The following is a 45,074-nucleotide window of genomic DNA, read 5'->3' as shown; positions in this document are numbered from 1 at the left end:
AAACCAGTGGTAGCGAGTGGATCTTCTGTAAGGTTGCGGACAACAAGTTCAGTGCGGCCGGCGGCCCTCAGAAGCTCGAGGAGATCATCAATGAGTTCCTCAAGTGGGCAGCGGCCTAACAATTCATTCAAGCCGACACCGCTCCGCGGTGCGGCTTAACTCAGGCGTTAGGCGGCATGGAAACAGTTCGGGTCGTTATGGTGGACGCCTTGCCAGAGCCGGGTACGCAGGCTTTCGCCGGGTACGGCGGGGCAACGATTAACGTCTATACAACTGAATTGTCGGAGCAAGCTGCGGTGGCCATCGCCGCCCGCAAGGTCGCTGAGGCAGGCTGGCAACTTCAGGCTGTAGATGAGACGTTCTTGCTGACCCGACCTGATCTCGTGAATGCAACGCCGGAAGGAGTCGACTACTTTGAGCAAGCACTCTTGGACGGCGTTGTGATGGTCATACATACCTACCCAGCTACTCCGGAGGAGGGAGACCTTGTCCATTAGTTGGCTGCGACCTAACAATTCATTCAAGGGGAAGCCGCTTCGCGGCTCCCCTTAACTCAGGCGTTAGGGCCCGCGCATGAGTTTCTCGTTTGTTTGTCCAACTTGCGGTGATACACACGAGGGCATGCCCACCGACCATGGCTGGAAGCTTCCCGATGTGGTCTGGGACATCCCCGAGGGTGAGCGATCCTGCCGGGGAAAGTTCAATAGCGATCTATGCCAACTTGGCGACCGGTTCTTCATTCGTTGCGTACTCAAGCTTCCCTTCACCGAGCAGTCCGGCTACTACGGCTGGGGCGCGTGGGTAGAGCTGTCGGAGACGGACTTTTATCGCTACGTCGCGATCTATGACAAGGATGGGAGCGAGGAGCCAACAGTCCCAGGAGCCATTGCCAATGCAATGCCGGGCTACTCGCAAACCCTAGGCATGCCTGTCATGGTCCAGTTCCAAGGCAGTACCAGCCGCCCAACAGTCCACGTCCCTTCTGCCAGTGGCCATCCACTAGCTCTTGAGCAGACCTCCGGCATAGACAACCGGCGCTATCACGCAATACTTGTCTCTACCGGGGCAGTGGGCGGGCCCTAACAATTCATTCAAGCCGACTCCGCTCCGCGGTGCGGCTTAACTCAGGCGTTAGGCCATCGGGGAGGGGTATGCGCCATCGGAAGCGAATGTCAGTCGCGGGAGTTTTGGCCGGTAGGCTTGTGCCCCTATGGTTGACCGCATGGCTGTTGATGGCGCCCTTAGCTGGCGCCTTCGCTACCGGCCTCGATCCTGTTATCTCGCGTGCGGAGCAAGGTGACGCGAGTGTGCAGCATGAACTGTGCTACCAGTTTCTCTACGGAGAAGGCGGGCGACAGAAGAATTTTGAACTCGCCTTCCGATGGTGCAGCGCGGCCGCCGCCGCAGGCCAGTCTAGTTCGCAGACTTTGCTAGCTGAGATGTACTACCTTGGCCTACATGTCGAGAAGAATGAAGGAATGGCGAAGGAGTATTACCTTGTGGCGGCAGAGCAAGGCCATCCACATGCGCAGCTCATGCTTGGCCGGCTAGCGCTTCACAATTCAGACGTCGTTGATCCATACCAGTTCTGCTATTGGACCCGTGCTGCGGCCGCGAGGAACTACGGCAAAGCTATTGAACAGCTCCAATCAGTGGAAGACCAGTGGCGCAAGCAGCAAAAGCCTGGTGCCGCCGGCTACTGCGATTCGGTAATGGCTAAGCAATCACACACTCAGGCGTCGCAACCAGCGCCGACAGATGCGGGAGAGGTCAGTCGGACCTCTTGTCCGCTGGAAGTAGACCGAAATGGCTGCGGCCGCAGACCTAACAATTCATTCAAGCCGAAGCCGCTTCGTGGCTCGGCTTAACTCTGGCGTCAGGCCGCTCTGCATGACTCTTCGAAACCCAGGCCCCTTCTCACTCGTGCTGACGATGCCTGCTGTGGGTCTTCTGTGCTGCTTTGCATACTTCGCATATGAGACTGGTTGCACTGCGGACCTTAAGACGGGCTCAGTAGGAGACGCACAGGAGGCCATTCGCCTGGGCGGCATTTCCTTCATCAGCCTCTTACTTGGTCTGGTTTTCGGATCACTGGCTGTCGTCGCAGCCCGCGGAGTGGATGCGGCCGTACGGGGTGGCTGTGCTGTGGCATTCTTTGTTCTAGGGGGCGTAGCGCTTTGGTTTGTCGGGGCCTCCCTAGAGGCTGCGGGCCTGCAAGCGTGTTTTGCGGCCTAATAGTTCATTCAAGCCGATACTGCTCCGTGGCTCGGCTTAACTCAGGCGTTAGGCCACATGAGAACGATCGCGGCAGTCATGGCACTTTGGCTCCTATCAGGCACGGTCTTTGCCCATGAGGATCGCATTCTGCCAATTGGTGCAGGTGGCACGCTTACCGGAATTCCTGACACCTACGGACCCGTCAAAGTGCGTATCTCGCGCGCGACGGATAACCCAAAGGTGCTTACGGGGGTTGCGCTGACATCGCCACACTTCAACATCAACCTTAACCAATGCATTGTCAGCAGGCTAAAGGACGTCACTCGTGTCCAGGCAAGCGGCTCTTGGTATCACGCTCCTGGCAGCCTCCCTCCGTACGTTTCGTTGACGTTGCCGCTTCGTGGCTCGGCTTAAAGACAGGCCGGGCGAGCGGTGACCCGATGTTCGTAGTGTCCGGAGATCTCGCATTTTCCCGCGCCGGAAATTCACTGATGTCCCGCTATTGCCCGGGTGGCTGCGGCGAGAAGCTGCAGGTTCCGCCGAGGGGGCGGCTGGAGGCCGTCGTGCCCTATCAGGATTTCGGCGAGCCCCTACAGATCGCCTCCCTACCTGATCGCCAACTACAGTTCAGTGTTTACGTCAGCGCTGGCCGTGACTAGGTCGGCGCCTGACAATTCATTCAAGCCGAAGCCGCTTCGCGGATCGGCCTAGGCCGCTCGGAGAGTTCATGCCAACGCTGTATTACTTGATGGTTGCTCTGTTCGCTGCTGGCATAGCGAACGATTGGTTCCTGGCCAGGAAGATCCGCAATGCTGTAGAGGCGGGGCGGCTTAAGGGCCAGGATTTCGAGGGTTTTCGCTTCGGTGGCTCTCCTCTTGGAATCGTCATTAACCTCTTTCGCTTGCGGAAGATGCCCGTAGCTAATGATCTATCGGACCCAGACCACATCGCGATCCGACGGCACTGCCGTACTCAGGAAGTTCTCGTCGCGTCGTTGGCCGCTTGCATCGCAGCGGGGTTCTTCCGCAATATCGCGGCCTAACAATTCATTCAAGCCGACACCGCTCCGCGGTGCGGCTAAGTTCAGGCGCTAGGCATAAGGGGAAGCTTCGTGACGCCGGAAATGCTCATTGCCGTGGTGGTTGCTGCCGTTGCGGCCTTGGGTCTTGTTACCAAGTTTCTGCCAAAGCGCAAACCACCATCCCCGGTATTCCAATGCGGCCGTTGCGGCACGGCCTCACGACACAACGACCGTACGACAGATGCCTGGCGGGGCGGTAAGACAAAGTTCTTCTGTCAGACGTGTCATGCCAAATGGCTTCAGTCGCGTTCACCGCTGGAGCGGGAGACGTACGTCAAGGCGGCTGGTAGCGCAAGCTCTGGTTGTCTTGGTGCAGTTGCACTTTTCGCATTGCTACCGCTGGGCGGCCTAGTGGCGTGGGCTTATGCCTGACAGTTCATTCAAGCCGAAGCCAATTCGCGACGCGGCTCAACTCAGGCGTTAGGCCGCATGCTCGAACCTCGCGGAATCTTGATTCAAGGAAACGTGCATGAAAGGAGTATTTCGACTCGCGGCAGTTGTTGTTGGGTTCGCGTTCTCTACAACAATTGCCACCGCACAGGAAGCAATGATTCCTGCGTCGACAAACGTGCTAGCGCAGATCGACTCGATGGCAGCGGCCGAGTTCGCAAAGGACAAGGCAGGCAGTCTGACGGTGGGCGTCATCATGGCCACCGACCGGTTCTGGACCAAAAGCTACGGTGTCACTGGCATTGGGCCGGCATCCGCACCTGCGGACCGCAAAACGGTCTACAGAATAGGATCCATCACCAAACAGTTCACCGCATTGATGCTGCTTCAACTGGTGCAGCAAGGAAAGGTTCGACTCTCCGATCCTGTCGAAAAGTACTTGCCCGAGATCGACCGGATCCAGGGCCAGATTCCGTTCGCAGCCCCTATTACTTTGGTGCAACTCGCAACGCATACGGCAGGGTTGTCCCGCGAGCCTGACGACGCGAAACAATTCACGTCCGGCCCCGTCGCGTACTGGCGCGACGACCTGCTGCGGGCTCTGGGAAAGACCAGATATATCCATAGTCCTGGCTCGCAGTATTCGTACTCGAATATCGGCTACGCGATTCTTGGGGCCGCTCTTGCGCGCGCGGCGGGCCAGGACTATATCGGCTACGTCGAGGAGCACATTTTCCAGCCCCTTGGCATGAAGGACACCGCCTTCGAACTCAATGAAGAGATGCGGAGCCGTCTTGCCACTGGCTTCGATATTGAAGAGGGCCAGTTGGATTCAACGACCTCGCAACGGGAGCTCCGCGGCCGTGGCTACAAAGTGCCCAATGGCGGCATCTATTCCACGATGGACGATCTCGCCGCATTCGTGTCGTTCGAACTCGGCAATGGGCCCGAGGCCGTTCTGCAGAAGGAGGCGTTGGACGAGAATTTCAACCGCCTCATTGCTTCCAACCCAAATCTGACCGGCGGCTATGGCATTGGGTTCGAGACCTTCCGCCGTGGCGATTTGCAAGGGTTCGGCCATAGTGGCCAAGTGGCCGGTTACGAATCCGCGGCCTATTTCAATCGCAAGTCGCAGACAGCCGTCATCATGTTGCGCAGTGCATCGGGCGGCTCGTATCGCGGCACGAGCTTGTGCATCAGCATTCTCCAGGCGCTTGACGAGGATCGACCACCGCAGGTCGGATCAGTTTCAGCGCCGTCACAGCAGGTGGCGCAGCGTCGGCAAGTACTTCTCGCTGGAGCCGGTGTTGACCGCTACCACACGCTCATCGCGCCGGATGAGGCCGCGGTCGAGTAGCTGCGGTAGGGCTGCGAGGCAGGCTGCGCCCTCGGGCGAGATCCAGTCGTGCGTGCGGCGCCACTCCGCTGCGAGTTCGGTTTCGATCTCGGCTTCATCGACCGCGACGGCCGCGCCACCGCTCGTCCGGATGATGTCCAGCACGCGGAAATGACCGACGCCGCCGGGCACGTTGAGACCCACGGCGAGGGTCTGCCCCGCCGCGGCGACTGTCGTGTCCGCCGCGCCGTCGTCGAACGCACGCACGAGCGGGGCAGTTCGTGCGCTCTGCACGCACAGCATGCGCGGGCGTCGCCCACCGATCATCCCGAGTGCCTCGAGCTCGTCCCACGCCTTCCACATGCCCAGCACGCCGGTGCCGCCGCCGGTGGGATAGATCACCGCGTCGGGCAACGACCAGCGTGTTTCGCCCGGCACCGGCTCAGCGAGTTCCAGGCCGAGCGACTTCTTCCCCTCGATCCGCCACCCCGGTTCCTGAAACGTTGCGACGGAAAACCAGCCATCTGGGATGTAGCGCTCCTTGAGGAACGCGCCGGCCTCGCGGATGGTCGGGCCGACCAGCTCGAGCATCACCCGATCGGGATAGCGCTTGGCGGCCGCGGCGACGCCGCCGAGAATTGGCATCGGCGTGTCATCCGGCATTGCGACTACGACGCTCAGTCCGCCTTCGAGCGCGTAACGTACTAGCGAATCGCCGGCGTTGCCCTGCGTCGGCACCGCGAGCCTGGTCAGACCCAGGCGTCGCGCCTGCGCGGCGACCATCGCCATGCCGCGATCCTTGAAGCTCTGCGTCGGGTTCGCGCCGTGTCCGGGATGTGCCTTGCCTTCGTCCTTGAGCTGGAGCGCAAGGCCTGCCTTTGCCGCGACCGGATGCGTCGAGTAATCGAGCAGCGGCGTCGCGCCTTCGCCGAGCGGGACGAGATGCGCGGCGTCGACCGGATCGTCGGCATCGAGCGCCATCAACGCGCCAAAGCGCCACAGGTCGCGACGCTGCGGGCGATACCACGCCGCATCCGGTTTCTCGCGCGCCAGACGCTCGAGGTCGAGCACCATCTCGACTGGCCGGCCGTCGACCGGATCGAGGTTCATCGGAACGTCGGCGGAGTACTCGACGCCGGAGGCGATACCGCGAACGCAGCGCACGTAGGACATGGGCGGACCCGATCGGAGGTCCGTCGTTGTCGCAGCCCCGCGCCCGGATTGCAACCACGCGCGGCTCTCCCTGTTCGTTAACGGCGGGTGGGCGGTGGAAGCTGCGCCGCCGTAGCCCCGCATTGGCCGTGGATGCGCCGCACTTCTCGGCCCGCCTGAGCTAGTCCTGGGACACAGGGTTTTAAGGCCTGAAGGGTTGGTCCACTGGCCGCCGCAAGCTGCTACATTTCGGGCCGGGGAGGGCCCCGTGCACGGACGGCAGCAGTTCTCGGCTCCGGTCACGGCGTTGGGCCTAACAGTTCATTCAAGCCGAACATCATCGCTACGCGCTTGGTGTCGGCTCAACTCCGGCGTTAGGCTCGTTTGGGAGATCTCTATGGGCTGGCTGATCACCAAGTACCTGCTCACTGCTGCCGTCGTGGTCATCGTGTCTGAGGCTGCAAAGCGCAGTGACAAGCTGGGCGGATTCATCGCTGCCCTTCCCTTGGTCACATTCTTGGCACTCATCTGGCTGTACGTCGAGAAGCAGCCTGAAGCAAAAATCGCCAACCATGCCTGGTACACGTTCTGGTACGTGCTGCCTACGTTGCCGATGTTCCTGGCATTCCCGCTGCTACTGCCCCGCCTCGGCTTCTGGCTGACCATGCTGGCAAGCATCGGCATTACAGTGCTGTGCTTTGGCTTGTTTGCTGGGGCGGTCCGTCACTTTGGCATCCAACTGCTGCCGTGACCGGGCCAATGCAGATCTCTGATGACCAGGTCAATGAAGCCGCACTGGCTGGCTTTGGCACCGATGCGATCCGGCTGCTCTGTGCCGGAGATGTGTCGACCTTGGTGGATCGCTATGGGTACGCGCTTGCCCTCGGCCGCGAGCCAGTGGCGGCCATCCGGGACGACTTGGCTAACTGCCTTGCAGGGCTTCGCGCTACGCACCTTATGCGCATACCTGATGCTGCCTCAGTCACGGCCGAGTACTTCCAACCGAACGACATTGGCTTGTTCGCACTCGTTGCTTTGGGAAATGCATTGATTCTTGTTGCATGCGCAGATGAGCTCAGCAGAGCGGCTTGCCCTTGGCGTCAGGTGCAGAAATGGTCCTGCTAGTTCTCCTGCTGCCGTTCCTAGCGTTCGCTTTAGTGCGGCTGGCCGGCCGTCTCCTTCCCACAGTCAGGAGTCGTCGCGTCTGGCGCGGTGCGGTCGCCGCCTGGGTCGTTCTATCCACTGCCGCCTTCTGCTCCATCGCAGATCACTATCTGAAGCAAGACCCGGGCGAAGCGCTGAGCGCTTGGCATAAAGATGGCGGATTCATGGCTCTCGCTTTCGTGTTCTACAACTCTGTCCTGGTCGCCCTCGTGGCCTCGCTGGTTGCAGTTGTCGCGCTAGTACGCCGTCGCCTGCGCAGCTAGTCTGCCTGGAACAGATCAGTGCCGCGACGGGTTTTCCCCGCTCACGATAGGAGTAGGACATGCTGCAGATGCGTCCAGGCTGCGAATGCTGCAATGTTGATCTGGCGCCAGATTCGGAGGACGCCTGGATCTGTTCGTTCGAGTGCACGTTCTGCACGACCTGCGTCGAGTCCAGGCTTGGCGGCCGCTGCCCCAACTGTGGCGGGTCGTTCTCCCTGCGGCCCACTCGCGTCGGTGGCGCCCTGGAAAGGAACCCGGCATCGACGGAGCGGGTTTTCAAGCCAGGCGGCTGCGCACCGGCAGCCTGACAGTCAATTCAAGACCAAGCCGGTCAAGACCAGGCCAGCCCGGCTCGAGTCTGGCGGTGGGCCTCCAGGTGGTCTTCGTCGCCGTATTCGCGGCTTCATCAGGGGGGCGGCCGGTTCGTCGCACGCCGGTTGCCAATGGCCCCGCCGGATCGCAGTGTTGGCCGTGCCGTAACGGACCCGTGTCGCGAGGAGACTGGAAATGAAGGCGCTGATTGCCGTTGTTGCCTGGTGCATCCTGTTCGTTCTCTGCTGGCCGCTGGCCCTGCTGGCGCTGGTCCTGTGGCCGATCGCCTGGCTGATCGCCCTGCCGTTCCGCCTGGTGGGCATCACGTTCTCCGCCTTGTTCGCGCTGTTGCAGGCAATTCTCCTGCTGCCTGCGCGCCTCCTTGGCTGGCGTTCCGGGCCCGCTGAAGTGGCGGCACGCGGTTGACCGGCCGCCGCATTTTGTAGACAGTCGGCAAGGGGAAGTTTCAACCATCCGGCGTCAGCCTTCCTGGGGAGGAAGAATGCGCAACCTGCTGCTGTCTGTCGTGGCCCTTGCCTTGCTGCTCACGGCCTGTGCCAAACCCGTGCCGCCCGCGAAAGCCGACTACGTCGGCGAGTGGCGTTCGCAGACCATGGCGCTGCTGATCACGCAGGACGGAAGCGTCGTCTACAAGCGCCTGGAAGCGGGCGTGAGCAAGTCCGTCGAGGGCCCCCTGCAAGGGTTCGATGGCGATGACTTCAGCGTCGGCCTCGGCCCGATCAAGACCACCTTCGTCGTTTCCCGGCCGCCCTATCAGGCGCAGGGGGAGTGGAAGATGGTCGTGGACGATGTGGAGCTCACCCGGGTCAAGGAAGGCTGAGCATGTCCACCGACAATCCGTGCATCGCACCCGCCGCGGCCATCGCCAATCCGCGCGCTGAAGCAGACGTGAGGCGTGAGCGGCATTCCGATGGCGGTCCTGAAGGATTCGCGTTGAACGCGCCGGGGGGTTCCTGTCTCGCGGCGCCAGCGCAATGAGCGACCGGGTCGCGCGTTACCCCGCCTCGACCTTTGCCTCCAGCGCGCTGCTGTTCTTCGGCAGCGGCCTGGCGACGACGCTGCTGCTGTCTGCCAAACCGCTCGAATCGCTGGTCGGCGTCACGGTGGCCTGCATCGGCCTGTCGATCATGCTGGGCAGGCTGAGGCGGCGAAATCTGGCGATGCAACTGATGCGTCATGGGCGAGCGGTCGAGGCCAGGGTCACCGATGTCCAGGACGACGGCCTCTTCCAGGTCAGCGGCCACGCGCCCTACCGGATCGTCGCGCAATGGGTGGATCCTGCCACCGGCGAGGTCCACATATTCCGCAGCTGGAAAGTGCTGAACGACCCCCGGGTGTTCCTCAGGCACGACCATGTCGTGGTCTATATCGATCCGCAGCGTAGCGAGCGGTATTTCCTGGATATCTCGTTCCTGCCGGAGTTCGACGGCGCCGGGCCGGCGTGATTCGGAGGAAGCAACGGCCGTCGCTGCCCGGTGGCGGCCGTCACGCCGCGCGACTATCCTGCGGCGGTGCCCTGGGGAGGGCATCGCACGACCAGACGCAAACCAGTCAACCAAGGGGAAATCGAAATGCAGAATCCGTATCAGGCGCCGGCCGCGACGCTGGCCGAGCTGTCGATGGGCGACAACACGTCGGGCATGGGCAAGGACGCGACGATTCCGCCGGGCGTATCCGGCTGGAGCTGGGGTGCGTTCCTGTTGAACTGGATCTGGGCGGTGAGCAACCGCACCTGGATCGGCCTGCTCTGCTTCATCCCGTATGTCGGCTTCGTGATGTCGATCATCCTGGGCATCAAGGGCCGCGAGTGGGCCTGGCGCAACAAGCGCTGGGACAGCGTCGAGCACTTCCAGCGCGTGCAGCGCAAGTGGTCGATCTGGTCGCTGGTGATCATCGTCGGCGTGACGGGTCTGGCCATCCTCGCGGCAATCGCCATTCCGGCGTACCAGGATTACGTGGTGCGGGCACAGGCCGCGGGCTGAGGCCGCCCTCACACCAGCCCTCTCCCGCTAGCGGGAGAGGGGCTTCATGCGGTCAGCAGCAGCGCGAGCGGCCCTTGCCGTAGCGCGCCAGCATCCGTTCGTGGAAGAACGCGTCACGGCTCATCGCGGGTAGTTCCGGATGGTTGCGCCGCATGTGCTCGACGTAGGTGTCGTAGTCGGGAATGCCGATCGCCAGGCGCGCGGTCCGGGCGCCCGCACGCCACCAGCGTGCGAGCAGGTCCAGGGCCATGGCGCCGGTATCAGCGAGCGAGGCCATCGAACGCAACATACTCACTCTCCTTGGCCGTCGGGGCATTGTTGCGGCGTGCCGCAAACGCAGCCTTCAGGCCGAAGAACACCGTGGCCAGCACCACCAGCACGAACAGTGCGCACAGGCCGGCATCGAGGTAGTTGTTGAAGATCACCCGCGTCATGTCGTCCATCGACTTGGCCGGGGCCAGCACCTCGCCGCGCGCGGCGGCATCGGCGAACTTGCGGGCGTTGGCGATGAAGCCGATCTTCGGATCCGGGTGGAACAGCTTCTGCCAGCCGGCGGTCAGCGTGCAGATCAGCAGCCACGCGGTCGGGATCAGCGGGATCCACAGGAACTTCTCGCGCTTCATCTTCACCATCACCACGCTGCAGAACACCAGCGCCAGGCCGGCGAGCATCTGGTTGGCGATGCCGAACAGCGGCCACAGGGTGTTGATGCCGCCCAGCGGATCGACCACGCCCTGGTAGAGGAAGTAGCCCCACAGGGCCACCGCCAATGCCGTGCAGGCCACGTTGGCCGCCCAGCTTTCGGTCTGCTTGAACGGTGCGTAGGCCAGGCCCATCAGTTCCTGGATCATGAAGCGGGCGACGCGCGTGCCGGCATCGACCGTGGTCAGGATGAAGAGCGCTTCGAACAGGATCGCGTAGTGGTACCAGAACGCCATCATGCCTTCGCCGCCGACCAGCCCGTGCAGGATCTGCGCCATGCCGACCGCGAGCGTCGGTGCGCCGCCGGTGCGCGAGAGGATGGTGGTTTCGCCGATTTCCTTGGCGGTGGCGGTGAGGATGTCAGGCGTGAGCACGAAGCCCCAGCTCGAGATCGCAGCCGCGGCCGATTCGGCGGTGGTGCCGATCAGCGCCGCCGGTGCGTTCATCGCGAAGTACACGCCCGGCTGCAGCACGCAGGCGGCGATCAGCGCCATGATCGCGACGAATGCTTCCATCAGCATGCCGCCGTAGCCAATCAGCGGGATCTGCGATTCGTTCGAGATCATCTTCGGCGTGGTGCCGGAGCTGATCAGGGCATGGAAGCCCGAGACCGAACCGCACGCGATGGTGATGAACAGGAACGGGAAGAGTTTGCCGCTGAACACCGGGCCGGTGCCATCGACGAACTTGGTCATCGCCGGCATCTGCAGGTCGGGCATGGCGATGAGGATCGCGACGGCCAGCACCAGGATCGTGCCGATCTTGAGGAACGTCGACAGGTAGTCGCGCGGCGCCAGCAGCAGCCACACCGGCAGCACCGCGGCGATGAAGCCGTAGGCGATCATCAGCCACGCCAGGGTGGTGCCGCTGAGGTGGAAGATCGGCGCCCACTCCGGGCTCGCGGCGACCTTGCCGCCGCTCCAGATCGCCAGGATCAGCAGGACGAAGCCGATCACTGAGACTTCCATGATCCGGCCGGGACGGAAGTAGCGAAGGTACAGACCCATCATGATCGCGATGGGGATGGTCATCGCCACCGTGAAGGTGCCCCACGGGCTGTCGGCGAGCGCCTTGACCACGACCAGCGCCAGCACCGCCAGCAGGATCACCATGATCATCAGGATGCCGATCATCGAGATCACGCCGGCGGACGGTCCCATCTCGGCGCGGATCATCTCTCCGAGCGAGCGGCCGTCACGGCGGGTGGAGAAGAACAGCACCAGCATGTCCTGCACCGCGCCGGCCAGGACCACGCCGAACAGGATCCACAACGTGCCGGGCAGGTAGCCCATCTGCGCGGCGAGCACCGGGCCGACCAGCGGGCCGGCGCCGGCGATCGCGGCGAAGTGGTGGCCGAACAGCACGCTGCGCGGCGTCGGCACGTAATCCAGGCCGTCGTTGCGGCGCCAGGCCGGTGTCGCGCGGGTGGGGTCGACCATCAGCGCGTTGCGCGCGATGTACAGGCCGTAGAAGCGATAGGCGATGGTGAACACCGAGACCGATGCCACCACCAGCCACATCGCGCTGATGGTTTCACCCCGGTGCAGCGCGATGGTGCCGATGCAGAACACGGCAAGTACCGCGACCGCGACCCAGCCAAGCCAGGACAGTGCTTTCATGACACCCCTCCGTAAGGATCAACGAAGGGTCGCGCCGCCGGTGGCGCCGGGTCAATGCGCAGTGCGCAATGGATCCTGCGACTTTGGTCTAAGCGTGACAACAATCCCAGCGTTTACAGCCACTTGGCCCGGCGAAGGAAGGCGAAGAGGATCAGGCACACCACCACGGTCACGCCGATCAGGATGCCGTAGCTGTGGCGGCCCTGCAGCTCGGGCATGTTGTGGAAGTTCATGCCGTACCAGCTGGCGATCAGGGTAGGGGCGGCCAGCAGCGCGGCCCAGCCGGCCAGGCGCTTGACCACTTCGCCCTGGCGGATCGTCACCAGCGACAGGTTCACGCTCATCGCCGCGGTCAGCATTTCGCGCAGCGTGTCGGTGGTGTCGTTGATGCGCACGACGTGGTCGAGCACGTCGCGGAAGTACAGCTGGCTCTCTTCGTCGACCAGGGTGTTGCGCATGCGCGAGAGCTGGCCAAGGATGTCCTGCAGCGGCGCCACGGCCATGCGCAGGCGCGTGAGTTCGCGCTTGAGTTCGTAGAGTTTCTTGACGGTGTCGGCGCGGAATTCGTCGGCGAAGATGTCCTGTTCCAGCTCGTTGAGGTCCTGGCTGAACTCCTGGACGATCGGCAGGAAGTTGTCGACGATCTGGTCCAGCACCACGTACAGCGCCGCGGCCGGGCCGTGGGCCATGTCCTCCGGGTCGCGCTCGAAGCGCGCCCGCGCCGGGGCGTAGCTGGTCGAGGCGCCATGGCGCACGGTCACCAGGTAGCGAGCACCGACGAACATGTGGCTTTCGCCGAAGCGGATGTGGCTGTCCACGCTCTGCGCGGTGTGCACGACGATGAACAACGAGTTGCCGTAGCTCTCGATCTTCGGGCGCTGGTGGGCGTTGCGCGCATCCTCCACGGCCAGGTCGTGCAGGCAGAACTCTTCCTGCAACTTGTCGAGGATGTCGTCGGCCGGCTCGTACAGGCCGACCCAGATGAAGGTGCCGTCATCGACGGCGAGGACGTCGCTGATCTGGTCGAGGGTGATATCGCGGCGCTGGCCGTCGCGGGTGTAGGCGGCGCAATTGACGACGCACTGGGGCAGGGTGGGATCTTTCATGGCGCGATCGTGCCCCCGCGAATCAGCCAGGGCAAGTCATCGCGGCAATGCCGTGGCCGGCGCGTGGCCGGCCGTTCAGCGCTTGCGAAGCCCCAGCCACAGCCCGAGCTGGATCGGCAGCAGCAAGGCGACCCAATGCGCATTGCGCTGCGGGTAGACCGGCAGCCAGTACACGAACAACGCAGCGACGGCGGCAATGGCCAGCACCGTCAGCCAGCGCCGGAACCACGGGCCCGGTTCGCGACCGCGCAGCAGCCGCCATCCGCCGGGCAGGAGCAGCCAGGCCAGCGGGTTCAACAGCAGCAGGTTGTTGTTGGCCCAGCCGTAGCGATGCTGGGTGCCGAGCCAGATGAACAGCATCACCGCACCGAGCACGCCCGACAGCGTCCAGAACGGCAATGCCAGCGCCGCCACTGCGCGCGGACGACGAGGGCCGGCCCAGGCCGCGGCAATGCCCAGCACGAGGCCCACCAGGCACCACGGCCACCAGCGCGGCGGCGGTGTCTGCGGCTCCGGTGGCAGCCGGTGCGGCAGGATCGGCTGCTCCGACAGCACCAGCGGCCGGCCTTGGCTGTTCTTCACTTCGCGCAGCGCGGAGGCCAGGCGCATCGGCACGTACGATTCGCTCCACACCGGTAGCGGCTGGTCCGCCGACGGACCCAGGCCGACGTCGAAGCCCAGCCACATCCACCAGGCCGGCGAGGCCAGCCGCACCGCTTCGCTGCGGTAGGTGCTGCCGTGGGAGCGGCCTTCGATCTGCCGGCGCAGGCCGCCATCGAGCACGCGGTCGAGCGAATCGCGCACGCGCGTGCTGCAGTTGTCGTCGAAGTACTGATAGGCGTAGTGCGCGTTCTCCGGCTTGGCGTTCTCGGCCAGGGCCGCGGCAAGTTCGTTGGCCTGGGCGTCGCTCAGGTCGAGCCATTGCACGTCGACGCCGCGGCCTTCGTCGCGGTACTGCAGCAGGTCCTGCTCGAACGGCAGCGCCGCCAGCTGATAGCGCATGTGGCCGCGGACGAAGCGGCTGAGGAAGTCAGGCTCGCTCGGGTCGAAGAAACCGAAGTTGTAGGAGATGGCGGCGCCGGTGTCGGGGTCGACGACGACAATGGCGTTGTGGCCGAAGCGCTCGAAGAAGATCTCGCCGGGCTGCATCGTGGCTACGCCGATGCGGGGGGTGGCGGCGAAGGCCTGGGTGCCCAGAAGGCTTGAGGCGAGCAGGACCGCGGCCATGAGCAGTCGCTTCGTTCGCCTCCACCCCAGCCCTCCCCCGCCAGCGGGGGAGGGGGCGCTTTCGTCACGCATCCGACAGGACGCCGACGTGGAAGGCGTGGACGCGGCGCGCGTCGGCGCCGGAGACGCGGAAGACGAAGCGGCCCAGGGTGAGCTCTTCGCCGGCTTCGGGCAGGTGGCCGATCGCGGCCGTGACCAGGCCGCCGATGGTGTCGTATTCGTCGTCGTCGAAGTCGGCACTGAAGCGCTCGTTGAAGTCGGCGATGGGCGTGAGCGCGTCGACGACGAACTGGCCGTCGGCCTGCGCGGCGATTAGCGCACTGGGGTCTTCTGCGTCGTCGTGCTCGTCGTCGATCTCGCCGACGATCTGCTCCAGGACGTCCTCGATGGTGACCAGGCCGGCGACGCCGCCGTGCTCGTCGATCACGATCGCCATGTGGTTGCGCGACTGGCGGAACTCGCGCAGCAGCACGTTCAGGCGCTTGGATTCGGGAATCAGCACGGCCGGGCGCAGCAGCTCATGGACACTGCCGGGGCCGTTGTCGGCAACCACGCCGCGCAGCAGGTCCTTGGCCAGCAGCACGCCGAGGATCTCGTCCTTGTCGTCGCCATGCACAGGGAAGCGCGAATGGCCGGATTCGACCACCTGCCGCATCAGGTCCAGGAACTTGCCGTCGGCCGGCAACGAGACCATCTGCGAACGCGGGATCATCACGTCGCCCACGGTCAGGTCGGACACCGCAATGGCGCCTTCCATCATGCGCAGGGTGTCGGCGGCGATCAGGCCGTCGGCTTGCGCATCGCGCAGCAGTTCGACCAGGTCCTCGCGGGTGGTGGGTTCGCCGGAAAGCGCCGAACTGATGCGTTCGAGCCAGGAACGCGGCTTCTCGTGGTGCCGTCGCTCGTGGGTTTCCTGCGCGTGGAAGCTACTACTGTCGTCCTCGGACATTGCGTTCTTGAAGGCGCCCAGGGGGAAGGGCGACGGGAGGAGTCTACCCCGGATGCGGCTGGGGTGGGCTTCCGGCCCCTGGGGCGGCGCGGAATGGACCGTCCGGGCAGCGGCCGGCTCAGTCCTGGTACGGGTCCTCGATCCCGAGTCCGGCCAGGATCTCGCGCTCGAGCTGCTCCATGCAGATCGCTTCCTTCTCGTCCTCGTGGTCCCAGCCCAGCAGGTGCAGCGCGCCGTGGACGGTGAGGTGGGCGTAGTGGGCGGCCAGCGGTTTCTTCTGCTCCTTGGCCTCGCGCGCCACCACCGGCGCGCAGATCACCAGATCGCCCAGCAGCGGCAGCTTCACGCCCTTGGGCAGGCCGGCGGGCAGGTCGGCGGGGAAGCTGAGGACATTGGTCGCGTAGTCCTTGCCGCGGTAGTGGCGGTTGAGTGCGCGGCCTTCCTTGGTCCCGACGATGCGGATCGCCAGGTCGGCTTCACGGATGCGGCTTTCCAGCGCGGCCGCCACCCATTTGCGGAAACTCACCGCCGCCGGGATGCCGGTGCGCGGAACTGCATAGTTGATGGCAACGTCGAGTCGAATGGGGCCCCGGGTCATGGCGTCTGCGCTCAGGAGGACGGGCCCGACGCCGAGTCCTTGGCGTCGCGGGCGTCGTAGGCGTTGACGATGCGCGCCACCAGCGGGTGGCGCACCACGTCGCGCGATTCGAAGAAGGTGAAGCTGATCCCGTTGACGTCATGCAGCACATCGAGCGCGTCGCGCAGGCCGGACTTCTGGTGCTTGGGCAAGTCGATCTGGGTCAGGTCGCCGGTGACCACGGCGGTGCTGCCGTAGCCGATGCGGGTCAGGAACATCTTCATCTGCTCGATCGATGTGTTCTGCGCTTCATCGAGGATCACATACGCATCGTTAAGCGTGCGTCCGCGCATGTAGGCCAGCGGCGCGATCTCGATGACGTTCTTCTCCAGCAGCTTGACCACTTTCTCCACGCCAAGCATCTCGTAGAGCGCGTCGTACAGCGGGCGCAGGTAGGGGTCGACTTTCTGGGTGAGGTCGCCGGGCAGGAAGCCGAGCTTCTCGCCGGCCTCGACCGCCGGGCGCACCAGGATCAGGCGCTGCACGCGCGCCTCGTTCAGCGCTTCCACGGCGCTGGCGACGGCGAGGAACGTCTTGCCCGTGCCGGCCGGGCCGATGCCGAAGTTGATGTCGTGGGTCGCGATCGCGTGCAGGTATTTGGCCTGGTTGGCGCCGCGGCCGCGGATCGTGCCGCGCTTGACGCGGATGCTGACTTCCTGCGGCTCGACGTCATCGGCGGCGACGGCGTCGGCATCGATTTCGGTCAGGCGCAGGTGGATCGCAGGCTCGGTCAGCGTTTCCTCGGCGGTGTCGCGCCAGAGGTCACGTAGCAGGCGTTCGGATTTGTTGACCGCGAGCGGCGGCCCGACGATGCGGAAGACGTTGCCGCGGTTGGCGATCTCCACGCCCAGGCGGAGTTCGATCATGCGCAGGTGGCCATCGAACGGGCCGGTGAGGTTGGCCAGGCGTTCTGCTTGCGCGGGTTCGAGGGCGAATTCGGAAGTGGTTCGAGAGGACATCGAGAGGAGGTGTCTTCCGTGGCGGAACGGGCGTGGCGGAGCGCGTGTTGCGGAGCAGGCCGCGCAGCTCGCCGGGGGGTAAACAGCTTGCGCCTGCACGGGCGATTTCGCAAAGCGATCGCCGTCGGGCAGGCAGCCGTGGCGTCAGTCGCGCCGCGCGGTGGCTGCAGGCCTGAGGGCGCGGATGACCAGGTACACGCCGACCGCGCCAACCAGCAATGAGCCGATCAGCCACAACCACATCACCGTGTCGCCGGCATGCTCGCCGTCGCGCAGGTAGCGCATGGCAAAGCGCAGTAGGCCGAGCGCGCCGATGGCGCAGAACCACAGGCCCAATGCGCAGCGCTGGAGCACGGTGGAGGAAGGATTCGGGTCGGACATGGCGGCAAGGTCTGCGGGCAATGGCTGCGACACGATAGGGCACGGGCCTCGGCCGCGCCGTTGCAGCTCCGGGCGGATTCGCTGCCCCACGACCGTTCGTCGGCCTGGGGTTGAAACTAATTAATCGTTGAATTAAATATAGCGCCCATGACACAGTCGCGCCAAACCCCGGCCGGGAAGGCCGGTACGCCGTCCAGGCCCGCCAAAGGGGCGATCCGTCGCGCTCCGGGCCGACCCGGGCCCGACAGCCCGGACCTTCGTGAGCGCCTGCTCGACGGCGCACTGGCCTGCTTCGCCCGGCAGGGCATCGCGGCAACGCCGCTGCGCGCCATCGCGACCGAGGCGGGGGTGACGCCGGCACTGCTGCACTACTACTTCGGCGACAAGGAGCAGCTGCAGGAGGCGGTGGTGGTCGAGCGCATCCTTCCGGCCTTCGCCCGCCTGCGCGAGCCGCTGATGCAGGCCGGTGACGATGTCGCCGAACTGGTGGCGGTGTTCGTCATGGGCATCGGCCGCCTGGTCGCCGAACACCCTTGGCTGCCGGCGCTGTGGGTGCGCGAAGTGTTGTGCGAGGGCGGCGCGTTGCGGGGAGTCCTGTTCGAGCGGATTGGCCCGCAGATGCCGCAGATGATGGCCGCGCGCTTCGCCCAGGCGCAGCAGCGCGGCGAGATCAATGAAGACCTCGATCCGCGCCTGCTGATGGTTTCGCTGATCGGATTGACCCTGTTTCCCGCGGCCGGCGCCCCGATCTGGCGCCACATGTTCCAGGCCGACGACCTGGATTTCGACGCGTTGCGCCGGCACACGCTGGCGTTGCTGGATCGCGGCCTGGGTGTGAGATGAAAGGCGCAGCCATGAACGACACGACGAGCACCTCCACGACAACGCACAAGGCCTGGCTGGCCCTGGCCTGCGTCGCCCTGCTGGCAGGCTGCGGCAAGGAGCCGGAGCAGGCGCTGGGCACGCTGGAATGGGACCGCATCGCCTTGCCGGCGACCGCGCCGGAACGGATCGTCAGCATCGACGTGCGCGAAGGCCAGCGGGTCGAAGCCGGCACGCGCCTGGTGCAGCTGGAAGTCACGCGCACGCAGGCAGAACTGGCCGCATTGCAGGCGCAGGCGCGCCAGGCCGGTGACGTGCTGGCCGAACTGGAGGCCGGCCCGCGCAGCGAGGACATCGCCCAGGCACGCGCGCGCCTGGCCGCCGCGCAGGCCGAGGCGGTGGACGCCCGCGCGTACTACACGCGGCTGCAACCGCTGGGTCGGCAACAACTGGTCGCGGCATCGGACGTCGATCGCGCCCGCGCCGCCGCGCACAACGCCGAAGCCCAGGTGGGCGTCGCGCAGGCGGCGCTGCTGGAACTCGAACGCGGCACACGCGTCGAACAGATCGCGCAGGGAGAGTCGGCGCTGGCCGCGGCCAAGGCGCAAGCGGCATCGCAGCAGGTGACCCTGCAAAAGCTCGACCTGGTCGCGCCGCGTGCCGGCGTGGTCGACAGCCTGCCGTATCGCCTGGGCGACCAGGCGCCGGTCGGCGCGCCGCTGGCGATCATGCTGGTCGGCCCCGCGCCGTATGCACGCGTCTACGTGCCCGAGCCGATCCGCGCCGGCGTCCGCGTCGGCCAGTCCGCGCGCGTGTTCGTGGACGGTCGCGACGGTGCGCTGCAGGGCAAGGTGCGGATGATCCGCAACGAAGCCAGCTTCACCCCCTACTACGCACTGATCGGCAAGGACGCGGCACGGTTGAGTTACCTGGCCGAAGTCGAACTCGTTGGCGGACAGACCGCGAACCTGCCAGCGGGGTTGCCGGTGCGGGTCGAGTTCGAGGCGACCGCGAAGTGAACGCCGGCGCCGACGAACTGGCGATCCGCGCGCGCGGACTGACCAAGCGCTTTGGCGCCCTGGTCGCGGTCGATCATGTCGACCTGAGCGTGCCGCGCGCCAACGTCTATGGCTTCCTCGGCCCCAATGGTTCCGGCAAGACCACCACCATCCGCATGCTGTGTGGGCTGCTGACCCCGAGCGATGGCGAAGTGGAGGTGCTGGGCCTGCGCATCCCCGCGCAGGCCGAGGAGCTGCGCCGCCGGATCGGCTACATGACGCAGAAGTTCTCGTTGTTCGAAGACCTGACCGTGCGCGAGAACCTCGAGTTCCTCGCCGCGGTGCAGGACATCCCGCGCGCGGCGGCGGCCAGGCGCATCGACGAACTGGTCGCGCAGTACCACTTCGAGGACCGCCAGAAGCAACTGGCCGGCACCATGAGCGGCGGCCAGAAGCAGCGCCTGGCGCTGGCCGGCGCGGTGATCCAGAAGCCCGAACTGCTGTTCCTGGACGAGCCGACCAGCGCGGTCGATCCGGAATCGCGGCGCGACTTCTGGGAAAAGCTCTTCGACCTGGCCGATGCCGGCACCACCATCCTGGTGTCCACCCACTACATGGACGAGGCCGAGCGCTGCCACCGCATCGCCATCCTCGATCGCGGCGTGCTCGTTGCCGATGGCACGCCGGACGAACTGACGCGGGCACTGGCCGGGCGCACCGTCGAAGTGCTTGCGGCGCAGCCGCGGCGCGCGCAGCAGCTGCTGGTCAAGGTGCCCGGCGTGCTCAGCGTGGCGCAGATCGGCAATTCGCTGCGCGTATTGAACGAGAGCAATGGCGACGCCGCCGAACGCCTGCAGCAGGCGCTGGCCGGTGCCGGGATGGAAGCCACCGTGAAGGTCTCGCAGCCCAACCTCGAGGACGTGTTCGTCTCCGCCACGCGCGGCCGTGACCCCAGTGGCAGCGGTCCGGAGCAGGAGCGCGCCGCATGAACCTGCGCCGCCTGCTTGCGATCGTGCAGAAGGAAATGCGGCAGATGCGCCGCGACCGCATCACGCTGGCGATGATCGTCGGTATTCCGGTGATGCAGCTGGTGCTGTTCGGCTACGCGATCAACCTCAACCTGCGCGGCCTGGAAACCGGCGTGGCCGACCAGGCCAACACCGCCGGCTCGCGCGCGGTGGTCATGGACATGGTCGCGACCGGGGTGATCGATCCGTCGGTCAGCGCCACCTCGCCGCAGGAACTGATGGAGCAACTGCGGCGCGGCAACATCAGCGTCGGCGTGGTGATCCCGCCGGACTTCGAGCGTCGCCGCTACGAGGGCCGCGAGGCGGTGCAGGTGCTGGTGGACGGCAGCGACACGGTGGTCCAGAGCGCTGCGATCCAGCTCGCGCAGTTGCCGCTCAGCAACACTCCGACCAACAACCTCGCACCGGCGCGCGCGGGCACCGGCCAGCTCGGCGCTGGCCAGATCAGCGTGGTCAGCTTCTACAACCCGGAACGGCGCTCGGCGGTGAACATCGTGCCGGGCCTGATCGGCATCATCCTGACCATGACCATGGTGATGTTCACTGCCGTGGCCATCGTCCGCGAGCGCGAACGCGGCAACATGGAGCTGCTGATCGCCACGCCGCTGACCAGCAGCGAGTTGATGATCGGCAAGGTGCTGCCCTATGCCGGCATTGGCCTGATCCAGACCACGCTGGTGATCGTGCTGGGCATGTGGCTGTTCGACGTGCCGATCCGCGGCAGCCTGCTCGACGTCTACCTCGCCGCGGTGCTGCTGATCGTCGCCAACCTGACGCTGGGCCTGTTGATCTCGACCAAGGCGCAGTCGCAGTTCCAGGCGATGCAGATGACGTTCTTCGTGTTCCTGCCGTCGATCCTGCTGTCGGGCTTCATGTTTCCGTTCGCCGGCATGCCCAGGGTGGTGCAGTGGCTGGCCGAGGTGCTGCCGCTCACCCATTTCCTGCGCCTGATCCGCGGCGTGATGCTGCGCGGCGCCACCCTGGTGGAGCTCTGGCCGGAGGTGCTGGCGCTGCTGGCCTTCATCACGGTGATGATGACGGCGGCGATCCTGCGCTTCCGCAAACGCCTGGACTGAGGCCGTACTCCCGACGGACGACTTGCGCGCCACCGCGCCATTGCGCAAAGTCCACTGGCTTCGATTGCCGGCTTGAACTGCCGGCTTCAATCGCCTGGGGAGGCGCAATGCACAAGCTCGCGATAGCTGTTTCCACCTTGTTGCTCGCACTGGCCGGTAGCGCCGCCGCGGCCGAGGTCACCGTACTCAGCGCGGCCAGGATCCACACGATGGACACCGGCCAGCCGCGCGTGCAGGCGCTGGCCTACGACGAGACCGGGCGCATCCTTGCCCTGGGCGACACCGCTGCGCTGCTCAAGCGCTACCCGAAGGCCAAGCGCGTCGATGCCGGCGAGTCGACCGTCATCCCCGGCCTCATCGACGCGCACGGGCATGTCTCGGGCCTCGGCCTGACGATGCTCACCGCCGACCTGGTCGATTCAACCAGCAAGGACGAGGTGATCCAGCGCCTGCGCGGGTTCGCCGCGAAGTTGCCGGCCGATGCCTGGTTGATCGGACGCGGCTGGGACCAGAACGACTGGCCGGAAAAGCACTTCCCGACCGCCGCCGACCTCGACGCCGCCTTCCCCGACCGCCCGGTCTGGCTCGAACGCATCGACGGCCATGCCGGCTGGGCCAACAGCGCGGCGATGCGCGCGGTCAAGCGCGACCTCGCTGGCAGCTGGCAGCCCGATGGCGGCCGCATCGATCGCGACGCTGCCGGCAAGCCGACCGGAATCTTCATCGACGGCGCCATGCCGCTGGTGGATGGTGCGCGGCCGCCGCTCGACGAAGCAACGGCCGAGCGCGCGCTGGCACTGGGAATGCAATCGGCCGTGGAGCACGGCCTGACCGGCGTCCACGACGCCGGCGTGAGCCTGGCCGAATTGAACCTCTATCGGCGCCTGGCCGACCGCAATGAGATGCCGTTGCGGATCACCGCCATGGCGGCCGGCGACGGTGACGCACTGGCCGAATTGTGCCGCGACGGCCTGTACCGGCACCCGTCGGGCCGCCTGCAGATGCGCACCGTCAAGCTCTACGCCGACGGCGCGCTGGGCAGCCGCGGCGCGGCGATGCTGCAGGACTACAGCGACGAGCACGGCAATCGCGGCCTGCTGCTGACATCGCCCGAGGCGCTGGCGGCGGCGGTGGCCAAGGCCAAGCGCTGCGGCGTGCAGGTGGCGACGCATGCCATCGGCGACCGCGGCAACCATGAGGTACTCGAAGCCTATGCACGCGCACTGGGCGCCGACGCCGCCGGCGATCACCGCTGGCGCATCGAGCACGCCCAGGTGCTGACGCCGCAGGACCTGCCGCGCCTGGCGCAGCTGCATGTCATCGCCTCTATGCAGCCGACCCACGCCACCAGCGACATGCCCTGGGCGCAGGACCGCATCGGCCCGCAGCGCATCATCGGCGCGTATGCCTGGCGCCAGTTGCGCGACAGCGGCGCACGCCTTGCGCTGGGATCGGACTTCCCGGTGGAATCGGTCGACCCGCGCTTGGGGTTGTATGCGGCCACGACCCGCGCCGACGCCCACGGCCTGCCGGTGGGTGGGTGGTTCCCGCAGGAGAAGCTGACCGCATTCGAGGCGCTGCGCGGTTTCACGCTCGACGCGGCCTATGCCGGTTTCGCCGAGAACGAAGTGGGCAGCCTGGTCGTCGGCAAGCGCGCCGATTTCGTCGTGCTGAAGGAAGACCCGCTGGCGATTGCGCCGGCTCTTCTGCGCGAGCTGACCGTCGTGGCGACCTACGTCGACGGCCGCGCGGTGTACACGGCCGGGAAGTAGGGGAGATGTCCCAACCCTCTCCCGCGCCGCGGGAGAGGCGCTCGATTACGCCGCGTCCTGCTCGCCGGCCGTGGCCACGCGCCCGCGCAGCGAATTGCTCAGCGCTTCGGTGATCAGCACGTCAACGAACTGCCCGACCAGGCGCGGATGGCCGGCAAAGTTCACCGAGCGCATGTTCTCGGTCTTGCCGGTCAGCTCGTTCGGATCCCTCTTCGACGGGCCTTCCACCAGCACGCTCTGCACGCTGCCGACCATGGCCTGGCCGATCGCGCGGGCGTTGTCGTTGATCGCCGCCTGCAGGCGCGACAGGCGCGCGTGCTTCTCCTCGCCGGAGACGTTGTCCTCCAGGTCGGCCGCGGGCGTGCCGGGACGGCGCGAGTAGATGAAGGAGAACGACTGGTCGAAGCCGACGTCCTCGATCAGCTTCATCGTCTTGTCGAAGTCGGCCTCCGATTCGCCCGGGAAGCCGACGATGAAGTCCGACGACACCGAGATGTCCGGACGCACCGCGCGCAGCTTGCGGATCTTCTGCTTGAACTCCAGCGCGGTGTAGCCGCGCTTCATCGCCGACAGGATGCGGTCGCTGCCGGCCTGCACCGGCAGGTGCAGGTAGTTGGCGAGCTTGGGCACGTCGCGGTAAGCCTCGATCAGCGAGTCGGAGAACTCCAGCGGATGCGAGGTGGTGAAGCGGATGCGGCCGATGCCTTCGATCTCGGCGATGGTGCGGATCAGCAGGCCCAGGTCGGCGACCTCGCCGTCCCCGCCATCCTCGGCCGGGGCAATGGGACCGCGGTAGGCATTGACGTTCTGGCCGAGCAGGTTGATCTCGCGCACGCCCTGCGAGGCCAGGTCGGCGACTTCGACCAGCACGTCCTCGAACGGCCGGCTGATCTCCTCGCCGCGGGTGTAGGGCACCACGCAGAACGAGCAGTACTTCGAGCAGCCTTCCATGATCGACACGAACGCGCTCGGGCCGTCGGCGCGCGGTTCGGGCAGGCGGTCGAACTTCTCGATCTCGGGGAAGCTGATGTCGACCTGCGGCAGGCCGGTGGCGCGCTTGGCGGCGATCAGTTCCGGCAGCCGATGCAAGGTCTGCGGGCCGAACACCAGGTCGACGTAGGGCGCGCGCTTGACGATCGCTTCGCCTTCCTGCGATGCCACGCAGCCGCCGACGCCGATCACCACCGGGCGGCCGCCCTGCTTGAGCGCCTTCCAGCGGCCGAGCTGGCTGAAGACCTTCTCCTGCGCCTTCTCGCGGATCGAGCAGGTGTTGATCAGGATCACGTCGGCTTCTTCGACCTTGTCGGTCAGCTCCATGCCGTCGCTGGCGGCGAGCACGTCGGCCATCTTGGCCGAGTCGTACTCGTTCATCTGGCAACCGTGGGTCTGGATGAAGAGCTTCCTGGCGCCGGTCGGGGCGGCGGCAGCGGGGGCGGCGGGGGCAACAGGGGCAGCAGCGGTGTCGGTCATGGTCTCGATCCGGGGAGGGCGGCGGTTATTCCGCGCCGGAGGGGGCGTCATTCTACCCGCGCCGGCGCCAGGGGCGGGCCGGGTCGGGCGGCCGATCGCGTTGGATCAGGGGAAGGGCAGGGCGCGAGGTGCGCCGCCGGGGTCGAGGGAATGTCCGTGAAGGCAGGTGCGTGGTGGCTGGGGGCCGTATGCCTGCTGGCATTGTCGCCGGCGGTGGCCGCCGGTCCCGAGCGCTGCGAGCGCGGGGGCGACCCTGCCGCGAGCGCCTCCGCGGCCGTGTCCACGCCGGCGTGCCCCGGGGCCGCGACCGCCGCCCCGCTGGGCCGGGTGAGCCAGCCGTCGATGCCGTCCCGGGTCGGAGAATCGGCGCTGCTGCTGCCCACAGTCGCGCGGGAACTGCAGGAACCGCAGGTCGCAAGCATCGATACGGCGGCAACTCCTGACGAAATGCCGATGCGGGTGGCGCAAGGCGAGGTCTACCGGTACACCAGCGGCGGCGACGTTATTTACAGCAGCGGCCGTCCGGCCAGGCGCGCGGGCATCGGCGCGGTCAGCCTGGTGCGCTACACCTACATGGAAACCTGCTACGCCTGCGACCTGCAGCCGGGCATCGACTTCGGCACGGTCAGCCTCAACACCGATGCCTACCGGCGCGAGATCGCCTCGGCCGCGCGCGATTTCGGCGTCGACGAGTCGGTGGTGCGGGCGGTCATCCATGCCGAATCGGCCTACAACCCGCGCGCGCTGTCGCGGGTCGGGGCGCAAGGGCTGATGCAGTTGATGCCGGACACGGCGCGGCGCTTCGGCGTCGCCAACGTCTTCGATATCGGGCAGAACATCCGCGGAGGCGTGCAGTACCTGGCGTGGTTGCTCAAGCGTTTCAACGGCAACCTGACGCTGGCCGCGGCCGGCTACAACGCCGGCGAAGGTGCGGTCGATCGCTACCGGGGCGTCCCGCCCTACAGCGAAACCCAGCGCTACGTCGAACGGGTGGCGGTGCTGGCCGACCGCTACCGCAACGCCAGGGCAGCGCCCTGAGCGTGGCCATGACAGGGGCCCAACGGGCGATGCCGGGGGTGGGGCTCCGGCGTCGCCCGCCATGGGAAAAGGGGGCAGCGGGCGCGACGCGGCATGGGTCACGTTTCGCTTCAGTCAGTACGATCAAGCACTTGTAGCGGTAGGGGAGACAGGACACACTCGCGGCCATGAGGGGGGGCTCACTGCTACTGGGGATTGCCTGTTTGCTGGCTGCGGCGCCGTCCGTGGCCGGTGCCCTGTACCGTTGCGATCTGGCCGACGGCAGTCGCAGCTACGTCAGCAAGAAGCCGCCCAACGCGCGCTGCATCGTGATCAGCCAGTCGCACGGGGGCAGTCGACCCGCCGCCGCGCCGGCCAAGGCGCCGGTCGCCATCGGCAACGCAACCCCGGTCAACGCCGTCGCCGGTTCGCCCGTCGCGGTCCACGCGCAGGCGCCTGCCGCGCCGGTCTCGGTGCCTGCCTCGTTGCAGGTGGCCAGCACCGCCAGTCCGCCGCCCGCCGTTGCTTCCTACGCCAGCACAGCGGCCGCCAGCACGGCGCCGCGGGTAGTGCGTGGCCAGGTGTACTCGTACATCCAGGATGGCGTCCGCCACTACACCAGCCAGGCGCCGCGAGGCGTGGCCAACGCCGGCGCCGTGCGCACCATCCGCTACAGCTACATCGAGACCTGCTATGCCTGCGGCGTCCGGCCGGGCGTGAACTTCGGCACGGTCCGGCTCAACACCGACGCCTACCGCAATGAAATCGCCATGGCCGCCCGCCAGCACGGGGTCGACGAGGCGATCGTGCGCGCGATCATCCATGCCGAGTCGGCCTACAACCCCAATGCGCTGTCGCGGGTCGGGGCGCAGGGTCTGATGCAGCTGATGCCGGCCACGGCGCGACGCTTCGGCGTCAGCAACGCGTTCGACGCCGGCCAGAACATCCAGGGCGGCGTGCAGTACCTGGCCTGGCTGCTCAAGCGCTTCAACAACAACCTGGCCCTGGCCGCGGCCGGCTACAACGCCGGCGAGGGCGCCGTCGACAAGTACAAGGGCGTGCCGCCCTACAGCGAAACCCAGCGCTACGTCGTACGCGTGGCCCAGCTGGCCGAGCGCTACCGCGGCGCGGGCACCGTCGTGCGCTGATCGCGCGGGCCAACCCGCCGCCGGGCCCACGGGCCTGACCACGACTGGCTCGCTGCCAGCCCGCGACCGGCCCGCAAAACCAGTGATTCCAGAGCCGCCGGGCGCCTGACGGGCCCCAGCAGGCGGTTTACGCAACATCGGCGGATTGTCGGGCCATTCACCGTTCCGTTACACTTCCCCGTCTTTTGTGCCGCGAGCCGTCGCCAGTGGCTGGCTACGCGGTGTAACTTCGAACAGCTTTGCGGAGTGCCGGATGGCCAACCAAGGGGTCCATGATCCTGTCAACCAGGGCCGCCGTCGGTTCCTGACCGCGACCACTGCCGTGGTCGGTGCGGTCGGGGCCGGTTTTGTGGCGGTGCCGTTCATCAAGTCCTGGAATCCCAGTGCCCGAGCCAAGCTCGCCGGCGCTCCGATTTCCGCGGACATCAGCGCCCTTGAGGAAGGCCAGCGCATGATCCTGGAATGGCGCGGTCAGCCGATCTGGATCGTCAAGCGCTCCAAGGCCATCCTTGATGCGCTGCCGACCCTGGACTCGCGCCTGCGCGATCCCAAGTCGGACAACAAGGACCAGCAGCCGGCCTACATCACCGGTGAGCTGCGCTCGATCAAGCCGGAGATCTCCGTGCTGGTCGGCCTGTGCACGCATCTGGGCTGCTCGCCGGAAATGAAGGCCGAGATCCGCCCCGAGCCGTTCGATGACGACTGGAAGGGCGGTTACTTCTGCCCGTGCCACAAGTCGCGCTTCGACATGGCCGGCCGCGTGTTCCAGGGCGTCCCGGCGCCGACCAACCTGGTCGTGCCGCCGCATCACTACGAAGGCGACACCACGATCATCATCGGCGTCGATCCGTCGTCCGGCAGCAAGGGAGCGGCGTAAGTCATGTCGAACATCATTACCCGCACCGCCCTGGGCGCCTGGGATTGGGTCAACGCGCGCGCGCCCGGCATGATGCCGGCGTACCGCAAGCACATGACCGAGTACTACGCGCCGAAGAACTTCAACTTCTGGTACTACATGGGGTCGCTGGCACTGCTCGTGCTGGTCAACCAGATCGTCACCGGCATCTTCCTGACGATGCACTTCAAGCCGGCAGCGGCTGAAGCGTTCTCGTCGGTCGAATACATCATGCGTGACGTGGAGTGGGGCTGGCTGATCCGCTACATGCACTCCACCGGCGCGTCGATGTTCTTCATCGTCGTGTACCTGCACATGTTCCGCGGCCTGATGTACGGCTCGTACCAGAAGCCGCGCGAGCTGGTGTGGATCCTGGGCATGCTGATCTACCTGGTGCTGATGGCCGAAGCCTTCATGGGCTACGTGCTGCCGTGGGGCCAGATGTCGTTCTGGGGCGCCAAGGTGATCATCTCGCTGTTCGGCGCGATTCCGGTGATCGGCAACGGACTGACCGAGTGGATCATGGGCGACTACCTGCCCGGCGACGCCACCCTCAACCGATTCTTCGCCCTGCACGTGATCGCGCTGCCGCTGGTGCTGCTGCTGCTGGTCGTGCTGCACCTGGGTGCGCTGCACGAGGTCGGTTCCAACAACCCCGACGGCGTCGACATCAAGAAGGGCCCGAAGGGCAACCGCTGGGATTCGGCCAAGCCGCTCGACGGCATCCCGTTCCACCCGTACTACACGGTCAAGGACCTGTTCGGCGTCGGCTTCTTCCTGATCATCTGCGCGTTCGTCATCTTCTTCGCGCCGGCCTTCGGTGGCTGGTTCCTGGAGCATGACAACTTCACCGAGGCCAACCGCCTGGTGACGCCGGAGCACATCAAGCCGGTCTGGTACTACACCCCGTACTACGCGATGTTGCGCGTCATCCCGCACAAGCTCAGCGGCGTGATCGTGATGTTCGCCGCGATCGCGGTGCTGTTCCTGGTGCCGTGGCTGGACAAGTCGCCGGTGAAGTCGCACCGCTACCGCGGCATCCTGACCAAGGTCATGCTCGGCATGCTCGCCATCTGCTTCCTGTGGCTGGGCAAGATCGGCGCCGGCCCGGGTACCGACCCGGTCGAGACGATCATCGGCCGCGTGCTGACCTTCCTGTACTTCGTCTTCTTCATCACGATGCCGCTGTGGACCAAGTTCGACAAGACCAAGCCGGTGCCGGAACGGGTGACGATGCATGACTAACCAGACCGACGTCCGCCAGCCCTTCCAGAAGACGCACATCGTGAAGAAGCTCGCCACCTTTGCCGCCGGCCTGTTGGTTTCGGTCACCGCCTTCGCGTCCGAAGGCGGCCACCTGCTGCAGTCGGGCACCGACCTGGGCGACCAGGCGTCGCTGCAGCGCGGCGCCAAGCTGTACATGAACTACTGCTCGGGCTGCCACTCGCTCAAGTACCTGCGTTACTCGCGCATGGCCGAAGACCTCGGCCTGAGCGAGGACGACGTCATGGCCAACCTGAACTTCACCGGCGCCAAGGTCGGTGAGCAGATCCAGGTCAGCCTGACGCCGGAGCACGCCAGCCAGTGGTTCGGCAAGATGCCGCCGGACCTGAGCCTGATCGCCCGCGTGCGCGGCACCGACTGGATCTACACGTACCTGAAGTCGTTCTACCTGGACGAGGCGCGTCCGCTGGGCTGGAACAACCAGCTGTTCCCGAACGCCTCGATGCCGAACCCGCTGTGGGAGCTGCAGGGCCTGCAGCACGCCGAGTTCGGTGAAGCCGACAAGAAGACGGGCGACCGTCCGGTGCACGGTCTGAAAGTGACCACGCCCGGCAAGCTCGACGAGAAGGGCTTCAACCAGGCGGTCCGCGACATCACCACTTTCCTCGAGTACGCCGGCGAACCGGCCGCCCTCAAGCGCCAGAGCATGGGCGTGTGGGTGATCCTGTTCCTGGCGATGTTCACCATCATTGCCTACCTGCTCAAGCTCGAGTACTGGCGAGACGTGGACAAGCACTGATCGCTGCTGTATCCCTTGGAGCCCGCCCAGCAATGCGCGGGCTCCTTGGTTGATGCGGCGGGCTGCGCGATCGAGGCCGTGACGACCGTCCACACGGGGTGGATGGCGTCTTGCCACTGGCGGATTCCGGTGGCTGGGAGAGGTCGATAATGGCGGCGAGTCCACGTATGCGTAATGCCCTGACGCTGTTTTCCTCCACCGATTGCGTGCTGTGCCATCGCGTGCGCCTGGTGCTTGCGGCCAAAGGCGTCACCTACGATCTGGTCCCGGTCGACCCGCAGAACCCGCCCGAAGATCTCGTCGATCTCAACCCCTACCACTCGGTGCCGACCCTGGTCGAGCGCGACCTGGTGCTCTATGCCGCCAGCGTGGTCAGCGAGTACCTCGACGAACGCTATCCGCACCCGCCGCTGATGCCGGTCGACCCGCTTTCGCGGGCGCGCCTGCGCCTGGCGATGCTGCGCTTGGAACACGACTGGGTGCCGCAGGTGCAGGCCATCCAGCTGGGCAACAAGGCCCAGGCCGAAGCCGGCCGCAAGCGCCTGAAAGAGCTGCTGACCGCCTCGGTGCCGCTGTTCAAGGCGAGCAAGTTCTTCCTCAATCCCGAGATGAGCCTGGCCGACTGCGCGATGGCGCCGATCATCTGGCGGCTCGACGCGCTGGGCGTGCCGATGCCGAAGGACGGCAAGGCGATTGAGGACTACGGCAACCGCATCTTCCGCAACCCCGGCTTCACCCGCAGCCTGACCGAGCAGGAACGCAAGCTGCGCGAAATGCCGGCCTGAGCCGCGGCCGGTCCTTTGAAAAGACGGGCGGGCCTGCTGGGCCCGCTTCGTATTTGGGCCTCCGGTTTCCACCTGCCCACGACATGACGGCGCTAAACTGCGCACATGAGTCAGGAAAGTCCCCCGATGACCAGTCACCGCCCCTATCTGCTGCGGGCGTTGTACGAATGGATCGCCGATAACGGCATGACCCCGCACCTGCTGGTCGATGCCGCGCGGCCGGCCGTGCAGGTGCCGGTGCATGCGGTGAAGGACGGCAAGATCGTGCTCAACATCGCCGAGCGCGCGGTCTCCCATCTGGAGATGGGCAACGACGCCATCCGCTTCAGCGCCCGCTTCGGCGGCGTCAGCTATCCGGTGAGCGTGCCGGTGCAGGCGGTGCTGGCAATCTACGCGCGCGAGACCGGGCAGGGCATGGCGCTGCCCGACGACGTGCATGCGGCCGGCGACGATGGCGACCTCGACAGCGACATGGAAAACAACGAAGAGGGCGTGACCACGACCCTCAGCGCGGTGCCCAGCAATCCGTCGCCCGAAGGCGACGACGATGGCCCGCAATCGCCGACGCCGTCGCCGCGCCGCGGCGGGCACCTTCGCATCGTCAAGTAACGCAGGCCGTCATCCCCGCGAACGCGGGGAGATCCAAGGACGTCGCGCTGGCCTTTCAGTGCAACTGCGCCGGCGCCCGCGTCACCGGCCCGCTGAACGCAATCAGCCGATCCCCGCGCAGCACCATCCGGCCCACGTGCCGGTCCTCGCCATCGATCGAATAGTCGAAGCGGAAGGTGCGTTCCCAGCCCAGCCAGCCACTGTCCTGGCGGCACAGGCGGATGCCGGTGGCGTGCACGCTCTGGTCCAGCCACTGCACCCCGGCGGCCTTGCAGGCGTCACGACCGACCGCTTCGGCGCGCTCGGCGGCGGCGCGGCCGGCACTCCAGAATGCGAACACCATCGCAGCGGCAATCATCAGAAACAGTAAAGTCGGCATGCAATTGGGGACCGCGGATGATGGGAAATCCAGGTCCTAAATGTGGCGGCGCGCCGCGCCGGCCGCAAGGGGTACAGGACATTGCTGACAGGGGAGCAGGTCCACGATGAAACTCGTCTTTCCGGGTGGCGAACACCCGCAGGTACTGCTGGGCCACGGCATCAACCGCATCGGCTCCGATCCACACTCCACCATCGTCATCGACCGCCCCGGCGTGCTGCCGCAGCATTGCCTGCTGCATGTCACCGCACAGGGCGTGATGCTGGATGTTCCGCCCGGCACCGCGGTCAGCGTCAACGGCCGCAACGTGGCCGGGCTGATCACGCTGCGCCCGGGTGACAGCGTCGGCTTCGACCAGGTCCAGGCCAAGCTCGCCGCACTGGGCCCGGCCCCGGTGGTCGGTCGCCAGCCCCAGCCAGCCGGCCCGGATCTGATCCCGGCCAACGACGACCCGGGCGTGACCGCGGTGCGACCGGTGGTGCCGCGCTTCTTCCTGCGCGGCATCTCGGCCGAAGTGTCGGGGCGGAGCGAACCGCTGGTGGGCGTGATTACCGTGGGCCGCAGCAGCGAAAGCACCCTTCGCTTCGACTCGCCGGGGTTGTCGCGCAACCATGCCCGGCTGATGCCCACTGACAGCGGACTGCAGGTCGAAGACCTGGGTTCGAGCAACGGCAGCTTCATCAACGGCAAGCGCGTCCTGCGTGGCGAGGCCAAGGTTGGCGACGAGATCGCCTTCGACACGGTGCGCTTCCGGCTGGCGGCCACGGCCAAGGCCGAGCCCGTGCAGGTCGTTGCCGCGCCGCGGCCTGCGCCGGGCAGACGGCCGCTGTGGCCGCGGCTGCTGGCGATCGTGCTGCTGGCTATGGTGCTCGTGGGCGCGGCGGCGGCTGTCGCCTTCGTGCTGTCGGGTCAGCGCCTGCCGGCTTTCTGAGCAGGCGCCCGGGGCGTCGCCGCCTCAACCCGGCGGCGGGCCCAGCTTGAGCGACAGGTCGATCGCGCGGACGTGCTTGGTCAGTCCGCCGATGGAAATGCAGTCGACGCCGTCTTCGGCGATCGCGCGCAACGTCTGCATGTCGACGCCGCCGGAGACCTCGAGCGGAATGCGCCGGTCGAACGGCGGGTTCGACGCGATGCGGACGGCCTGGCGCCGGGTATCGGCATCGAAGTCGTCGATCAGGATGCGATCGCAACCTTCGCGCAGGGCTTCTTCCAGCTGCGCGATCGTCTCCACCTCGACGATCAGCGGCAGTTGCGGGTGCATCGCCCGGGCGGCGCGGATGGCCGCGGTGAGCGAACCGGCCGCGCGCACGTGGTTTTCCTTGAGCATCACCGCGTCATGCAGGCCGATGCGGTGGTTGACGCCGCCACCGACGCGGACGGCGTACTTCTGCGCCAGGCGCAGGCCGGGGATGGTCTTGCGGGTATCGAGGATTTTCGCGCCGGTACCCTGCACGGCATCGACATAAGCCGCGGTGGTGGTCGCCGTGCCAGACAGCGTCTGCAGGAAATTCAGCGAGGTGCGCTCGGCACTGACCAGTGCCCGCGAGCGGCCCTGCAGGATCGCCAGCACCGTGCCCTTGGCGACGCGATCGCCTTCGGCCACGTGCCAGTCGATGCGCACCTGCGGATCGAGCGCGCGATGGCAGGCATCGAACCACGGACGGCCGCACACCACGGCGTCTTCCTTGCACAGCAGGTAGGCGCTGTCGGCGGTATCGGGCAGCAGGGCGGCGGTGACGTCGCCACTGCCAAGGTCCTCGGCCAGTGCGCGGGCGACGTCGTCCTCCACGACCTCGGCCGGCGGCGGGGCGAAGGGCGCGGTCATGCGCCGGGGAAAGCGTCGACCTGGGCGGTGGCGATGGCCTCTTCGGCCAGCAGCACCGGGATGCCATCGTCGATGCGATAGGCGATCTTGCGGTCGCGGGTGATCAGGGCTTCCTTCACCGCAGCGGCCTGGGCGCTGCCGTCGCCGCGGACGATGCCACCGGCCTGGATTGCGTCGTTCAGGGCCTGCAGGCCGCGGCCGTCCAGCAATTGCAGGGGCTGGCGGGTGGTTGGGCAGACAAGGAGGTCGAGCAGCTTGCGATCCATACGGTGTGGTGCCGGGGGAACGGAACAGGGCGTTAGAATACGTCTTTGCACAAGGGCAGGACCATGCCAGTAGACCAAGTAGCGCCGCTTGTCGGCATCGTGATGGGCTCGCGCTCCGACTGGGAGACGATGCAGCACGCCGCCGCCAAGCTCGAGGCGCTGGGCGTCCCGCATGAGATCCGCGTGGTCTCGGCGCACCGCACCCCCGACGTCCTGTTCGACTACGCCGCCACTGCGCAGTCGCGCGGACTGCGCGCGATCATTGCCGGCGCCGGCGGCGCAGCCCACCTGCCGGGCATGCTCGCCGCCAAGACCGCCGTGCCGGTGCTGGGCGTGCCGGTGCAGAGCAAGGCGCTCAACGGCATGGACTCGCTGCTGTCGATCGTGCAGATGCCGGCCGGCATCCCGGTCGCGACCTTCGCCATCGGCAATGCCGGCGCCGCCAACGCCGCGCTGTTCGCTGCCGCGATGCTGGCCGCCGAGCATCCGGTGATCGCCGCGGCGCTCGACACCTTCCGCACGCGCCAGACCAACGACGTGCTCGCCAACGACGATCCGCGGAAATGACCACGGTCGGCATCCTCGGCGGCGGGCAACTGGCCCGCATGCTCGCTCTTTCCGGTGCGCCGCTTGGCCTGCGCTTCCTGGTGATGGACAACGTCGCCGACGCCTGCGCCGGGCAGTTCGCGCCGATGGTCGTGGGTGACTACCGCGACGAATCCACGCTGGCCGAATTCGCTTCGCGCGTCGACGTGGCCACGTTCGATTTCGAGAACGTGCCGTCCGAATCGGCGCAGTGGCTGAGCGAACGCGTGCAGGTGTTCCCGAATCCGCGCGCGCTGGCAACGGCGCAGGACCGGCTGGCCGAGAAGACCCTGTTCCAGGAGCTGGGCATCCCGGTGCCGCCGTTCGCCGCGATCGACACGCGCGAACAGCTCGACGCCGCGATCGCGAAGATCGGCGCGCCTTGCATCCTCAAGACCCGCCGCCTGGGCTACGACGGCAAGGGCCAGTTCCGCATCAAGACGCCGGCCGATGCCGATGCCGCCTGGGACACCCTGGGCGCGCAGGCGAGCAAGGTCGGCCTGATCCTGGAAGGCTTCGTCCATTTCGAGCGCGAGCTGTCGGTGGTGGCGGTACGCGGCCGCGACGGCGAATTCCGCACCTGGCCACTGACCGAGAACTGGCACGTCGACGGCGTGCTGTCGGCCAGCCTGGCCCCGGCGCGCGTCGATACCGCGCTGGCCGAAGTCGCCTACGAACATGCGCGAAAGCTGGCCCAGGCACTGGACTACGTCGGCGTGTTCGCACTGGAACTGTTCTGCCGCGACGGCAAGCTGCTGGCCAACGAACTCGCCCCGCGCGTGCACAACTCCGGTCACTGGACGATCGAGGGAAGCGAGACCTCGCAGTTCCAGAACCATCTGCGCGCGGTGCTCGGCCTGCCGCTGGGCGACACGCGCATGGTTGGCCTGGCCTGCATGCTCAACTGGATCGGCGAGATGCCGTCGCCGACGCCGGTGCTGGCCGAGCCGGGTGGTCACTGGCACGACTACGGCAAGTCGTCGCGCGCCGGTCGCAAGGTCGGTCACGCGACGGTGCGAGCCGACTCCTCGCAGGCGCTGGCGACGTCGCTGCAGCGCATAGGCGAAGGGCTGGGCCGACAGGCGCAGGTCGATCCGGTGATCGCGGCGCTGGCGCGCTCGTAACGCCGCCATCGGCACGAAACGCAAACGGCCGGGTTTCCCCGGCCGTTTGTTTCTGGAGCGCTCTGTCGCTTACTTCAGGTCCGCTTACTTCAGGTTCGCGGCCACGAAGTCCCAGTTGACCAGGTTCCAGAACGACTCGACGTACTTCGGGCGGGCGTTGCGGTAATCGATGTAGTAGGCGTGCTCCCACACATCGCAGGTCAGCAGCGGGGTGTCGTCGCCGGTCAGCGGGGTGGCGGCGTTGGAGGTGCTGACCAGGGCCAGCGAACCGTCCGGACGCTGCACCAGCCAGCCCCAGCCCGAACCGAACGTGCCGACCGTGACCTTGGTGAACTCTTCCTTGAACTTGGCGAAGTCGCCGAAGGCCTTGGTGATGAGCTCCGCCAGCTTGCCGCCGGGCTCGCCGCCGCCGTTGGGGGACAGGCAGTTCCAGTAGAAGGTGTGGTTCCAGATCTGCGCGGCGTTGTTGAACATGCCGCCCTGCGACTTGCGGATGATGTCCTCGAGCGCCATGCCGGCGAACTCGGTCCCCTCGATCATCTTGTTGAGGTTGTCGACGTAGGTCTTGTGATGCTTGCCGTAGTGGAAGTCGATGGTTTCGCCGGAGATGTGCGGTTCGAGCGCGGTGCGGTCGTAGGGCAGGGCGGGCAGTTCGATGGCCATTGCGGGCTCCAGAGGGCTGGCTAAGGGGAGGGCCGGGGGCGCGATCCGGGGTGCCGGAGCGTCCGCGGCTCGGGAAGGCTTACAATTACCCATTCTATCCCCACGCTTCGTTGCCGTGCCGTCAAAGGTTCGCAACGCACCATCGCAGGAGTTGCACCCATGTCCGTTATGGAGCGGATCCAGGCTGAAGTCGAAAGCCATCCGATCGTCCTTTTCATGAAGGGGACGGCGCAGTTCCCGATGTGCGGCTTCTCCAGCCGCGCGGTGCAGGCGCTCAAGGCGGCAGGTGCGAACGAGCTGCACACCGTCAACGTGCTCGAGGATCCCGAGATCCGCGCCAACCTGCCGCGCTACTCGAACTGGCCGACATTCCCGCAACTGTTCATCCACGGCGAACTGATCGGCGGCTGCGACATCACCATGGAGCTGTTCGAGTCCGGTGAGCTGGCGCGCATGATCAGCGAGACCCACAGCCAGTGATGGCAGCGGTGGAACCCGCGCAGGATGCCCGCGCGCTGGAAGGCCGCGCTCTCGAAGGACGTGTCGTTCTGGTGACCGGCGCCCATGGCGGCCTCGGCCAGGCCGCTGCGCTGGCGTGCACGCGCGCCGGGGCGACCGTCATCCTGCTCGGGCGCAAGCTGCCGAAGTTGAACCGCGTTTACGACGCGCTGGCCCAGGCAGGGCCGGAGCCGCTGCTGTACCCGCTCGACCTGGAAGGCGCGTCGCCTGACGACTACGCCGAGTTGGCGCAACGCCTGGAAAGCGAAGTCGGCCACCTCGACGGCGTGCTGCATTGCGCCGCCGAGTTCGCCGGCCTCACGCCGCTCGCGCAGACCGACCCGGCCGTCTTCGCCCGCGCCATCCACGTCAACCTCACCGCGCCGTGGTGGCTGACCCAGGCCTGCCTGCCGCTGCTGGGCAAGGCGCGCGATGCGGCCGTGGTTTTCGTCCTCGACGATCCGGCGCTCACCAGCAAGGCGTACTGGGGCGGCTATGGCATTGCCAAGCAGGGCGTTGCCGCCCTGGTCGGCATGCTCCATGGCGAACTGGCCAACAGCAACGTGCGCGTGGCCGGGCTGCAGCCGGGTCCGATGCGCACGCCGTTGCGCGCGAAGGCCTATGTCGAAGGCGATGACCGTTCCGCCGCCGATCCGTCGGCGTATGCCGCCGCCTGCGTCACCCTGTTGTCCGAGGCCGGGGCGGCGCATCGCGGCCAGATCTGGAATCCGCCCGCGCCTTCGGCGTTGAGCCTGCCCGTTCTTCCGACCCTTCCAAGCCAGCCGGGCCACTGACGCCTGCCGATGACGCCACGCCCATGACGATTGCCTCGGCGGCCCTGCTGCTGTTCCTGATCCTGGACCCGCTCGGCAACGTGCCGGTGTTCCTGAGCCTGCTGCGCGGCCTGCCGCCCAGGCGCCAGCGGATCGTGCTCGCGCGCGAACTGCTGATCGCCCTGGCGGTGCTGATGATGTTCCTGTGGGGCGGCAAGTACGCCCTCGAACTGATGCACCTGCGCCAGGAGTCGGTGTCCATTGCCGGCGGCATCGTCCTGTTCCTGATCGGCATCCGCATGATCTTCCCGCCGCCGGAAGGCCTGATGGGCGAGATCCCCGACGGCGAGCCTTTCATCGTGCCAATGGCCATCCCGCTGGTGGCCGGCCCCTCGGGCATGGCCGCGGTGATGCTGATGGGCAGCAACGAGCCCACCCGCCTGGGCGAGTGGAGCCTGGCCCTGCTGATCGCCTGGGGCGCGACCGCGGCGATCCTCTTCAGCGCCACCTTGCTCTACAAGCTGATGGGCATCCGCGCGCTGACCGCCATCGAACGCCTGATGGGCATGCTGCTGGTGGCCATCTCGGTGCAGATGTTCCTGGACGGCCTGGGCACCTACCTGCAGATCGCCCCGCCGTAAGCGCCGCGGCCAGGTCCGGGGCCATCGTTCCCCGGAGCCCGCCCATTGCCCCGCGGTCACTGCCGCCGGGCCTGCACCGCCAAGGCTACCGGCCTCCCGGGACGGCTTTGCCGCCCATGGCGAATCTTGACCGTCGTCACGTCTCTGTCACAAGACGCACATAGCCTGTTAAACTACTGTTAACACAGTGGTAGGGGCCCGCACCCCACAGGGGCCGGGGCAGCCGCAAATCCGAATTTCGACCAGGCGCGGACAGGTTCCGCGCTGGTCGCGTCGTTTTTTCCATTCGAACCATGTATGAGGCCATCGCAATGACCCATCCGAACCGCGTCCGTATGTCCAAGCTCACGCTTGGCCTGCTGGCTGTCCTCGCTACTTCCACTGTGTTCGCCCAGGCCACCTCGGCCGGTATCGGCGGTCGCGTTGTCGCTGCTGACGGCCAGCCCGTCGCCGGCGCCGAAGTCGTCATCACCCACACCGAGTCGGGCACTGTCAGCCGCGCCGTCACCGGTGCCGACGGTCGCTACAACGCCCGCGGTCTGCGCGTCGGCGGCCCGTACACCGTCACCATCAACAAGGCCGGCGCAGGCAGCACCAGCCAGGACGGCGTGTTCCTGAACCTCGACAAGGTCAACCAGGTCGACCTGTCGCTGAACAACGAAGTCACCACGCTGGAATCGGTGCAGGCGATCTCGTACGGCGGTTCGGAAGTTTTCAGCGCCAACAAGATGGGCGCCGGCTCGCAGATCACCCGCGAGCAGATCGAGTCGATGCCGAGCATCAACCGCAACCTGCAGGACTTCGCCCGCCTCGACCCGCGCGTCGTGCAGAGCGACAAGGCCCGCAACGAGATCACGGTCGGCGGCCAGAACCCGCGCTACAACGTGATCCGCGTCGATGGCATCAGCGGCGCCGACTCGTTCGGCCTGCAGGGCAACGGCCTGCCGACCCCGCGCCAGCCGTTCTCGATGGACACCATCGATGAGATCTCGGTCGACGTCGCCAACTACGACGTCACCATCTCCGGCGGCACCGGTGGCGTGATCAACGCGGTCACCAAGTCCGGCACCAACGAGTTCCACGGTTCGGTCTACGGCATCTACCGCGACAACGACTGGTCGGGCAAGAACCAGAACGACGTCCGTCCGAAGCTGTTCGACAACGAGCAGACCTACGGCATGACCTTCGGTGGTCCGCTGATCAAGGACAAGCTGTTCTTCTTCGCCAACTACGAGAACTACACCGGCAAGGACCTGTTCACCGGCAACTCCGGTTTCGGTCCGGTCGGCTCGGGCGAGAGCAACATCGTCGGCATCACCCAGGCGCAGATCGATGAAGTCATCGCGCTGTCGCGGGCCAAGGGCTTCGATCCGGGCACGCTGGCCAAGCCCTCGCTCGACACCGAGAGCGAAGAGTACGGCCTGAAGATCGACTGGAACATCACCGACGCCCACCGCGCCAGCTTCCGCTACGGCAAGACCGAGCAGAGCACGCCGTTCCTGCAGGGCTTCAGCAACTCGGCGCTGGCCCTGAACACGTACCACTACGTGCAGGACTTCAGCCTCGAGACCTACAGCGCGCAGCTGTTCAGCGACTGGACCGACGTGTTCTCGACCGAAGCCAAGGTGTCGTACCGCGACTACTCGGCCGTGCGTAACCCGCTGGCCGACCTGCCGGCGATCGCCGTGCGCATCGGCAGCAACACGCTGAACTTCGGCACCGAAGAGAACACCCACGCCAACGTCCTCGAGACGCAGACCTGGAATGCGTTCTTCGCCGGCAACCTGTTCCTGGGCGACCACACCGTCAAGTTCGGCGTCGACTACGAGTCCAACGAGGTCTACAACCTCTTCGGCCGTCGCGTGAACGGTGTCTACACCTTCAACAGCATCGCCGCCTACGCCGCCAACCAGTCCAGCCGCTACCAGCTGTTCTACCCTCAGGGCGGCGACCTGGACGCGATGGCAGCCGTCTTCACGCAGCGCAACGTCGGTGTGTTCGTGCAGGACAGCTGGGCGGTCAACAGCAACCTGACCCTGACCTACGGCCTGCGTTACGACGGCTCGATCGTCGATGACGCGCCGAAGTTCAACGCCGCCGCCTCGGCGCTGTTCGGCGTGCGCAACGACAACACCATCGACGGCACCGACCTGTGGTCGCCGCGCTTTGGCTTCAACTACACCATCGACAGCGAGCGCCCGAGCCAGGTGCGTGGTGGTCTTGGTCTGTTCAAGGGCGCAGCGGCCACGGTGTGGCTGGCCAACCCGTACGCCAACAACGGCGTGACCTACACCGACTACTTCGATGCCAACGGCACCACCTCGTTCTCGCCGGACCCGAATGGCCAGCTGGCCATCGCCCAGGCCGGTGGCACCCCGGGCCAGCAGTCGGTCGACTTCATCGATTCCGACCTGGCGCAGCCGTCGGTGTGGAAGTCCAACATCGCGTTCGACACCGAGCTGCCGTGGTGGGGCGTTGTTGCTTCGACCGAGCTGGTGCTGACCTCGGTCAAGGACGGTATCTACTACCAGCAGCTCAACCTGGGTAACGTCGGTGCGATCGGCCAGGATGGTCGTGCGATCTACTGGAACCAGCAGGGCCGCAACCCGCTCAACTGGGATCGCAATGGCGTGTCGAGCGGCGGCGCACTCGCCCGCGGTAATCGGTCCGCGGCGCAGAATGGCTACAACGACGCCATCATTGCCAAGCAGACCAACAAGGGCGAGAGCCAGCAGCTGACCCTGTCGTTGAACAAGCCGTTCAACGATGGCGACTGGGCCTGGGCGCTGTCGTACACCTACACCAACGCCAACGAAGTCAGCCCGCTGACCAGCTCGACCTCGAGCTCGCAGCTGGGCAACACCTCGGTCTTCCAGGCCAACGAGGAAGTGACCGCGACCTCGAGCTACGAGATCAAGGACCGCTTCCTGGCCACGGCCAGCTGGAAGCACGCGTTCTTCGGCGACAACAACACCATCGTGTCGATGGTGTATGAAGGCCGCTCGGGTCGTCCGTACAGCTACAACTTCGACAATGACGTGAACGGCGACGGTCGCCTCAACGACCTGCTGTACATCCCGACCGCTCCGGGCGACGTGATCGTCGGCCGCGGCGCGACGAAGGCTGCCGAAGAAGCAGCGTTCTGGGATTACATCTACAACAACGAGTACCTCAACTCGCACCGTGGCCAGGTCGCCGAGCGCAACGCTGCCACCGGTGAGTGGGTCAACCAGTTCGACCTGCACGTCGCCCAGGAATTCCCGGGCTTCATGAAGGGCCACAAGGCCGAGCTGTCGTTCGACATCCTCAACTTTGGCAACCTGCTCAACAAGGATTGGGGCCGCATCGAGGAAGCTGCGTTCCCGGCAATGCGTGGCGTGGTCGAGTACGGCGGCATCGATCCGGCGACCGGCAAGTACGTCTACCGCTTCAACACCCCGGACAACCTGACGATCTACGACGACAAGGGCGTTTCGCGCTGGGCCGCCCAGGTCAGCGTCCGCTACCAGTTCTGATCGGCAGCAATGCCTGTTTGACGAAAACGGCCGGGTTTCCCGGCCGTTTTCTTTTGTGGGGGGGCAGGCTAGAGTCGTACCGGTAAACAAGACGAAAGAAGAGATAGCAATGAGCGCCACCATTGAAACCACCCTCCCCACCGTCAACGCCCGCATCTACCCCAAAGGCGGCCTGGACGTCCTCTCGCGTGACGAGGTCGCGCGCCTGCGCGACGTGTCCACCGGCATGCACGACCTGCTGCGTCGTTGCGCGCTGGCGGTGCTGACCAGCGGCAGCGCTTCCGACGATCCGCGCGCCGCGCGCGAGCTGTACCCCGAATTCGACATCCAGGTGCACCAGCAGGACCGCGGCGTACGCATCGACCTGACCCATGCGCCGGCGATGGCCTTCGTCGACGGCGAGATCATCCGCGGCGTGGCCGAGCTGTTGTTCGCCGTAGTCCGTGACCTGGCCTATACCGTGATGGAACTGGGCCCGGACTCCAACCAGGACCTGGAATCCTCCTCGGGCATCACCGACTCGGTGTTCGGCCTGCTGCGCAACGCGCGCATCCTGCATCCCACCGAGCCCAATCTGGTGGTCTGCTGGGGCGGCCACTCGATCTCGCGCGACGAGTACGTCTACACCAAGCAGGTAGGTTACGAGCTGGGCCTGCGCGGACTCGACATCTGCACCGGCTGCGGCCCGGGGGCGATGAAGGGCCCGATGAAGGGCGCGACCATCGCCCACGCCAAGCAGCGCCGCAGCCGCACGCGCTACATCGGCATCACCGAGCCGGGCATCATCGCCGCCGAATCGCCGAACCCGATCGTCAACCACCTGGTGATCATGCCGGACATCGAAAAGCGCCTTGAGGCGTTCGTCCGTCTCGGCCACGGCATCATCGTGTTCCCCGGTGGCGTCGGCACGGCCGAGGAGATCCTCTACCTGCTCGGCATCCTGCTTCGGGAAGAGAACGCGCACCTGCCGTTCCCGCTGATCTTCACCGGCCCGACCGCGTCGGCCCCGTACTTCGAACAGATCGACAAGTTCATCCGCCTGACCCTGGGCGAGGAAGCGACCAAGCGTTACGAAATCATCGTCGGCGACCCCGACAAGGTCGCCAAGCGCATGACGGCGGGCATCCGCAAGGTCCGCGAGCACCGCATCGCGCAGAAGGACTCGTTCTTCTTCAACTGGTCGGTGGATATCCCGCTGGCGTTCCAGCGCCCGTTCGTGCCCACGCACGAGGCGATGGCGTCGCTCGACCTGCACCACGGCCGCAAGCCGCACGAACTGGCCGCCGATCTGCGCCGCGCGTTCTCCGGCATCGTCGCCGGCAACGTCAAGGAAGACGGCATGCGCCGGATCGAGGCGCACGGCCCGTTCGAGATCCACGGCGACGCCGACATGATGCAATCGCTCGATTCGCTGCTGCGCGCCTTCGTCGAGCAGCGCCGCATGAAGATCGCCGGCGAGTACAAGCCCTGCTATCGCGTAGTCGCCTGATCGCTTGAAGCCTCTCTCCCGCTCGCGGGAGGGGGGTTGGGGCGAGGGCAGGGCGCCGCAGCTACCCCGGCGACACCGGCAAGCGCACCGTCGCGATGAACCGCTTGCCTTCCTGCTGCGTGATCACGCTGCCGCGACCGCCGGTCAGCGCCTCGATCCGCACCTGCGAGGCATTGAGGCCGACGTGATGGCCGGGGTTGTGGCCACCGGTGGGCGCCAATGGATTGATGATGCGCACGATCACCGTATCGGGCGTGGTGGTGACGGCGATCTCGATCTGGCCGCCGTCCGGGCGACGCTCGATGCCGTGGCGGATCGCGTTTTCGACCAGCGGCTGGATCGACAGCGCCGGCACTGTGACTGCCGGGATCTCGCGCGGCAGTTGCCAGTCGACCTGCAGCCGCTCGCCGAAACGCAGTTGCTCGATCTCCAGGTAACGACGCGCCAGCGCCAGTTCGTCCTCGAGCGAGATGTCGCGCGGGCCGGCCAGCGCGGCGCGGAACAGATCGGCCAGGTCGAGCAGCAGGCGCTCGACTTCCTCCGGCTTGCGGTGCACGAGCGCCGCGCCGGTGTTGAGTGTGTTGAAGAGGAAGTGCGGTCGGATGCGTGCCTGCAGGGCTTCCAGTTGAGCCTGCTTGGCCTGGACGGCCAGCTGCCGCGCCCGCCAGTGATTCTGGAATGCGGCCAGCCCGAGCAGGCCCATGGCCAGGGCCATGCCGGTCAGGCGCAGGAACAGCGATTGCCAGTCGTCGCGCTCCAGCGTCCACAGGTCGCGCAGCAACAGCCAGGTCAGTGACCCGACCAGCCAGGTGCTCAACAACAGCACGCAAAGCGCGACATAGGCCACGCTCTGCGGTTTCAGGCGCACCAGCGGACGCCGCACCAGATACAGCATGGCCAGGCTGAGCAGCAGCACCCACTGCACCAGGATCGAGGTCAGTCCGAAATACACCCAGCGGTCCTGGCTGATCCCGGGCGCAAGCGCCAGGATGATCGAGACACCTTCGCCGGCGACCAGTGCCCAGATGATGGTGGGCGCCTGCCAAAGAGTGTCCAGCGGATGGCTGGGTGCCGGTGAGGTCATGTCCTGTTGGCGATTCGGGCCCGAGCGACATCATGCCCTGTCGCTTCGCCCGTGGCTGCCCCTGTCGTCCATTCCTGACAGCTCGCTGCCCGCCGCTCATTCTGTCCCGCGCTCCGCTAATCGGTTGTCGCTGGCGCTCCCGGCGGGCGGTCCCTATGGTTGGCAGGCAAGTTTCCCGGGGAGGGGACAATGCCGTTTAGCCGTCAACACACCCGGCGCTCTCAGTACAGCGCCAGGAACCAGGAACGTGGATTCACCTTGGTCGAACTTGCCATCACCCTGGCGGTGCTGGCGGTGCTGATGTCGGTGGCCATTCCCGGTTTTCGCCTGGTCCAGAACTCGAGCCGGCTCAGTGCGGCTGCCAACGAGCTCGTGGGTTCGCTGCAGTCGGCGCGCATGGAAGCCATCCGCCGCAACGGCCGGGTGGTGATCTGCAGCTCCGCCGACGGCGCCACCTGCAGTGGCGTGGGCACCTCGCAGGGTTGGGTGGTGTTTGCCGACGCCGACGCCGACTCCAGCGTCGATTCGGGCGAGGAGATCATCCTGGCCACCGCCGTGCCGACGCCGCTGACCATCAAGGCCAGCAGCGCCGTGACCGAGGGCATCGTGATGTTCCGCTCCGACGGCATGGCCCGCAACAAGGGCGGTCAGCTGCTGACCGGGCAGATCCGCATCTGCATGGCCGCCACCGTGCCCGCCGACAACGTCCGCAATGTCGCCATCGGCGCCGGCGGCCGGGTCCGGGTCGAGCGCGACAGCACTGCCGGCGTGTGCAACTGAGCCCGACAAGACGAACTACTGGAATCTCCCATGAATCATTCGCAACGGCGCCAACCATCCGCCCCCCGCGCCTCGCAGCGCGGCATGAGCCTGCTTGAGGTGCTGATCGCAGTGCTGGTCCTGGCCATCGGCCTGCTGGGCGTGGCTGCGCTGCAGGCGACCGCGCTGCGCAACAGCCAGAGCTCGCTGGAACGCAACCAGGCCGTGATCGCCAGCTACACGATCCTCGATGCCATGCGGGCCAACGTCGTCAGCGCGCGCGCTGGCAACTACGCGCTGGCGCGCACCTGCACGGTGCCAACCGCCGCCGG

The 45,074-nt window shown here is 66.3% G+C and carries 50 protein-coding genes (1 of these 50 only partly in view); 35 read left to right on the top strand and 15 right to left on the bottom strand.

Going from position 1 to position 45,074, the window contains the following annotated elements; translation table 11 throughout:
* Positions 1-20 precede the first annotated feature (20 nt).
* From AB4Y64_RS04420 to AB4Y64_RS04395, 6 genes are all read left to right on the top strand, one after another.
* Positions 21-119 (top strand): Imm53 family immunity protein, encoded by a 99-nt coding sequence (locus tag AB4Y64_RS04420; protein ID WP_441815236.1) that lies wholly within the window; start codon positions 21-23, stop codon positions 117-119.
* Positions 120-176: 57 nt separating this feature from the next.
* Complete coding sequence (locus AB4Y64_RS04415) at positions 177-497, top strand: hypothetical protein (RefSeq protein ID WP_441815194.1); 321 nt, start codon at positions 177-179, stop codon at positions 495-497.
* A gap of 76 nt (positions 498-573) precedes the next feature.
* Entirely contained in the window at positions 574-1,083 is a 510-nt protein-coding gene (locus AB4Y64_RS04410; protein WP_441815193.1) for a DUF2199 domain-containing protein, read from the top strand.
* 131 nt (positions 1,084-1,214) lie between these two features.
* Positions 1,215-1,868, top strand: coding sequence for a tetratricopeptide repeat protein (locus AB4Y64_RS04405; RefSeq protein ID WP_441815192.1), 654 nt, complete (start codon positions 1,215-1,217; stop codon positions 1,866-1,868).
* Positions 1,869-2,944: 1,076 nt separating this feature from the next.
* On the top strand, positions 2,945-3,259 hold the full coding sequence (locus AB4Y64_RS04400; RefSeq protein ID WP_441815191.1) for a hypothetical protein: 315 nt from the start codon (positions 2,945-2,947) through the stop codon (positions 3,257-3,259).
* 508 nt (positions 3,260-3,767) lie between these two features.
* Entirely contained in the window at positions 3,768-5,045 is a 1,278-nt protein-coding gene (locus AB4Y64_RS04395) for a serine hydrolase domain-containing protein (RefSeq protein ID WP_441815190.1), read from the top strand.
* Here the strand turns inward: AB4Y64_RS04395 and AB4Y64_RS04390 are convergent.
* Entirely contained in the window at positions 4,947-6,197 is a 1,251-nt protein-coding gene (locus AB4Y64_RS04390) for a threonine synthase (protein ID WP_441815189.1), read from the bottom strand. The genes AB4Y64_RS04395 and AB4Y64_RS04390 overlap by 99 nt on opposite strands.
* Before the next feature lie 376 nt (positions 6,198-6,573).
* Between AB4Y64_RS04390 and AB4Y64_RS04385 the strand changes: the two genes are divergently transcribed.
* From AB4Y64_RS04385 to AB4Y64_RS04355, 7 genes are all read left to right on the top strand, one after another.
* A complete protein-coding gene (locus AB4Y64_RS04385) occupies positions 6,574-6,927 on the top strand; it encodes a DUF3147 family protein (RefSeq protein WP_441815188.1) in 354 nt (117 codons plus the stop codon).
* A gap of 8 nt (positions 6,928-6,935) precedes the next feature.
* Complete coding sequence (locus AB4Y64_RS04380) at positions 6,936-7,301, top strand: hypothetical protein (protein ID WP_441815187.1); 366 nt, start codon at positions 6,936-6,938, stop codon at positions 7,299-7,301.
* 361 nt (positions 7,302-7,662) lie between these two features.
* A complete protein-coding gene (locus tag AB4Y64_RS04375; protein ID WP_441815186.1) occupies positions 7,663-7,911 on the top strand; it encodes a DUF1272 domain-containing protein in 249 nt (82 codons plus the stop codon).
* A gap of 199 nt (positions 7,912-8,110) precedes the next feature.
* A complete protein-coding gene (locus AB4Y64_RS04370) occupies positions 8,111-8,341 on the top strand; it encodes a hypothetical protein (protein WP_441815185.1) in 231 nt (76 codons plus the stop codon).
* Between the two features lie 76 nt (positions 8,342-8,417).
* Positions 8,418-8,756: a hypothetical protein gene (locus AB4Y64_RS04365; RefSeq protein WP_441815184.1), complete on the top strand. Its 339-nt coding sequence runs from the start codon at positions 8,418-8,420 to the stop codon at positions 8,754-8,756.
* Positions 8,757-8,910: 154 nt separating this feature from the next.
* Entirely contained in the window at positions 8,911-9,381 is a 471-nt protein-coding gene (locus AB4Y64_RS04360) for a hypothetical protein (RefSeq protein ID WP_441815183.1), read from the top strand.
* Positions 9,382-9,507: 126 nt separating this feature from the next.
* Positions 9,508-9,918, top strand: coding sequence for a hypothetical protein (locus AB4Y64_RS04355; protein ID WP_441815182.1), 411 nt, complete (start codon positions 9,508-9,510; stop codon positions 9,916-9,918).
* A gap of 52 nt (positions 9,919-9,970) precedes the next feature.
* Here AB4Y64_RS04355 and AB4Y64_RS04350 read toward each other — a convergent pair whose 3' ends face one another.
* The 8 genes from AB4Y64_RS04350 to AB4Y64_RS04315 all read right to left on the bottom strand — a co-directional run bounded on the left by AB4Y64_RS04350 (position 9,971) and on the right by AB4Y64_RS04315 (position 17,498).
* Positions 9,971-10,168 carry a YbdD/YjiX family protein gene (locus AB4Y64_RS04350; RefSeq protein WP_441815235.1) on the bottom strand — a complete coding sequence of 66 codons (198 nt, stop codon included), beginning with the start codon at positions 10,166-10,168 and terminating at the stop codon, positions 9,971-9,973.
* A 10-nt stretch (positions 10,169-10,178) separates the two neighbouring features.
* Complete coding sequence (locus tag AB4Y64_RS04345; RefSeq protein ID WP_441815181.1) at positions 10,179-12,239, bottom strand: carbon starvation CstA family protein; 2,061 nt, start codon at positions 12,237-12,239, stop codon at positions 10,179-10,181.
* Positions 12,240-12,352: 113 nt separating this feature from the next.
* A complete protein-coding gene (gene corA / locus AB4Y64_RS04340) occupies positions 12,353-13,345 on the bottom strand; it encodes a magnesium/cobalt transporter CorA (RefSeq protein ID WP_441815180.1) in 993 nt (330 codons plus the stop codon).
* 75 nt (positions 13,346-13,420) lie between these two features.
* Positions 13,421-14,572: a lipoprotein N-acyltransferase Lnb domain-containing protein gene (locus tag AB4Y64_RS04335; RefSeq protein ID WP_441815179.1), complete on the bottom strand. Its 1,152-nt coding sequence runs from the start codon at positions 14,570-14,572 to the stop codon at positions 13,421-13,423.
* A gap of 64 nt (positions 14,573-14,636) precedes the next feature.
* Positions 14,637-15,521, bottom strand: coding sequence for an HlyC/CorC family transporter (locus AB4Y64_RS04330; protein WP_441815178.1), 885 nt, complete (start codon positions 15,519-15,521; stop codon positions 14,637-14,639).
* 118 nt (positions 15,522-15,639) lie between these two features.
* Positions 15,640-16,119: an rRNA maturation RNase YbeY gene (ybeY, locus tag AB4Y64_RS04325; RefSeq protein ID WP_441815177.1), complete on the bottom strand. Its 480-nt coding sequence runs from the start codon at positions 16,117-16,119 to the stop codon at positions 15,640-15,642.
* A gap of 11 nt (positions 16,120-16,130) precedes the next feature.
* Complete coding sequence (locus AB4Y64_RS04320) at positions 16,131-17,117, bottom strand: PhoH family protein (protein ID WP_441815176.1); 987 nt, start codon at positions 17,115-17,117, stop codon at positions 16,131-16,133.
* A 144-nt stretch (positions 17,118-17,261) separates the two neighbouring features.
* Positions 17,262-17,498, bottom strand: a complete 237-nt coding sequence (locus AB4Y64_RS04315; RefSeq protein WP_441815175.1) for a hypothetical protein — start codon at positions 17,496-17,498, stop codon at positions 17,262-17,264.
* A gap of 147 nt (positions 17,499-17,645) precedes the next feature.
* On the opposite strand from AB4Y64_RS04315, the gene AB4Y64_RS04310 reads away from it, so the two are divergent.
* The 5 genes from AB4Y64_RS04310 to AB4Y64_RS04290 all read left to right on the top strand — a co-directional run bounded on the left by AB4Y64_RS04310 (position 17,646) and on the right by AB4Y64_RS04290 (position 23,194).
* Positions 17,646-18,341: a TetR/AcrR family transcriptional regulator gene (locus AB4Y64_RS04310; protein WP_441815174.1), complete on the top strand. Its 696-nt coding sequence runs from the start codon at positions 17,646-17,648 to the stop codon at positions 18,339-18,341.
* 11 nt (positions 18,342-18,352) lie between these two features.
* Positions 18,353-19,339, top strand: coding sequence for an HlyD family secretion protein (locus tag AB4Y64_RS04305; protein WP_441815173.1), 987 nt, complete (start codon positions 18,353-18,355; stop codon positions 19,337-19,339).
* Between the two features lie 23 nt (positions 19,340-19,362).
* A complete protein-coding gene (locus AB4Y64_RS04300; RefSeq protein WP_441815234.1) occupies positions 19,363-20,307 on the top strand; it encodes an ATP-binding cassette domain-containing protein in 945 nt (314 codons plus the stop codon).
* Positions 20,304-21,422, top strand: a complete 1,119-nt coding sequence (locus tag AB4Y64_RS04295) for an ABC transporter permease (protein WP_441815172.1) — start codon at positions 20,304-20,306, stop codon at positions 21,420-21,422. The genes AB4Y64_RS04300 and AB4Y64_RS04295 overlap by 4 nt, the downstream gene beginning before the upstream one ends.
* A gap of 107 nt (positions 21,423-21,529) precedes the next feature.
* On the top strand, positions 21,530-23,194 hold the full coding sequence (locus AB4Y64_RS04290) for an amidohydrolase (protein ID WP_441815171.1): 1,665 nt from the start codon (positions 21,530-21,532) through the stop codon (positions 23,192-23,194).
* A 45-nt stretch (positions 23,195-23,239) separates the two neighbouring features.
* Here AB4Y64_RS04290 and miaB read toward each other — a convergent pair whose 3' ends face one another.
* Positions 23,240-24,664: a tRNA (N6-isopentenyl adenosine(37)-C2)-methylthiotransferase MiaB gene (gene miaB, locus AB4Y64_RS04285; RefSeq protein WP_441815170.1), complete on the bottom strand. Its 1,425-nt coding sequence runs from the start codon at positions 24,662-24,664 to the stop codon at positions 23,240-23,242.
* A gap of 150 nt (positions 24,665-24,814) precedes the next feature.
* Here miaB and AB4Y64_RS04280 point away from each other — a divergent pair, with 150 nt between their 5' ends.
* The 7 genes from AB4Y64_RS04280 (at position 24,815) to AB4Y64_RS04250 (ending at position 31,141) form a co-directional block, all read left to right on the top strand.
* On the top strand, positions 24,815-25,702 hold the full coding sequence (locus AB4Y64_RS04280) for a lytic transglycosylase domain-containing protein (RefSeq protein ID WP_441815169.1): 888 nt from the start codon (positions 24,815-24,817) through the stop codon (positions 25,700-25,702).
* A gap of 167 nt (positions 25,703-25,869) precedes the next feature.
* Positions 25,870-26,829, top strand: a complete 960-nt coding sequence (locus tag AB4Y64_RS04275) for a lytic transglycosylase domain-containing protein (RefSeq protein ID WP_441815168.1) — start codon at positions 25,870-25,872, stop codon at positions 26,827-26,829.
* A 253-nt stretch (positions 26,830-27,082) separates the two neighbouring features.
* Complete coding sequence (gene petA / locus AB4Y64_RS04270) at positions 27,083-27,706, top strand: ubiquinol-cytochrome c reductase iron-sulfur subunit (protein WP_441815167.1); 624 nt, start codon at positions 27,083-27,085, stop codon at positions 27,704-27,706.
* 3 nt (positions 27,707-27,709) lie between these two features.
* Positions 27,710-28,969, top strand: coding sequence for a cytochrome b (locus AB4Y64_RS04265; RefSeq protein WP_441815166.1), 1,260 nt, complete (start codon positions 27,710-27,712; stop codon positions 28,967-28,969).
* Positions 28,962-29,747 (top strand): cytochrome c1, encoded by a 786-nt coding sequence (locus AB4Y64_RS04260; protein ID WP_441815165.1) that lies wholly within the window; start codon positions 28,962-28,964, stop codon positions 29,745-29,747. The genes AB4Y64_RS04265 and AB4Y64_RS04260 overlap by 8 nt, the downstream gene beginning before the upstream one ends.
* A 149-nt stretch (positions 29,748-29,896) precedes the next feature.
* The gene (locus AB4Y64_RS04255; RefSeq protein WP_158733116.1) at positions 29,897-30,532 is read left to right on the top strand and encodes a glutathione S-transferase N-terminal domain-containing protein; all 636 of its coding nucleotides are present in this window, start codon (positions 29,897-29,899) and stop codon (positions 30,530-30,532) included.
* Positions 30,533-30,637: 105 nt separating this feature from the next.
* Complete coding sequence (locus AB4Y64_RS04250) at positions 30,638-31,141, top strand: ClpXP protease specificity-enhancing factor (RefSeq protein ID WP_441815164.1); 504 nt, start codon at positions 30,638-30,640, stop codon at positions 31,139-31,141.
* Positions 31,142-31,196: 55 nt separating this feature from the next.
* Here AB4Y64_RS04250 and AB4Y64_RS04245 read toward each other — a convergent pair whose 3' ends face one another.
* The gene (locus AB4Y64_RS04245) at positions 31,197-31,520 is read right to left on the bottom strand and encodes a DUF3301 domain-containing protein (protein WP_441815163.1); all 324 of its coding nucleotides are present in this window, start codon (positions 31,518-31,520) and stop codon (positions 31,197-31,199) included.
* 106 nt (positions 31,521-31,626) lie between these two features.
* Here AB4Y64_RS04245 and AB4Y64_RS04240 point away from each other — a divergent pair, with 106 nt between their 5' ends.
* Positions 31,627-32,451 carry an FHA domain-containing protein gene (locus tag AB4Y64_RS04240; RefSeq protein ID WP_441815162.1) on the top strand — a complete coding sequence of 275 codons (825 nt, stop codon included), beginning with the start codon at positions 31,627-31,629 and terminating at the stop codon, positions 32,449-32,451.
* Between the two features lie 24 nt (positions 32,452-32,475).
* On the opposite strand, the gene nadC is transcribed toward AB4Y64_RS04240, so the two are convergent.
* On the bottom strand, positions 32,476-33,345 hold the full coding sequence (nadC, locus tag AB4Y64_RS04235) for a carboxylating nicotinate-nucleotide diphosphorylase (protein ID WP_441815161.1): 870 nt from the start codon (positions 33,343-33,345) through the stop codon (positions 32,476-32,478).
* On the bottom strand, positions 33,342-33,611 hold the full coding sequence (locus AB4Y64_RS04230; RefSeq protein WP_441815160.1) for a Trm112 family protein: 270 nt from the start codon (positions 33,609-33,611) through the stop codon (positions 33,342-33,344). Before AB4Y64_RS04230 ends, nadC begins: the two co-directional genes overlap by 4 nt.
* Before the next feature lie 63 nt (positions 33,612-33,674).
* On the opposite strand from AB4Y64_RS04230, the gene purE reads away from it, so the two are divergent.
* A complete protein-coding gene (purE, locus tag AB4Y64_RS04225) occupies positions 33,675-34,178 on the top strand; it encodes a 5-(carboxyamino)imidazole ribonucleotide mutase (protein WP_441815159.1) in 504 nt (167 codons plus the stop codon).
* A complete protein-coding gene (locus tag AB4Y64_RS04220; protein ID WP_441815158.1) occupies positions 34,175-35,320 on the top strand; it encodes a 5-(carboxyamino)imidazole ribonucleotide synthase in 1,146 nt (381 codons plus the stop codon). The genes purE and AB4Y64_RS04220 overlap by 4 nt, the downstream gene beginning before the upstream one ends.
* Before the next feature lie 84 nt (positions 35,321-35,404).
* Here AB4Y64_RS04220 and AB4Y64_RS04215 read toward each other — a convergent pair whose 3' ends face one another.
* Entirely contained in the window at positions 35,405-35,983 is a 579-nt protein-coding gene (locus tag AB4Y64_RS04215) for a superoxide dismutase (protein ID WP_441815157.1), read from the bottom strand.
* 159 nt (positions 35,984-36,142) lie between these two features.
* Here AB4Y64_RS04215 and grxD point away from each other — a divergent pair, with 159 nt between their 5' ends.
* The 5 genes from grxD to ppnN all read left to right on the top strand — a co-directional run bounded on the left by grxD (position 36,143) and on the right by ppnN (position 42,899).
* Positions 36,143-36,463: a Grx4 family monothiol glutaredoxin gene (grxD, locus tag AB4Y64_RS04210; protein WP_241920062.1), complete on the top strand. Its 321-nt coding sequence runs from the start codon at positions 36,143-36,145 to the stop codon at positions 36,461-36,463.
* Positions 36,463-37,275, top strand: coding sequence for an SDR family NAD(P)-dependent oxidoreductase (locus tag AB4Y64_RS04205; protein WP_441815156.1), 813 nt, complete (start codon positions 36,463-36,465; stop codon positions 37,273-37,275). The genes grxD and AB4Y64_RS04205 overlap by 1 nt, the downstream gene beginning before the upstream one ends.
* A gap of 23 nt (positions 37,276-37,298) precedes the next feature.
* Positions 37,299-37,895, top strand: a complete 597-nt coding sequence (locus AB4Y64_RS04200; RefSeq protein ID WP_386704543.1) for a YhgN family NAAT transporter — start codon at positions 37,299-37,301, stop codon at positions 37,893-37,895.
* A 311-nt stretch (positions 37,896-38,206) separates the two neighbouring features.
* Positions 38,207-41,410, top strand: coding sequence for a TonB-dependent receptor (locus AB4Y64_RS04195; protein WP_441815155.1), 3,204 nt, complete (start codon positions 38,207-38,209; stop codon positions 41,408-41,410).
* A 109-nt stretch (positions 41,411-41,519) separates the two neighbouring features.
* Complete coding sequence (gene ppnN / locus AB4Y64_RS04190; RefSeq protein ID WP_441815154.1) at positions 41,520-42,899, top strand: nucleotide 5'-monophosphate nucleosidase PpnN; 1,380 nt, start codon at positions 41,520-41,522, stop codon at positions 42,897-42,899.
* Positions 42,900-42,960: 61 nt separating this feature from the next.
* Here ppnN and AB4Y64_RS04185 read toward each other — a convergent pair whose 3' ends face one another.
* Positions 42,961-43,983 carry a sensor histidine kinase gene (locus AB4Y64_RS04185; RefSeq protein WP_441815153.1) on the bottom strand — a complete coding sequence of 341 codons (1,023 nt, stop codon included), beginning with the start codon at positions 43,981-43,983 and terminating at the stop codon, positions 42,961-42,963.
* Between the two features lie 189 nt (positions 43,984-44,172).
* On the opposite strand from AB4Y64_RS04185, the gene AB4Y64_RS04180 reads away from it, so the two are divergent.
* Together AB4Y64_RS04180 and pilV are read left to right on the top strand one after the other, a co-directional pair.
* Positions 44,173-44,763: a GspH/FimT family pseudopilin gene (locus AB4Y64_RS04180; protein WP_441815152.1), complete on the top strand. Its 591-nt coding sequence runs from the start codon at positions 44,173-44,175 to the stop codon at positions 44,761-44,763.
* Positions 44,764-44,793: 30 nt separating this feature from the next.
* A protein-coding gene (pilV, locus tag AB4Y64_RS04175; RefSeq protein ID WP_441815151.1) for a type IV pilus modification protein PilV crosses the window boundary here: on the top strand, positions 44,794-45,074 show its 5' portion. 193 nt of this gene lie beyond the right edge of the window; only the first 281 of its 474 coding nucleotides appear in the window; it begins with the start codon at positions 44,794-44,796; its stop codon lies off the right edge, out of view.

The organism is Lysobacter sp. TAF61 (assembly GCF_052113485.1).
Classification (GTDB): domain Bacteria; phylum Pseudomonadota; class Gammaproteobacteria; order Xanthomonadales; family Xanthomonadaceae; genus Lysobacter_J.
This window is presented reverse-complemented; position numbering and strand designations above follow the sequence as displayed.

Bases quoted from the DNA above. Each gene is read 5' to 3' on its own strand.
- ppnN (WP_441815154.1), top strand. From the start codon at position 41,520: ATGAGCGCCACCATTGAAACCACCCTCCCCACCGTCAACGCCCGCATC.
- AB4Y64_RS04250 (WP_441815164.1), top strand. From the start codon at position 30,638: ATGAGTCAGGAAAGTCCCCCGATGACCAGTCACCGCCCCTATCTGCTG.
- AB4Y64_RS04410 (WP_441815193.1), top strand. From the start codon at position 574: ATGAGTTTCTCGTTTGTTTGTCCAACTTGCGGTGATACACACGAGGGC.
- AB4Y64_RS04350 (WP_441815235.1), bottom strand. From the start codon at position 10,168: ATGGCCCTGGACCTGCTCGCACGCTGGTGGCGTGCGGGCGCCCGGACC.
- AB4Y64_RS04375 (WP_441815186.1), top strand. From the start codon at position 7,663: ATGCTGCAGATGCGTCCAGGCTGCGAATGCTGCAATGTTGATCTGGCG.
- AB4Y64_RS04230 (WP_441815160.1), bottom strand. From the start codon at position 33,611: ATGGATCGCAAGCTGCTCGACCTCCTTGTCTGCCCAACCACCCGCCAG.
- miaB (WP_441815170.1), bottom strand. From the start codon at position 24,664: ATGACCGACACCGCTGCTGCCCCTGTTGCCCCCGCCGCCCCCGCTGCC.
- AB4Y64_RS04315 (WP_441815175.1), bottom strand. From the start codon at position 17,498: ATGTCCGACCCGAATCCTTCCTCCACCGTGCTCCAGCGCTGCGCATTG.
- AB4Y64_RS04380 (WP_441815187.1), top strand. From the start codon at position 6,936: ATGCAGATCTCTGATGACCAGGTCAATGAAGCCGCACTGGCTGGCTTT.
- AB4Y64_RS04310 (WP_441815174.1), top strand. From the start codon at position 17,646: ATGACACAGTCGCGCCAAACCCCGGCCGGGAAGGCCGGTACGCCGTCC.
- AB4Y64_RS04320 (WP_441815176.1), bottom strand. From the start codon at position 17,117: ATGTCCTCTCGAACCACTTCCGAATTCGCCCTCGAACCCGCGCAAGCA.
- AB4Y64_RS04200 (WP_386704543.1), top strand. From the start codon at position 37,299: ATGACGATTGCCTCGGCGGCCCTGCTGCTGTTCCTGATCCTGGACCCG.
- AB4Y64_RS04245 (WP_441815163.1), bottom strand. From the start codon at position 31,520: ATGCCGACTTTACTGTTTCTGATGATTGCCGCTGCGATGGTGTTCGCA.
- AB4Y64_RS04385 (WP_441815188.1), top strand. From the start codon at position 6,574: ATGGGCTGGCTGATCACCAAGTACCTGCTCACTGCTGCCGTCGTGGTC.
- petA (WP_441815167.1), top strand. From the start codon at position 27,083: ATGGCCAACCAAGGGGTCCATGATCCTGTCAACCAGGGCCGCCGTCGG.
- corA (WP_441815180.1), bottom strand. From the start codon at position 13,345: ATGAAAGATCCCACCCTGCCCCAGTGCGTCGTCAATTGCGCCGCCTAC.
- nadC (WP_441815161.1), bottom strand. From the start codon at position 33,345: ATGACCGCGCCCTTCGCCCCGCCGCCGGCCGAGGTCGTGGAGGACGAC.
- AB4Y64_RS04275 (WP_441815168.1), top strand. From the start codon at position 25,870: ATGAGGGGGGGCTCACTGCTACTGGGGATTGCCTGTTTGCTGGCTGCG.
- AB4Y64_RS04180 (WP_441815152.1), top strand. From the start codon at position 44,173: ATGCCGTTTAGCCGTCAACACACCCGGCGCTCTCAGTACAGCGCCAGG.
- AB4Y64_RS04305 (WP_441815173.1), top strand. From the start codon at position 18,353: ATGAACGACACGACGAGCACCTCCACGACAACGCACAAGGCCTGGCTG.
- grxD (WP_241920062.1), top strand. From the start codon at position 36,143: ATGTCCGTTATGGAGCGGATCCAGGCTGAAGTCGAAAGCCATCCGATC.
- AB4Y64_RS04185 (WP_441815153.1), bottom strand. From the start codon at position 43,983: ATGACCTCACCGGCACCCAGCCATCCGCTGGACACTCTTTGGCAGGCG.
- AB4Y64_RS04335 (WP_441815179.1), bottom strand. From the start codon at position 14,572: ATGGCCGCGGTCCTGCTCGCCTCAAGCCTTCTGGGCACCCAGGCCTTC.
- AB4Y64_RS04260 (WP_441815165.1), top strand. From the start codon at position 28,962: ATGACTAACCAGACCGACGTCCGCCAGCCCTTCCAGAAGACGCACATC.
- AB4Y64_RS04205 (WP_441815156.1), top strand. From the start codon at position 36,463: ATGGCAGCGGTGGAACCCGCGCAGGATGCCCGCGCGCTGGAAGGCCGC.
- AB4Y64_RS04365 (WP_441815184.1), top strand. From the start codon at position 8,418: ATGCGCAACCTGCTGCTGTCTGTCGTGGCCCTTGCCTTGCTGCTCACG.
- AB4Y64_RS04290 (WP_441815171.1), top strand. From the start codon at position 21,530: ATGCACAAGCTCGCGATAGCTGTTTCCACCTTGTTGCTCGCACTGGCC.
- AB4Y64_RS04390 (WP_441815189.1), bottom strand. From the start codon at position 6,197: ATGTCCTACGTGCGCTGCGTTCGCGGTATCGCCTCCGGCGTCGAGTAC.
- AB4Y64_RS04195 (WP_441815155.1), top strand. From the start codon at position 38,207: ATGACCCATCCGAACCGCGTCCGTATGTCCAAGCTCACGCTTGGCCTG.
- AB4Y64_RS04255 (WP_158733116.1), top strand. From the start codon at position 29,897: ATGGCGGCGAGTCCACGTATGCGTAATGCCCTGACGCTGTTTTCCTCC.
- AB4Y64_RS04355 (WP_441815182.1), top strand. From the start codon at position 9,508: ATGCAGAATCCGTATCAGGCGCCGGCCGCGACGCTGGCCGAGCTGTCG.
- AB4Y64_RS04265 (WP_441815166.1), top strand. From the start codon at position 27,710: ATGTCGAACATCATTACCCGCACCGCCCTGGGCGCCTGGGATTGGGTC.
- AB4Y64_RS04280 (WP_441815169.1), top strand. From the start codon at position 24,815: ATGTCCGTGAAGGCAGGTGCGTGGTGGCTGGGGGCCGTATGCCTGCTG.
- AB4Y64_RS04220 (WP_441815158.1), top strand. From the start codon at position 34,175: ATGACCACGGTCGGCATCCTCGGCGGCGGGCAACTGGCCCGCATGCTC.
- AB4Y64_RS04215 (WP_441815157.1), bottom strand. From the start codon at position 35,983: ATGGCCATCGAACTGCCCGCCCTGCCCTACGACCGCACCGCGCTCGAA.
- AB4Y64_RS04345 (WP_441815181.1), bottom strand. From the start codon at position 12,239: ATGAAAGCACTGTCCTGGCTTGGCTGGGTCGCGGTCGCGGTACTTGCC.
- AB4Y64_RS04415 (WP_441815194.1), top strand. From the start codon at position 177: ATGGAAACAGTTCGGGTCGTTATGGTGGACGCCTTGCCAGAGCCGGGT.
- AB4Y64_RS04400 (WP_441815191.1), top strand. From the start codon at position 2,945: ATGCCAACGCTGTATTACTTGATGGTTGCTCTGTTCGCTGCTGGCATA.
- ybeY (WP_441815177.1), bottom strand. From the start codon at position 16,119: ATGACCCGGGGCCCCATTCGACTCGACGTTGCCATCAACTATGCAGTT.
- AB4Y64_RS04395 (WP_441815190.1), top strand. From the start codon at position 3,768: ATGAAAGGAGTATTTCGACTCGCGGCAGTTGTTGTTGGGTTCGCGTTC.
- purE (WP_441815159.1), top strand. From the start codon at position 33,675: ATGCCAGTAGACCAAGTAGCGCCGCTTGTCGGCATCGTGATGGGCTCG.
- AB4Y64_RS04370 (WP_441815185.1), top strand. From the start codon at position 8,111: ATGAAGGCGCTGATTGCCGTTGTTGCCTGGTGCATCCTGTTCGTTCTC.
- AB4Y64_RS04295 (WP_441815172.1), top strand. From the start codon at position 20,304: ATGAACCTGCGCCGCCTGCTTGCGATCGTGCAGAAGGAAATGCGGCAG.
- AB4Y64_RS04240 (WP_441815162.1), top strand. From the start codon at position 31,627: ATGAAACTCGTCTTTCCGGGTGGCGAACACCCGCAGGTACTGCTGGGC.
- AB4Y64_RS04360 (WP_441815183.1), top strand. From the start codon at position 8,911: ATGAGCGACCGGGTCGCGCGTTACCCCGCCTCGACCTTTGCCTCCAGC.
- AB4Y64_RS04330 (WP_441815178.1), bottom strand. From the start codon at position 15,521: ATGTCCGAGGACGACAGTAGTAGCTTCCACGCGCAGGAAACCCACGAG.